This is a genomic window from Actinokineospora spheciospongiae (genome assembly GCF_000564855.1).
In the GTDB taxonomy this organism is placed as follows: domain Bacteria; phylum Actinomycetota; class Actinomycetes; order Mycobacteriales; family Pseudonocardiaceae; genus Actinokineospora; species Actinokineospora spheciospongiae.
The window spans coordinates 1-49,048 of the sequence record NZ_AYXG01000071.1; the positions used below are offsets into that span (position 1 = coordinate 1).

Consider the following 49,048-nt stretch of genomic DNA (forward strand, 5'->3'; position numbering starts at 1 on the left):
GGTGGGGTGTGGGTGCGGTGGGGTGTGGGTGCGGTGGGGTGTGGGTGCGGTGTCAGGCGGAGGTGGGGGCGGGGTGGGCGTCCAGCCAGCGGCGGGCCTTTTTGGCGGCTCGTTTGAGGGCGCTGCGTTCGCCGAGGTAGTCGGCGGCCATTCCCACGACCGGGAGCAGTCCCACTGCCTTGTGGTAGAAGCGGCCCTGGGGGCGTTTGTCGAGTTCGTCGCCCAGGGCGTAGAGGGTGCGGCCGAAGCGCCAGAGGGTGTTGGTGGCGGCCTTGACCGTGATCTTGCCGTGTTTGCGGGCTGATTCGTCGAGGTCGCCGGTGAGTTCGGCGGTGGTGGCGTCCTCTTGTTCCCTGGTGAGGTGGTCGTCCTTGCCCGCGGCCAGGTCGGGGTCGATGTGGCGGTCGAACAGGACCGCGGCGATGAGGCGGACCCGGTCGGCCTGGTCGGTGATGCCGTGTTCGGCTGCCATGGCCGACAGCAGGAGGCCCTGGCCCGCCGTCGCCAGGGCGTCCTGGATGGGGAGGCGGTCGGCGAGGGCGCCGCCGAGGCCCGGGATGGAGGCCAACAGCACCGTGAAGCGGCCCACCCGGTTGACCCACCAGTTGTCGCGTTCGGTGACCGTCATCTCCGACCACGCCTGGGTGCCGGGGACCTTGAGGCTCTCCAGGCCGTCCAGCAGCTTTTCGCGGCGGGACCTGTCCACTGTGGCCAGGGCTTTGGCGTCCTCGGCGTCGCCGGTGGACGCGGGGAGGGCCTTGGTCTCGGGGCGGGTCGCGGAGGGGAGGACCCGGCGGACCAGGCCCAGGGGGTCGGACTCGCGCAGGGCGGAGAGCAGCGGGGTGGTGGCCCGGACGAACGGGCGCAGGACCGTCACGACCTGCCTGTCGGTGATCGCCTCAGCCACCGCTCCCGCCTCCCTTGCCTGCCGACCTGGCCAGGACGTCGCCGATCTTGACCGTGGCCGGGAACGCTCCGCCCGCGAGCAGCAGCAGTGTCCGCCAGTCGGCGATCACCACCGTGTCGCCACCGGGGGTGACGACGATGAAGGCGAACAGGGCGACCAGCCACGCGTAGAGCGGGCCCGCCGCGACCGAGGCCTTCATCTTCAGCCTGCTGGCTCTTACCACCAGCCACGGCAGGGTAAACGCGGCGACGAGGACCGTGACCGGGAAGGGGAGGTCGCCCAGCTTCGGCAGGACCGTGCCGTCGAGGCGCAGCGGCAGGAAGAGCAGTTCGTACACGGCGAGCAAGGCGCTGAGCGCCAGCAGCCCCGCGTACCGGGCCCGCTGCGCCCCGGTCACCGGTCGGCGCCCACGTGCTCGACCGGGGCCAAGCCGCCGAACAGGTCGGTGTCGGCCCCGGTGGTGCCCCTGGCCAGGGTGTAGTACTCGTGGCCCAGGACCGGTTGGGCGATGTCGTTGGTGAGCGAGTAGCTGTGCGCGCCGTCGTCGCCGCGCCAGACGGCGATCTGGGTGGCGTGCGCGCGCAGGGCGCGCAGCTTGGCGGGCAGGTGGTCGGTGACGTCGATGGCGGTGGTGATCTCCGCGTCGTCCACGACCGGGAGTTCGCCGGGGGTGGGCAGGCGCCAGGGGAGGCCCTCGGTGCCGCTGAGGGCGGCGACGCCGTCGGCGGTGGCCCGGGCGGAGTTGACCGCGTAGTACAGGCGGGAGACGTCGGGCAGGTCGGCGAGGGCGGCGGTGGTGATGTCGTGGGCGCGGACGTGGTCGGGGTGGCCGTAGCCGCCGTCGGGGCCGTAGGTGATGACGACCTGCGGGCGGACGTCGGCCAGGACCTCGGCGAGGGCGGCGGCCTGCTCGGCCGGGTCGCCGCCGACGAAGGCGCGCGGGTGGGCGTTGGCGGCGGTGCCGACCATGCCGGAGTCGCGCCAGCGGCCCATGCCGCCGAGGTAGCGGTGGTCGGAGACGCCGAGGGCGGCGCAGGCGGCGCGCAGTTCGCCCACCCGGTAACCGCCGAGCTGGTCGGCGGCGCCCGCGGCGAGCTGGGCCAGCGAGGCGGGGATGATCTCGCCCTCCTCGCCGAGGGTGCAGGTGACCAGGGTGACCTGGACGCCCGCGGCGGCGTAGCGGGCGATCGTCCCGCCGGTCCACAGGCTCTCGTCGTCGGGGTGGGCGTGGACGAGCAGCAGTCGTGGTGGGGCTGTGAGCATGGGGAAGGTCAGCCTTAGGCACGCGTAGGGTTCGGGCGCCGGGGGTGGCACCGGCGCCCGAACCCTACTGCGTCGCTACGGCAGGACGCTGCGCTCCTCGGCGAAGTGGCAGGCCGACAGGGTGGCGCCGTGCGCGACCAGCGGCGGCTCCTCCCGCGCGCAGATGTCCTGCGCCTTCCAGCACCGGGTGCGGAAGCGGCAGCCCGAGGGCGGGTCCACCGGGCTGGGCACGTCGCCGGAGAGCACGATCCGCTGCCTGGCCCGCTCCTGGCGCGGGTCGGGCACCGGGACCGCCGAGAGCAGCGCCTGGGTGTAGGGGTGGGTGGGCCGCTCGTAGATGGCCTCCCGGTCGCCGATCTCGACGATCTTGCCCAGGTACATGACCGCCACCCGGTGCGAGATGTGCCGCACCACGGACAGGTCGTGCGCGACGAACAGGTACGCCAGGTGCAGGCGCTCCTGGAGTTCCTCCAGCAGGTTGACCACACCGGCCTGCACGGACACGTCGAGCGCGGACACCGGCTCGTCGAGCACGATCAGCTTGGGGTCCAGGGCCAGTGCCCTGGCGATGCCGATGCGCTGGCGCTGCCCGCCGGAGAACTCGTGCGGGTAGCGGTTGCGGTGCTCGGGGTTGAGCCCCACCAGTTCCAGCAGCTCGTCGACCCGGTGCTGCACGTCCTTGGCGTTGTCGCCGACCCCGTGGATGCGCAGGGGTTCGGAGACGACGTCGTTGACCTGCCAGCGCGGGTCCAGGGAGGCGTACGGGTCCTGGAAGACGATCTGCAGGTCGCGCCGCAGCGGGCGCATCTGCGCGGGCTTGAGCGTGGTCAGCTCGCGGCCCTCGAACCGCACCGAGCCCGAGGTGGGCTTGTGCAACTGGAGGATGGCGCGGCCGGTGGTGGACTTGCCGCAGCCGGATTCGCCGACCAGGCCCAGCGTCTCGCCCCTGGACAGGTCGAAGCTGACGCCGGACACGGCGTGCACCTGCCCGATGGTGCGCGGGATGATCCCGCCGCCGCGCACCGGGAACGACTTGACCAGGTCCTGGACCCGCAGCAGCGGGGTCGTCGCGTCGGCGGCGTCGGCCGGGGCGGCGGCGGTGTGCGTCTCAGTCATCGGACTTCTCCTCCTGCGCCAACCGCTGCTCGACCACGGCGAGGTCCTCGCTCACCGGCAGGTCGGGGTCGGCCTGGGTCAGCGCGGCGGGGTTCTCCACCGAGCCGATCTCCTCGTGCTCGAACAGGGCCTGCGGGCGCTCCAGCGACGCCAGGTGCTCCCACCGGTGGCAGCGGGTGGTGTGCTCCACCCGCTCGGTGGGGGCCAGCGGCGGCTCGGTGGTGGTGCACTCCTCGACGACCAGCGGGCAGCGCGGGGAGAACGCGCAGCCGGTCGGCAGGTTGATCAGCGAGGGCGGGGAGCCCTTGATCGGGGTGAGCCGCTTGCCCAGGGTGGCCGGGTTGGGCAGCGAGCCGAGCAGGCCCACGGTGTAGGGCATCCTCGGGGTGTCGAACAGCTCGTCGACCGGGCCGGACTCGACCACGGTGCCGCCGTACATGACCTGCACCCGGTCGACCATGCCCGCGACGACGCCGAGGTCGTGGGTGATCATCACGATGGCCGCGTCGGTCTCGTCGCGGATGCGCAGCAGGGTCTCCAGGATCTGCGCCTGCACGGTCACGTCGAGGGCGGTGGTGGGCTCGTCGGCGATGATCACGTCCGGATCGTTGATGATCGCCATGGCGATCACCACCCGCTGGCGCATGCCGCCGGAGAACTCGTGCGGGTACTGCGCCGCGCGCCGGTCCGGCTGCGGGATGCCGACGAGTTCGAGCGCCTCGACCGCCTTGGCCCAGGCCGCCTTCTTCGACACCGGGTGGTGCGCGCGGTAGGCCTCGGCGAGCTGCCACCCGATGGTGTAGACCGGGTTGAGCGAGGTCATCGGGTCCTGGAAGATCATGGCGATGCCGTTGTTGCGGACGCCCATCATCTCCTTGTAGCCGCGCCCCACCAGCTCCTGGTCCCGGTAGCGGATGGAGCCGGTGATCCGGGCGCTGCCCGGGAGCAGGCCCATGACCGCCATCGAGGACACCGACTTGCCGGAGCCGGACTCGCCGACGATGCCGAGCACCTCGCGCGGGCGCAGCTCGTAGGAGACGCCGCGCACCGCGTGCACGTCGCCGTCGTCGGTCGGGAAGGTGACCGAGAGGTCCTCGACCGCGAGCACCGTTTCGGTGAGCACCCGGTCGACGCCGTCGTTGATCAGACTGCTCATCAGCTCCGCACCTTCGTCTGCCTGGGGTCGAACGCGTCGCGCAGGCCGTCGCCGATGAAGTTCACCGCGAGCGAGATCAGCACGATGATCACGAACGGGCCCCAGAACAGCCAGGGGCGGTTGGTGATCTGCGAGTAGTTCTCGTTGATGATCAGGCCGAGCGAGGTGTCCGGGGACTGCACGCCGAGCCCGATGAACGACAGCGCGGCCTCGGAGAGGACCGCGGTGGCGACCGCCAGCGTGGTGTTGACGGTGATGGTGCCGACCATGTTGGGCACCAGGTGCCGGAAGATGATCCACCGGGTCTTCGCGCCCGCGGCCCTGGCGGCCTCGATGTACTCGCGCTGCGACAGCGACAGCGTCTCGCCGCGGGTGATCCGCGCGGTCTGCATCCAGGCGAACGCGGCCAGGATGAGCGCCACGACGTACCAGCTCCCGCTGAGGGCGCGGACCAGGATGGCCGCGACCGCGATCTGCGGGATGATCAGCATCAGGTCGACGAACCGGCTGATGGCGGAGTCGACGACCCCGCGCAGGTAACCGGCCAGGGTGCCCATGATGACGCCCACGATGGTCGAGCCGAGGGCGACGACCAGCGAGATGGCCAGCGACAGCCGGGTGCCCACGATGAGCTGGGCGAGCATGTCCTTGCCGGTCTGGATGGTGCCCAGCGGGTGCTCCGCGCTCGGCGGCAGGTACCCGCGGCTGGAGGTGTCCTCGATGGACACGGTCCAGAACAGCGGGCCGAGGAAGCCGAAGGCGGCGATCAGCAGGAACACGACCAGGCTGGCCATGGCCAGCCGGTGCCGCAGGAACCGCTTGACGATCAGGGTGCTCTGCTTGCGGGCCTTGGTGGTGTCGAACTCGCTGCCGGTGGCGCCGACGGTGGTCGGCACCGGACCGCCCGGGGTCGCCGGGTTCAGGACGGGGGACGGGTCACTAGGCAAGGCGAATCCTCGGGTCGAGGATGCCGTACATCACGTCGGCAACCAGGTTGAAGGTGATGACCAGGGCGGCGGTGACCATCAGCCAGCCCATCAGCATGTACGGGTCGAAGGTGCGGATGGACGACACCAGCAGGGCGCCCATCCCCCGCCAGCCGAACACCGCCTCGGTGATGATCGCCCCGGAGAACAGCACGGCCGCGTTGAGCGAGAACAGCGTCGACACCGGGATCAGCGCGTTGCGGAAGGCGTGCCGGAAGATGACCCGCCGCTGGGAGATGCCCTTGGCGCGGGCGGTGCGCACGTAGTCGGAGTTCAGCGTCTCCAGCATCGAGGCCCGCTGGAACCGGCTGTAGGCGGCGAAGCTGATCAGCGTGAGGCTCAGCGTCGGCAGCAGGTAGGTGCCCGTGTACTGGAACACCACCTCGCCGAAGCTGCCCTGGAAGCCGCCCTCGGCGGGGCTGACGGTGCTCAGCCAGCGGTCGAAGCCGAGGTCCTGGAGCACGTTGTTGAACTGGATGCCGTAGGTCTTGAGGATGATCGCCACGCAGACGATCGGCATGGAGAACATCAGGAAGGCCGCCGACGTGGCCAGGTAGTCGAAGATCGAGTACTGCTTGACGGCGGCGATGACGCCCACGGTCACGCCCAGCACGATGGCCAGGACCTCGGCTCCCACGACGAGCCGAGCGGTGATCCACAGCGCCCGCATGACCGAGTCGAACACCTCGACCTTGGCCTGGCCGAGCGCGATGCTCTGGCCCCAGTCGCCCTGCAGGAAGTCCAGCAGCCACCGCCAGTAGCGCACGATGATCGGCTGGTCGAGGCCCAGGCTGGCCTCGAGGTCGGCGATCTGCTGCGGGGTGGTGCCCGGCTTGGCCTTCAGCTCGGCCAGCGGGTTGCCCGCCCCGGCGACCATGAAGAACGCGAGGACGCTGCCGATCAGCAGGATCGGTATCGAGATCAGCACGCGTCGGATGATGTAGCGAATCACGGAAAGCTCCTCGGTGGGGCCCAGGCGGCCGGGCCGGTCGGGCCCGAACTCTGAGTGTCCCGCCTGTCCTCGGTGTACGCCGTTCGACAGGTGGGAGGGCTCAAGCGCAGGGGCCGGACGGTGTGGTCCGGCCCCTGCGCTTGTTCGACCAGAGTCAGCCGCCGCCCGGGGCGGCGGGGACGACTACGAGGTCTTGACCCACTCGTTGGCGTTCCAGAGAGCGCCGTTGTAGGACTGGAAGAACACGCGGTCGATGCCCTTGAAGGCCCACATGTTCGGCAGCGAGAACAGCGGCAGCGAGTAGTTGTCCGCCGCCATCAGCCTGTCGACCTCCTGGAAGGCCTTCTTCGAGGCCTCCTCGTCGAGGTTGCTGGCCGCGTCCTGGTACGCCGCGTCCACCTTGGGGTTGCTGTAGGCGGACCAGTTCTGGCCACCGCCGGTGGAGTAGATCGACTTCTGGGTCGACTTGAACGGCGCCGCGGACCACGCGAACAGCGCGATGTCGTAGTCGCCCGCGGAGACCCGGGTGTCGAGGAAGTTCGGGTCGACGTCGTCGATGATCTCGATGCCCGCCGCCTTGCACTGCGACTGGACCAGCTCCACGGTCTGCTTGCGCCGCGGGATGTCGGTGTGGCTGATCTTCAGCGACAGCTTGGCGCCGTCCTTGGCCGCGAAGCCGTCCGCGCCGATGGTGTAGCCGGCGTCGGTCAGCGTCTTCTTGGCCGCCTCGGTGTCGCCCTTGTAGTCGGCGTAGTTGTCGACGTAGCCGTCCTCACCCTGGAAGAACACCAGCGAGCCGAGCGGCTTGGCGTCGTCGAGGACCGGGCGGATCAGCTTCTCGGCCAGCTCGTCGCGGTTGACGCACTGCATGAACGCCTTGCGAACCGCGGCGTCGGCGAGGAACTTGTTCTTGTAGTTGAGGTCCATGTGCTCGAACGACAGGCCGTTCGAGGCGCCGAAGGTCACGCCCTGGGCGGACAGGCCGCGCAGGCGGTCGGCGGCGTTGGCGTCGGGCTGGGCCATCGAGGCGACCTGGACCTCGCCGTTCTCCAGCGCCTGGGCCTGGGCGACCTGGTCGGAGATGCCGCGCAGGATGAGCTTGGCCGGGCCGCCGGGCTTGCCCGCGTACTTCGGGTTGCGCTCCAGGGTGACCGAGTTGTTCTGCTCGAACCCGGTGATCGCGTACGGACCGGAGGAGGGCATCAGCTCCTTGGTGAAGCCGTTCCACTTGGTCTTCCAGAACTCGGCGACCTTGGCCAGCACCGCCGGGTCACCGCCGGTCGGCTGGACCTGGGTGATGTCGGCGACGCCGGTCCCCTGCTCCAGGACGTGCGCGGGCAGGACGTCGGCGGAGACGCCGAACAGGCCCTTGTAGTCCGGGTAGGGGGTGCCGAAGGTGGTGACGACCTCGGTGTCGGACTTGCACTCCACCTTGTCGATCTGCTCGTAGCCGTTGGTGCCCGCGGCGGTGAACAGGTCCTTGCCGTCGGCGCTCTTGGACTTGCCGGTCTGCGCCAGCCAGGCCAGGTAGAAGTCGTCGCAGTCCCAGGGGGCGTCGTCGGACCACTTGACACCCGGCTTGATCTTCCAGGTGACGACCTGCGGGGACTCGCTGGTGAGCTCGACGCTCTCCATCACGTCCTTGTCCAGCAGGACCTTGTTGTTGCCGTCGAGCTTGTACGCGCCGGACAGCACCTGGGTCAGCGCGAAGGTGTTGTACGAGTTGTTGGCGTCCGACGCCGCGTTGTTGTACGCGGTGAACGGGTTGTCGGTGGACACCGTGAAGGTGTCGCCCGACTGCGCGACCTCGGGGGAGGTGTACTCGGTGGCTTCGCCGTTCTCGCCCTTGGCCACGGCCATGGCCGCGACGTCGTCGGACGGGCCGGTGTTGGTGCCGCCGTCGCCGGTGGAACCGCCGCAGGCGCTCAGGACGAGCGACGCACCGACAGCCATCGCGGCAGCCGACAGTGAGCTTCTTTTGATTGACACGTGCCCTCCTAGCACTGGGCGATCCGCAGCCGGTCCGGCTGGGCGGCACCCGTTACCCATCACGCCCCCAACGAAGCGTTGGTGGGCGCACTAGGTGGGCACGCTAGGAACCTGGCACGGTCTGGTCACCGGTCCCACGTCGATCGTGACCAAAGGGTGACAAGCAGGCGACCACACGCAATGTGAAAGTTACCCGAAAACACGCAGTGGAGGACTAAAGTCACCCTGGGTGATCGATCTAGCCGCCCGCGCGGCGCCACCCGGGGGCCCCGGCGAACGGTCCGGCGAAGGGGGTTCCCGCGCTCACCCCGGTCATCTCCCGGCGCACGACGAGGGTGTCCACCTCCTGGTAGAGCGGGATGGCGACGGTGCGTGACCACAGTTCCGGCTCCAGCGCCGCCAGCGCGTCGGCGAGCGGGGTGCTCCCGGTGAGCGCGGCGTCGAGGGTCGGCTGGGTGGCCTGGTCGCAGTACGCGCCCGGGTTGGCGACCGCGGGGGTGCCGCTGTCGGCGTCGGCCGGGGCGCAGCCGAACCGGACGGCGGGCAGCGTGGCCGGGTCGCCGCCCGCGGGCTGCGGGGCGACCACGAGGTGCACCTCGGTGGTGGGTTCCTCGTCGGGGTCGGGGGCGGCGAGCAGTTCGGCGTAGAGCCGGTCGCCGGGCGGGGTCAGCAGTTGCGACTGCACCCCGCCGACGGACAACTGCCGTTGCAGCTCGCGGGCCATCGCCAGGTAGGGCTCGCGGCCCGCCGGGGCGGCGATGACCAGGTTGAGCGGGGTCTGCCCGAGCGCCCAGCTCCCGTTGACCCTGGTGAAGCCCGCCTCGGTGAGCAGCGCGTCGGCCCCGGCCTGGTCGACGGCGGCGAAGCGGCCCGCGGGCAGCGTGGCCCGGTAGCCGGGGGCGCTGGGGGCGAGGACCTGGGCGTCGGCCACGGCGGCGGACGCGGGGCCGCCCCCGGTGCCCGCGGCGATCAGGGCCCGCCGGTCGAGCAGGGCGCCGATGGCGGTCCGCACCCGCTGGTCGGCCATGGCGGTGCCGACCGGGCGCAGCAGCACGGTGGCCACCGCGGGGCGCGGCACCTGCGTGGTGGTCACGTCGGGTTCCAGCGCGGTCACGGCGGCGAGGCCCTGGGCGCTGAGCGCGGTCAGGGCGAGCTGGCTGTGGCCGGTGCGCAGGGCGCCGGTGGTGCCGGTGAGGTCGGCGCGGCGCAGCACGATCCGGTCGAGCGCGGCGGGCGCCTCCCAGTAGCGGTCGTTGCGCTCCAGCACGATCTCACCGCGGTCGCGGTCGAGGGTGCGCACGGCGAACGGGCCGCCGGAAACGGGGTAGTTCTCCCGCAGCGCGTTGGCCCAGCCGCCGGGGATGTCCTTGAGCAGGTGCGCGGGCAGCAGACCGCTGAACAGCGACCGCCAGCCGGGGTAGGGCTCGGCGAAGGTGACCTCCACGACCCGGCCCGCCTCGCGCGCGGAGATGTTGGAGATCAACCGGTAGCCCGCGCCGTCGAGCGCGCCGGGCGCCTCGCGCAACTGCTCCCACAGGTAGACGAAGTCCTCGGCGGCGATGGGCGCGCTGTCGGACCAGGCCGCCTCGGGGCGCAGCCGGTAGTCGACGGTGTAGGGCTCGGCGGAGGTGACCTCGGCGGAGACCATCAGCGTGCGGTCCAGCCGGGGCGTGCCGTCGGCACCCGGGCGGAACACCGAGGGCAGCACGGCCTGGGCCAGGGCGGTGGTCACCGTGGACTGGTCGGCGAGCTTGTGCGGGTTGTAGCCGCCCAGGACGCTGTCGACGCCCACCACGGCCTCGCCGACGTCGGGTTCGGCGCTGGTCCGGGTGCGGGCGACCTCGGTGGTCACCAGCGGTGGCGGCGGCGCGTTGGTGCAGCCCGCCAGCGCGCCCAGCGCCGCGGCCCCCGCCAGCACCGCCCGCCACCTGCCGCCCACCGCCGCACCTCCCCCGAAAGTCGCGCCCGGCCATGCTGCCAGACCCGGACGACCGGCCCGCCACCGGTTTCCCCCGTCCGGATGACGCGCGGGCGGTGCCGGAGGTTCCCGACACCGCCCGTGCGCGGTCTCACCCCGCGTCCCACCGCCCCCGGCGGGTCGCGGTCACTTCTGGTCGCGCGCCTTGTCCCTGGAGCGCTGGCGGCCGCGGGTGGTGGCGTCCAGGATGACCTTGCGGACCCGGACCACCTCCGGGGCGACCTCGACGCACTCGTCGTTGGCGCAGAACTCCAGCGCCTCCTCCAGGCTCAGCTTGCGCGGCCTGGCCAGCGTCTCGAAGACGTCGGCGGAGGAGGAGCGCATGTTGGTGAGCTTCTTCTCCTTGGTGACGTTGACGTCGAGGTCCTCGGCGCGCGGGTTCTCGCCGACGACCATGCCCTCGTAGACCTCGGCGCCCGGCTCGACGAAGAACGTGCCGCGGTCGGCGAGCTGGAGCATGGCGTAGGCGGTCACCGGGCCGGTGCGGTCGGCGACCAGCGAGCCGGTGTGGCGGCTGCGGATCTCCCCGGCCCACTCGTGGTAGCCCTCGAAGATGGCGTTGGCGATGCCGGTGCCTCGGGTCTCGGTGAGGAAGTCGGTGCGGAAGCCGATCAGGCCGCGGGAGGGGACGATGTACTCGACCCGGATGCGGCCGGTGCCGTGCCCGACCATGTCCTCCATCCGCCCCTTGCGGGCGGCGAGGAGCTGGGTGATCGCGCCCAGGTACTCCTCGGGGGCGTCCACGGTCATCCGCTCGTACGGCTCGTGCAGCTTGCCGCCGACGGTGCGGGTGACGACCTCGGGCTTGCCGACGGTCAGCTCGAAGCCCTCGCGGCGCATCTGCTCGACCAGGATGGCCAGCGCCAGCTCACCGCGGCCCTGCACCTCCCAGGCGTCCGGGCGCTCGGTGGGCAGCACGCGGATGCTGACGTTGCCGACCAGCTCCGAGTCCAGGCGGCCCTTGAGCATCCGGGCGGTGAGCTTGGTGCCGCCGTTGCGACCGGCGAGCGGGCCGGTGTTGACGCCGATGGTCATCGAGATGGCGGGCTCGTCGACGGTCAGCCGGGGCAGCGCGACCGGGCTGCCCATGTCGGCGAGGGTGTCGCCGATGGTGATCTCCGGGATGCCCGCGATCGCCACCAGCTCACCCGCGCTGGCCTCCTCGGCCGGGACGCGGTCCAGGGCCTCGGTGACCAGCAGCTCGGTGATGCGCACGTTGCTGACGCTGCCGTCCTCGCGCATCCAGGCCACGGTCTGGCCCTTGCGGATGCGGCCGGTGTGGATGCGGCACAGCGCGATGCGGCCCAGGAAGCTGGACGCGTCGAGGTTGGTGACCAGGGCCTGCAGCGGCGCCTCGACGTCGGCCTTGGGCGCGGGGATGCGCTCCATCAGCAGGTCGAACAGCGGGTCGAGGTTCTCGCTGTCGGGCAGGCCGCCGTCCTCGGGCTGGTTGAGGCTGGCGCGCCCGGCGCGGGCGGAGGCGTAGACCACCGGCAGGTCGAGCACGGACTCGTCGACGTCGTCGATCTCCGAGGCCAGCTCGAGCAGCAGGTCGTGGGTCTCCTCGACGACCTCGGCGATGCGGGCGTCGGGGCGGTCGACCTTGTTGACCACGAGGACGACCGGCAGGCCGGAGGCGAGCGCCTTGCGCAGCACGAACCGGGTCTGCGGCAGCGGGCCCTCGGAGGCGTCGACGAGCAGCACCACGCCGTCGACCATGGACAGGCCGCGCTCGACCTCGCCGCCGAAGTCGGCGTGGCCGGGGGTGTCGACGACGTTGATGACGATCGGGCCGTCGGGGGTCTGGCGGCGAACGGCGGTGTTCTTCGCCAGGATCGTGATGCCCTTCTCCCGCTCGAGCTCGCCGGAGTCCATGACCCGGTCGACGAGTTCGGCGCGGGCGGCGAACGCCCCGGACTGGCGCAGCATCGCGTCGACAAGGGTCGTCTTGCCGTGGTCGACGTGCGCGACGATCGCGACGTTGCGGAGATCTGTCCTGGTCAGCTCGGCGCTGACGGTCGCTGCGGGCACGCGCGTGCTCCTGGTTCCTTCTAACGAGGGTGGAGGGCGGCCCGCCGCTGGTCTGCGTTGACAGCACTGGCTGAGAGGGGCGCCCGGCGCAGCTCAAAAGCCGCTACTGGCTCGATCAGTTTAACCGCAACCGCGGTGTGAGCAGGACCACGCCGCCCGACGAGCAGGTTAACCTACCCTAAGACGACGGTTCGGCGGAGAACGGAGGGTGCTGCCGTGGGCAAGAAATCGGCCCTGGTCAAGGCTGCCACACCGGCCGACGCCGTGAAGAAGTTGATGAAGGCGGGCAAGGTCAAGAAGAAGTGCTGCAAGTCGAAGTCCCGCTGCAAGAAGTGCCCGGTCCTGGCGTTGAAGAAGGCCAAGGCGGCCTTCGCCGAAGCCGCGTGAGATCCGCTAACGTGACCCGCGTGACTTTCCGCAACACCACCTGGTGGGCCGCCTCACGGCGGCCCTAGCCCGTGGTGCCCGGACGTCACCGGACGCACACCCCCAGGCCGCCCCTCCGGGCGGCCTGACGCATCTTCCGGAGGGGCCCGACCCCCAGGAGAGCACCATGACCCGCCTGTCCGCCATCACCCCGTCCGACCGCGCCCACCTGGGCAACCACCTCGGTGCCGTGCGCCACTGGGCACGCGACGGGCACCCCGGTGACCTGTACTTCGTCAGCGACCTGCACGCCATGACGGTGTCCTACAACCCGGCCAGGCTGCGGGCCACGACCAGGGAGCTGCTGGCCGTCCTGGTCGCCTCGGGCATCGCCCCGGACCGGCTGTTCGTGCAGAGCGACCTGATCCGCGAACTGGGCGCGCTGACCTGGCTGCTGGAGTGCGCCTGCGCCTTCGGCGAGGCGTCGCGGATGACCCAGTTCAAGCAGAAGTCCGACGGCCAGGCCATGGTGCGGCTGAGCCTGCTCACCTACCCGGTGCTGATGGCCGCCGACATCCTGCTCCTGGGCGCCGACGAGGTGCCGGTGGGCGCCGACCAGCGCCAGCACGTGGAGCTGGCCAGAGACCTGGCGCGGCGGTTCAACACGACCTACGGGGAGGTCTTCGCCATCCCCAGGGCGGTGATGCCGCGCACCGCCGCCCGCGTCCGCGACCTGTCCGACCCGACCCGCAAGATGTCGAAGTCCGCCCAGGACTCCACCGGCACGGTGTTCGTCCTGGACGACCCGGACCTGGTCCGCCGCAAGATCCGCAAGGCGAAGACCGACGCCCTGGGCCGGGTGGAGCACGACCCGGCCGGGCAGCCCGCGGTCTCGAACCTGCTGGAGATCCTGGCCGCCTGCCGGGGCACCGACCCGAGGACGGAGGCGGCGGGCTTCAGCGAGTACGGGCCGCTCAAGGAGGCCGTGGCCGAGGCGGTGGTCGAGGAACTGCGCCCGATCCGGACCAGGGCCCTGGAGCTGCTGTCGGACCCGGCCGAACTCGACGCCATCCGCAAGGCCGGGGCCGACCGGGCGGCCGACCGCGCCGCCCACCGCCTGTCCTCGGCCCTGCGCCTGGCCGGGGTCGGCTGAGGGGTCACCGGTGGCGCGGTCCCCGGGGCCGCGCCACCGGGTCAGCCGCCCAGCAGATCGCGCACCGCGCCGAAGAACTCCACGTCGGCGGGCAGCCAGGGCACCGACTCCAGCTCCGAGGCCGCCAGCCACCGCACCCCCAGGTGCTCCACCGCGCGCGGTTCCCCGGCCGCCGATGCCGCGTACAGCCGCAGTTCGCGCCCGCCCGGCAGCAGCACCGAGCCCAGCAGCTCCCCCACCGCCACCTCGACGCCCAGCTCCTCCAGGCACTCCCGGCGCAACGCGTCCACATCGGACTCGCCGGGTTCCACCCGACCGCCGGGGAACTCCCACATCCCGGCGGCCTCGGCCGGGAACGCCCGCTGTTGGGCCAGCACAGCACGATCGCGCACCACGGCCGCAGCCACCACAGTCACGGGTGCGCACCCTACGCGGACCGGTGCTCAGACCGACGCCGTCCGCCAGGTCACCTGGAACCGGGCGCCGCCCTCCGGCGACTCCCCCACCCGCACGGCCCCGCCGCGCCGCCGCACCACCTCGGCCACCAGCGCCAGGCCCAGCCCGGTGCCGCCGGAGCTGCGCGCCCGGTCGTCCTGGACGCGGTAGAACCGGTCGAACACCCTGGCCCGGTGCTCCTCGGCGATGCCGTGCCCGTCGTCGTCGACCACGACCCGGGCGGCGCGGCCCGCGGTGAGGACGGTGAGCACCACCCGGGCGCGGGCGTGCCGGACGGCGTTGCGCAGCAGGTTGTCCAGCACCAGGTCCACTTCCGACGGCGCCGCGTACACCCAGCACGCCCCCGGTGGCGCGTGCACCCGGATGGCCGGGCCGTCGGCGACCGCGCAGCGCACCGCCGCGTCGGCGGCGGCGACCGACAGGTCGACCGCCGAGGCCGCGGGCAGCTCCCCGGCGTCCGAGCGGGCCAGCGTCAGCAGGCCGTCGACCAGCGCGGACAGCCGCTGCGACTCCCTGGCGACGTCGGCGAGCACCTCCTGGGCCAGTTCCGGGTCCGGGTGCGCCACCGCCACCTCGGCCTGCACCCGGATGGAGGCGACCGGGGAGCGCAGCTCGTGCGCGGCGTCCCCGGTGAACCGCCGCAGCCGGTCGGCGGCCTCGTCGCGGCGGGCCAGCAGGTCGTTCATGGCCGCGGCCAGGGCGCGCAGCTCGCGCGACTCCGGCAGCGGCAGGCGCTTGCCCGCGCCGAGCCTGGCCGCCGCCGCGCGCAGCCGCCCCACCGGGCGCATCGCCGAGCGCACCGCCGACCAGGTGGCCAGGGCGGTCGCGGCGGCGGCGATGACCGCTGCGGTGATCAGCCAGCGCAGCGCGGCGCCCCGGGCGGCGTCGTACCCGGCCAGCCCGGTGCCCACCACCACCAGCCGCTGCGCGCCGTCCGGGGCGGTGGCGACCGTGCCCAGCCAGCGGGCAGGCGGGGAGTCCGACAGCCGCAGCACCGGCACACCGGCCTTGAGGGTGCGGATGTCCGAGGGCGTCAGCTCCGGGGCCGCCGCGCCGTCGGCGGGGGCGCCCGCGGTGTCGAGCACCCGGGTGCGGAAGTTCGGCGAGACCGGGCGGACCTCGGCCCCGGCGGCCACCGCGGCCACGGCGGTGTCCAGGGCGGGGCGCAGTTCGTCGTCGGCGCTGTCGACCAGCAGCGGCCCGGTCATCCGGCTGCTGAGCAGGGCCAGGCCGAGCAGCACCGCGAGCGTTCCCGCCGTGGCGACGGCGGTGATCCGCAGGCGCACGGAGCGGCGTCGGCTCACCGCGGTCGCGGGGTGTCGAGGGCGGCGTCGATCTCGGCGGTGGAGGCCAGGTAGCCGTGGCCGCGCACGGTGCGCACGATGCCGTCGGCGCCCGCCGCGTCCAGCTTGCGCCGCAGGTAGCCGACGTAGACCTCCACGGCGTTGCGGGTGGCGGCCTGCTCGTCGCCCCAGACCGCGCGCAGCAGCTCGTCCTTGGTGACCACCGACCCGGCCCGCCCGGCCAGGCAGTCCAGCACGGCGAACTCGCGCGGGCTCAGCGGCACCGGCTCGCCGTTGAAGCTGACCTCCCTGGCACCCCGGTCGACCAGCAGCGACCCCAGCCGCAGCCGCCGCCCGGCGCCCTCCTCCGCGCCCCGGCGCAGCGTGGCGCGCACCTGGGCCACCAGCACCACGAACGAGAATGGCTTCACCAGGTACCCGTCCGCGCCCAGGTCGAGCCCGTCGGCCTGGTCGACCTCGCCGTCCTTGGCCGAGACCAGCAGCACCGGGGTGCGCACCCCCTCGGCGCGCAGCCGCTCCAGCACCCGGTAACCGGACAGGCCGGGCAGCATGATGTCGAGCAGGACGACGTCGAACGCGCCGGTCAGCGCCATCCGCAGCGCGCTGGGGCCGTCACCGGCGACCATCACGTCCATGCCCTCCGCGGTCAGCCCGCGTTGCAGGGCCCGGCGCACGCCGAGTTCGTCGTCGACCACCAGCACCCGAGGCTTCACGTCCGCCATCATGGCGGGAGGTGGGGGGTGCGTGCCCGCACTCTCAGCGGTCTCTCAGCACGAAGATCGCTCTCAGCGCCATCTCAGGGTGGGGGGAGCAGTGTTCTCGGTGCGGGATACACCACCCGAACAGGGAGAGAGAGTCATGAACAGGAAGAGGACGGCGTTGTCCGTCGCGGCGGCGGGGACGGCCACCGGTGTGGTCGGGCTGGTCCTGCTCGCGGCCCCGGCCGGTGCCGACGAGGCACCGCCCACCCTGCCCGAGGTCAGCGCCGAGGCGCTGGTGCAGTCGGTGCTGACCAGCGACGTGCCCGCGCTGTCGGGCACGGTGAAGGTCAGCAGCGACCTGGGCCTGCCGGTGCCCGGCCTGCCCACCGGCGACGAGGCCGTGCGCGTCTACACCGACGGGCAGGGCAAGGCCCGGATCTCGATGGACCAGGGCCGCGGCGAGAAGACGGTCATCGCCGACGGGGCCACCACCTGGCTGTGGAACTCCGCGGACCGCTCGGTCGTGAAGTACGACAGCGCGGCCGAGCACAGGGCCGACCGGTCCACCGAGGAGAAGCTGGCCGACCCGGCGGCGGTGTCGCTGGAGTTCATCACCGCCATGCGGGCGGACTCCACGGTCAGCGTGGACGGCACCGCCAAGGTCGCCGACCGCCCGGCCTACCAGCTCGTGCTGACCCCGAAGCCGACCGAGCGCACGCTGCTGCGCGAGGTGCGCATCGCGGTCGACTCCGAGACCAGGCTGCCGCTGCGGCTGGAGGTCCTGGCCAACGGCTCGGCCGAGCCCGCGCTCAGCGTCGGCTTCACCGAGTTCGCCACCGGCGCGCAGGACGCGGGCCTGTTCACCTTCACCCCGCCCGCGGGCGCGAAGGTGACCGACGGCAACGCCGAGGCGCGCGAGCACCAGCCGACCGAGCAGCAGAAGAAGGACTTCCTGGCGACCATCAACCCGAAGGTCGTCGGCGAGGGTTGGGACACCGTGCTCGTCGGCACCGTCCCGGCCGACCTGCTCAAGGCCGAGGTGTCCGGGAAGGACGCGGACGGCAGGAAGGCCGCGGGCACCCCGCTCGACCTGCTCAAGCAGTTCGGCAAGCCCGTCTCCGGTCCGTTCGGCACCGGCTTCGTGATCACCACCAAGGTCGGCACCGCCCTGGTCGCCGAGGACGGCCGGGTCGCCGTGGGCGCGGTCCCGCAGCAGGTCCTCGTCGACGCCCTCGGGCAGAAGTGAGCGGCTCCACCGAGTTCGGGACGGTCGCGGGTTCGCCCGCGGCCGTCCCGGCCGCCCGGACCCGGGGGTTGCGCAAGGTCTACCGCGGCACGGTCGCGGTGGACAACGTCGACCTCGAGGTGCCCACCGGCGCGGTGCTGGGGATGCTCGGCCCCAACGGTTCCGGCAAGACCACCACCATCCGGATGCTGCTCGGCCTGGTCACCCCCACCGCCGGTGAGGTCGAGCTGCTGGGCCGCAAGCTGCCCGAGGGCGCGGCGGAGTCGCTGCCCGAGGTCGGCGCCCTGGTCGAGGGCCCCGGGTTCCACCCGTTCCTGTCCGGCCGGGAGAACCTGCTGCGCGCCGCCGCCGCCGAGCCGCACCTGTCGACCTCCCGCATCCCGGCGGCGGTCGGCGCCGCGCTGGAGCGGGTCGGCCTCGCGCACGCGGCCAACCGCCGCTTCCGCGGCTACTCCCTGGGCATGAAGCAGCGGCTGGGCCTGGCCGGGGCGCTGCTGGTGCCGCGCAGGCTGGTCGTCCTGGACGAGCCCACCAACGGCCTGGACCCGGCGGGCACCCGGGAGATCCGCACGATCATGGCCGACCTGCACGCCGCGGGCACCACCGTGGTCGTGTCCTCGCACCTGCTCGCCGAGGTCGAGGCCACCTGCACGCACGTGGCCGTGCTCAACCAGGGCACCGTCGTGGCCCAGGGCGAGCTGGCCGACCTGCTCGACGCGGGCAGCGCCACGCTGCTGGTGTCCACCCCGGAGGTCGAGGCCGCGGTGGACGCGCTGCGCGACCACCGCATCCCGGCCCGCTCCCTCGCCGAGGGCATCCGGGTCGACCTGACCGCCACCACCGCCCCCGAGGTGGTGGAGACGCTGGTCAAGGCCGGTGTGCCGGTGCACGAGGTGCGCAGGCAGCGGACCGGCCTGGAAGACCTGTTCGCCCGCCTCACCGAGGACCCGGTCGACGCGGCGGAGCTCGACCCCACCAGCGACCCCCTCGTCCCGCAGGAGACCCGATGACCGCCGCCCTGGACGAGCCGCGCGCCACCGCGCGCCGCGCGCCGTTGACCCGGCTGCTGCGCTCCGAGCTGCGGATGGTGCTGCGCCGCCCGCGCACCCTGATCGGCCTGGCCCTGCTGGCCCTGGTCCCGGTCGTGGCGGGCATCGGCATCGCGATCGCCACCGGCTCGTCGTCCGGGGAATCGGTCGGCGACGGCCTGGCCTCCCTGGTCGAGGGCAACGGCCTGCTGCTGCCCATCTTCGGGCTGACCATGTCGATGACCATGCTGCTGCCGCTGACCGGCGCCATGCTCGCCGCCGACGCGCTCGCCGGGGAGGCCGCCAACGGAACCCTGCGCGGGCTGCTCGTGGCCCCGGTCGGGCGGGCCAGGCTGCTGGCGGTGAAGGCCTTCGGCGTGGCCGCGGTCAGCCTGTTCGCCGTGCTGCTGATGGCCGCCACCGGCATCGTCGCGGGCCTGCTGCTGCTCGGCGGCGACGGGATGCTGACCTCCTCGGGCACCACGCTGCCGTTCGGCGCGGGCCTGGGCCGGGTGCTGCTGACGGTCGTGCTGGTCACCGTCCAGGTGTGGGCGCTGGCCGCGGTCGCGCTGGCGGTGTCGGCGTGGACCGAGCACCCGCTGATCGTCGTCGTGGTCAGCCTGGGCGTGGTGATCGTCTCCGGCGTGCTCAGCGTCATCCCCGCCCTGGACTGGCTCACCCCGGCGCTGATCACCACGAGCTGGGAGGCCATCCCGGAGGTCGTCAAGGACCCGCTGCCCACCGCGACGCTGCTGACCGGGGTGCTGCGCGCGGGCTGCTACATCCTGATCGGCTACTCGATCGCCCTGTCCCGGATGCTCACCCGCGACGGCTGACCCACCGGCACCACCCCGCCGGGGTCGAGCACCAGGGACACCCGGGCGCCGACCTGCGGCGCGGCGGCGATCCCGGCCACGGCGTCGACCCGGCCCAGGCCCTCCGCCGCGACCACGAGCAGCACGTGGTCGCGGCGGTGGACCCGGGCCGTCACCTCGCCGTGGACCGGACCGGGGCCCACGCGCAGCGCGGACGGGCGCAGCCCCACCCGGCCGCGCCGCGGCGGGTCGCCGAACACGGCCAGCTCCGCCGCGTCCAGCACCCGGCCGCAGCCGAGGAAGCGGGCGGTCTCGTCGTCCACCGGGTGCGCCCACACCTCGTCCGGCGTCCCCACCTGCCGGACGCGCCCGGCGCGCATCACCGCGACCCGGTCGGCCAGGGTGAACGCCTCGTCGTGGTCGTGGGTGACCACCAGCGCCGTCGTGCCCGAGACCCGCAGCACCCGGGCCAGGTCGACGGCCAACTGCTCGCGCAGCGCCCGGTCCAGCGCCGACAGCGGCTCGTCGAGCAGCAGCACCCGCGGCCGGGGCGCCAGCGCCCGCGCCAGCGCGACCCGCTGCCGCTCCCCTCCGGACAGCTCACCCACCCGCCGCGCGGCGTGACCGCCCAGCCCCACCAGTTCCAGCAGTTCGCCGACCCGCGCGTCGCGCTCGGCGCGCGGTGTCCCCGCCATCCGCAGTCCGAACGCGACGTTGCCCGCGACGTCGCGGTGCGGGAAGAGCTGCCCGTCCTGGAAGACCAGCCCGAACCCGCGCCGGTGCACCGGGACACCCGACAGGTCCACCCCGTCCCAGCACACCGACCCGGTGCCGACCTCCAGCCCCGCCACCGCCCGCAGCAGCGTCGACTTGCCGCAGCCGGAGGGCCCCAGCAGCGCCAGCACCGACCCGTCCGGCACCTCGAAGTCCACATCGGACACGGCGGCCACGGTCCCGTAGCGCACCGACAACCCCGACACAGCGAGCATCAGAACTCCCCGACCCCGCGCACCCGCAGGCGCTCGACCAGCAGCGCGATCACCACCGTCACCCCCATCAGCAGCGTGCACGCCGCGTAGGCCATCTGGTTGTTCAGCTCCCCCGGCCGCGCCACCAGCCGCCCGATCACCACCGGCAGCGTCGCGGTGTCCGGCCGCACCAGGAAGCTGGTGGCACCGAACTCCCCCAGCGCCACCACGTACCCGAAGGCCGCCGAGGCCAGCAGCGACCTCCCGGCCAGCGGGACGTCGACCTCGCGCCACACCCGCCACGGCCCCGCCCCCAGCGTCGCCGCCGCCTGCCGCAGCCGCTCGTCGACCGACCGCAGCACCGGCAGCAGCGTCCGCACGACGAGCGGGGTCACGACCAGCGCCTGCGCCAGCGGCACCAGCGCCGCCGAGGTCCGCAGGTCCCCCGGCAGCGCGTCCAGCGTGACCAGGTAGCCGAACCCGACCGTCACCGCCGAGACGCCCAGCGGCAGCATCAGCGCGGTGTCGACGGCCTCCACCACCCCCGGCCGGACCCGGCTGCGCCCCAGCGTCACCAGCGCCACCGAGGCGAGCACCCCCAGCACCAGGGCCAGCAGCGTCGCGTCCGTGGCCACCCGCACCGAGTTCAGCGCCGCCTCCAGGCCGGTGACCTGCAACGAGCCCCGGAAGCCGGTCCCGGCCAGCGCCTCGTACCCGGCGGTCCCGCCCGCGAACGAGCGCACCACCAGCGTCACGATCGGCACCACCAGCAACACCACCACCGCGTAGCCCAGCCCGGCCGCGACCCACTCCCCACCGCGCGGTCGCCGCACGGTTTCCGCCTGACCGCGCAGGCTCAGCGCGTTCTCCCGCCGCCGCCGCGCCACGGCCCCGACCACCAGCACGCCCACCACGGCCAGGAACTGCACCAGCGACAGCGCCGCCGCGCCCGGCAGGTCCAACAGCTCCACGGTCCGCAGGTAGATCTCCGTCTCCAGCGTCCGGTGCCGGGCGCCGCCGAGCAGCAGCACCACCCCGAAACTGGTGGCGCAGAACAGGAACACCACCGCCGCCGCCGACCCCAGCGCCGGGGTCAGCGCGGGCAGGGTCACCGAGGTGAACGCCCGCCACCGCGAAGCCCCCAGCGCCCGCGCCGCGTCCTCGGCCCGCCGGTCCACGTGCGCCCACAGCCCGCCGACCGTGCGCGCCACCACGGCCACGTTGAAGAACGCGTTCGCCAGCACGATCGCCACCACCCCGCCGTCGGGCAGCAGCGCCTTGAACGCCAACCCGACCACGACCGTCGGCAGCACGAACGGCACCAGCACCGCCACCCGCACCAGCGCGCTGCCCGGCACCCTGGCCAGCAGGAACGCCACCGGCAGTCCGGCGAGCACCGCCACCGCGGTCGACGCGGCGGCCTGGGCGAGGGTGAACCCCACCAGCCGCCACGTCGCCCCCTCGCCGAGGACCCGCAGGACCCCGGCCGCGCCGGAACCGAACCCGAGCCGCACGATCGCGGCCACCGGCCAGGCGAAGAAGACGGCGAGGAAGCCGAGCGGGACCGCCGCGAACGCCAGCGCCGCCGCGGGCCTCAGCCCCCGACGGTGCTGCGCCACTGCTCGATCCACCGCTGCCGCTGCGCCGCGATGTCGGCGGCGGGCAGGGTCGCGGGCTGCTCCGGCAACGGCGCCGCGGCGGTCCAGGCGTCTGGCAGCGCCACGCCCTCGCGCGCCGGGTAGACGTACATCTTCTCCGGCACGGTCTTCTGGAAGGGCTCCGACAGCAGGAAGTCGAGCACCTTCTTCGCGTCCTCGGGGTTCTTCGCCCCGTTCAGCACCCCGGCGTACTCGACCTGCCGGAAGCAGGTGTCCAGCAGCGCGGCGGTCCGCGCCTTCCCGTCCTCCCCCACCTCAGCCGACGGCGACGACGCGTAGGACACCACGATGGGCCGCGGCCCCTTGCCGGAGGAGCCGGAGAACTCCTGGGTGTAGGCCTCCTCCCACCCGCTGACGACCTTCACGCCGTTGGCCTTGAGCCTGCCCCAGTAGTCGGCCCACCCCTGCTCGCCGTAGTGCGCCACGGTCCCGAGCAGGAACGCCAGACCCGGCGAGGACGTCGCAGGGTCCTCGACCACGAACTTGTCCTTGTACTTCGGGTCCGCCAGGTCCTCGAAGGTCTTGGGCACCTCGCCACCGAGCGCCGCGGGGTCCACGTTCACGCACACGTCCCCCACGTCGACCGCCGTGAGCCGCCCGCTGCCGTCGACGGCGTAGCGCTGCGGCCCCTTGTCCGCCTCCGGGCTCCGGTACTCGGCGAACACCCCCTCGTCGAGCGCCCGGGAGGCGAAGGTGTTGTCGACGCCGAAGGCCACGTCCCCGATGGGGTTCGCCTTGGTCAGCACCAACTGGTTGGTCAGCGCACCCGCGTCCCCGCTCTTGCGCGGCGCCACGGTGATCCCGGTCCGCGCCTCGAACTCGTCCAGCACCGCCTGGTCGACGTCGAAGGAGTCGTGGGTGACCAGCACGACGGTGCGGTCGACCGGGGCCTCACCCCCCACGGAACAACCGGCGACCACAGCCAGGGCGACCAGGGGGACGAGTCGGCGCATCGGGAACCTTCCTCGGGCGTGTGCACACCACGAGGACCTCCCTGCGCGGGCATGACCCCGATCAGGTTCGTACGGTCGAGGGCTGGGTGGCCCTCCTCTCAGCCCGGCCGATACCGGACTCCCGTGGCAACCCCGACCCTACGCCCAGCGCGGGCGGGCGCGAAGGGCCACCATGGGGGCCATGGCGGAACTGTTGAGCGAGCACGAGCAGGGCAAGGCACTGGGGACGCTGCCGAACTGGAGCCGGGGCGAGGGCTCCCTGGTCCGGGAGGTCGAACTGGAGTCGTTCCCCCAGGCCATCCAGGTGGTCGACCGCGTCGCGGAGATCGCCGAGCGCGACGACCACCACCCGGACATCGACATCCGCTGGCGCACGCTCAAGTTCACCCTCAGCACCCACAGCGAGGGCGGCATCACCGAACTCGACGTCGCCCTGGCCACCGAGATCGACGCCGTCCTCGACGCCCTGGGCTGACCCTCACACCTCCCCGACGAGCGGACTCCCCACCTTCGCGACCTCCGCCCGCACGTCCACGCCCAGCAACTCCAACTTCCGCCACGCCGCGTCCCGCACCGCCTCGTCGAACAGCGGCGCGTACCAGGGCAGCAGGGTGGAGATCTCCACGCTGTGCGCGAGCAACCCCCGATCCTTCAACCGCCACAGCCCGAACGACGGCGTCGGGTCGAGCACCACCCGCCGCGTCGCCCCGACCGCGCCGAACTCCTCGATCATCCACTCGAACGCGGTGGGGTCGTAGCCGATCTCCACCAGCGTGTCCACGCCCAGACGGACGTCCCGCTCGAACATCGCCACGAGCTGTTCGGTCACCATGGGTGAGAAGTCGTGATCCACTCGGTGACCGTTACCCCGTGGCCGCAACCCGCGCACGCAAGCGTGAAAACCTGAGACCTTGCCCACTTATCGCGCCCGAGCTGCCCACCTCAACGGGCGTTCGCCCCGGCGAGCCCGGCAGACCGGGGCCACGACTCCAGCAGCGCGGCCGCCTTCTCGAACACGCTGGGGCAGGCGTCCTCTCCCAGCACCGACGTCCGTGGCCGGTGAGTGGCGGAGTCGAGCAGCCCGGGGTCGCGGACCCGGGGCGCGTGCCCAGGTCACCCGCCGGGAACTCCAGGTCGCCCAGTGCGAGGTGGTCCGGGGTCACCGGCGAGCCGGTCGAGCAGGCCCGCGCAGCGCTGGCGGCCGACAGCGCCCGGACCCGGTCGTCCCGAGGCGGCGGGTCCAGCTCATTTTCGGGCCACGCCCCCTGGTTCCATTGCGCGGGGCGGCATCCAGGCCCTCCGGAGCGGATTCGCGCTCGGTCGAAACGGCGTAGCGTGGCCGCGGGGGTGTTCGCATGAAGATCGTGTTGCCCGGCGGGACCGGGAACGTCGGAGGATTCCTCAGCCGGGCGCTGGCGGCGGCCGGGCACGACGTGGTCGTGCTGACCAGGCGGGCCGGGGTCGACCTCGGGGGCGGCGTCCGATCGGTGCGGTGGGACGGGCGCACCGTCGGCCCCTGGGCGGAGGAGGTCGACGGCTGCGCGGCGGTGATCAACCTGGCCGGACGCAGCGTCAGCTGCCGCTACACCGAGGCGAACCTGCGCGAGATGATGGATTCGCGGGTGGACTCCGCGCGGGCCGTCGGCTCGGCTATCGCCCAGGCCGCCGCGCCGCCGCGGGTGTGGTTGCAGATGAGCACCGCGACGATCTACGCGCACCGGTTCGACCGGGCCAACGACGAGGCCACCGGGATCATCGCGGGCGCCGAGCCGGGGGTGCCGGGGTACTGGGCGTTCAGCGCCGAGATCGCCGAGCGGTGGGAACTGGCCCAGGAGCAGGCGCCCACCCCCGACACCCGCAAGGTCGCCCTGCGGACCGCCATGGTGATGAGCCCGGACCGGGGCAGCGTCTTCGACGTCCTGTCCTGGATGGCCCGACTCGGCCTCGGCGGACCGGTGGCGGGCGGGCGGCAGTACGTCTCCTGGATTCACGACCGGGACTTCCTCCGGGCCGTGCAGTTCCTCCTCACCCGGGACGACCTGGCGGGCCCGGTCAACCTCACCGCCCCCGGACCGCTCCCGCAGCGCGAGTTCATGCGGACCCTGCGCCGGGCCTGGCGGATGCCGATCGGCCTGCCCGCGACGAAGTGGATGGCCGAGGTCGGCGCGTTCGCCCTGCGGTCGGACACCGAACTGCTGCTCAAGAGCCGCCGCGTCGTCCCCGGCCGCCTGCTCGACAGCGGGTTCACCTTCGACTTCCCCCGCTGGGAGGACGCCGCCACCGACCTGGCGCGGCGGACCCGGGCACGGAGCTGAATCCGACGAACTCGTGCCGGCAGCCGGGCGGCGTCCAGCCCGCGGGGCTCAGACGTTGAAGCGGAACTCGACGACATGCCGAATCGTGCCGACTCTTGGCGCAGAACCTAATCTGAGACACGCCGCTGGTGCATAACCGCAGGTCAAGAGTGGTTTTGTGTCATGTTAAATCGGAACGCGACTGGCGCAGTATGCGGCCGCCAGGCGCGCAGGCGCTACGCCCTCTGTCCGCACGGCTCGAGCCTATTCGGCGGTGACCGTTGGATCGCCGTGCTAGCATCAAGTCATCACGATCAGCCCGTTGCCGGAAGGCGCGGGCTGATTTTCTTTTCGCGAGGATCTTCATGGTCGAGTACACGAAGCCTTGGCTCTCCTTGGAGCAGCAGGTCGAGCGGCTGGCGAGCCGGGGAATCGACGTGGGCGACCGCGAACACGCGGCAGCAGTCCTCAGAGCGGTGGGCTACTACCGGCTCACCGGCTACCTCTACCCGTTCCGCGAGTCCGAGCAGTACATCGATGACGACGACCGCGTGCGCACCCGCGTCCTGGGCGACTACAGGACGGAGACGACGCTGGGCCACGCCGAGGACATCATCGACTTTGACCGGCGGCTGCGCATGCTCGTCATGGACGGCGTCGAGCGCATCGAGGTCGCCGTGCGAATGCAGCTGGGCTACGTCTTCGGACGGGCCTCGGCCTTCGCCCACGAGGACCCCGCGTGCTTCACGGAGGCGTTCACCGCACCAGGCACCGACCCCGAGAGTGGAGAGCCGGTCCCCAGCTCGCACGCCAGGTGGCTGGAGCGGGCCAGCGAGCGGCGGGCCAAGTCCGACGAGCAGTTCGTCGCCCACTTCCGCGAAAAGTACGACGACCGGATGCCGGTCTGGGCGCTCACCGAGCTGCTCGAGCTCGGCCAGCTCTCCGTCCTCTACAGGGGCCTGCGCCAGCAGGACGCCGAGGAGATCGCCCTCGCCTTCGGGGTGCCGACGAAGAAGATCATGGTCAGCTGGCTCGCCAGCCTCAACTACGTCCGGAACGTCGCGGCGCACCACGCCCGGCTGTTCAACCGGAAGCTCCAGCACGCGCCCGCGCGGCCCAAGGCCGGGCAGGTGCCGGTCCTCGACCACCTCCGCGACGAGCAGACCGCCAAGGGCGTTTTCGGCACCTACAACGCGCTGGCCGTGATCGCCCACCTCCTTCCCTCGATCGAGGCGGGGACGGATTGGCACCGACGACTGGCGGACCTCTTGCGGGAGTTCCCGGCCTCGCAGGCCCTGTCGGTCGCTTCCATCGGCGTCCCCGAGGACTGGGAGTCGCTGGAGCTCTGGCGGCGATGACGTCCCTCGCGAGCCGGCTCCTTGCTGTCTCCGAGACTCCGGCCAGTGCGCGCTCGGTGCGTGCTGGTGAGTCGGCCTACTCGTCGCCATCAGCTGAGTGCTGGGCAACGAAGTTGGCGAACAACTCGGGATCCGAGTACGGCATGACCGCCCAGTGCAGGTCTTCGGCGGAGTCGATCAACGACGCATCGGGCGCATCCTGCTGGCGGGTGTGATCCTCGATCAGGTGCATCTGTACCACTTTCGCGGTGCGCCGGATGGCGTTCGCGATGTCGTCGGCGGCGATGGCCAGAGGACTGGTGATGCTTTCGCCATCGCGGTCCACATAGAAGCCCGCCTGCTTGTCGAGGTTGCGCTGCTTGGCGGTGGCGGCGAACGTCTCCAGGTCGGCACGCTCGTAGTACTCCATCCGCCGGTCCAGGCTCCAGAAACCGGCAAGCCCCGATGCGAATTGCTCGGCCACCTGCAGCTTCTCCGAGTGGGGCCGCCTGGTCGAACTCAGGCCTTCCGGCACGACCACGTCGCCAGCTGGCCGCGACTCGAGGCCGTAGAGGCCCAGCGGTGCGGTCCACTCGTACTCGGCGGCCGCGTACAGCCAGCGCGCCTTGGCGAGCTCTTCCATGGCGAGCACGATCAGCGCCTGCGCCCGACCTGGGCTGTCATGGGAAGCGAGGAGCGCAGCGTCCTCAATCAGCGCGACCGTGTTCGCCATCAGGGCCTTCCACCAGCATCGCGCAAAGTCGGCTGGGATGGTCTCCGGCTCCCTCTCGCTCGTCTTCGTCACGGACTAAGTATCGGCGGCAGTTCGTACGCTGATACGCGCAATGACATCGTGTCGCCGGTGACCGACGCGCCGTTAGTGACCCAGATGCTCGACGCGTCGATGAGCCCCTGGAGGGCGTCCCTGGTCGTCGTGAGCTCGGCGATGCGCCTGTCGTAGACCTGGAGGTGCTCGACCAGCATCGGCACCGCGCACGGCTCGAGGCGATCTGTTTCGTGGATGCAGTCGAGGAGCTCGCGGACAGCCACCACGGGCAGCCCGGCTGCGAGCAGCCGCCGGATGGAGCGGACCTGTTCGACGACGGACGGGTCGAACAGGCGCTGGCCGGTGGAGGAGCGCTCCGCGGCGATGAGCCCTTCGTTCTCGTAGTGGCGCAGCATCCGCGGCGTCGCCGATGTGAGGGCCGCGAGTTCACCGATCCGCAGCGCGCTCCCCACGGTCGCTCGGCTTGCCCCCTGATACTGGTGTCAACTCCTACGGTCGCTCGCATGACCACTTCGATCACTCTGTTCAATGGCAGGCTGGCCGAGGCGGCGGACCTCGCGCCGCTGGCCTTCGCCGGGTTCGCCCACTTCACCGCGATGCAGGTCCACGACCGCCGCGTGCGGGGCCTGGACCTGCACCTGACCCGCCTGCGGGAGGCCAGCGACGAGCTGTTCGGCTGACATCGAGGGCGAATGGGAGAATGGGTCGATGGCAGACGATCACGTGGTGGCGGCCCTGGTCGGCGACGACCCGGCGGCCCTGGCGAGAGGGATCGTGCGGCACCCCGGCATGCACATGGGCGGACCGGTGACCTTCGAACGGGCCGCGGCCCACGCCATGGGCGTCGAGATGGCCCTGATCGCCACCGACAGGCCGTCGCCGCTGACGCAGGAGGACACTGCGCTGCTGATGGAGCGGCCCGACACCGGCCGCGCGACCGAGCAGGAGCTCGCGGACATCCGCCGCCTCGAGCCGATCCTCGCGAAAGTCTTCGGGGCGCTGGGACAGCTATTAGACGCCCCATGAGCGTCGGAACTCCGGAGCTGTCGGTCGGGCCTACCTCATCATGAGCACCATCCTGCCCCGACGACGGCCGGCGCAGCGCCCCGGCCGGGCCGCACACCCGCGACACAATTGCGACAACCCCCGTCGCACCGGTGCAGGCATGTCAGGATCATGAGATGACCGACCTGCTGCACGAAGCCTGCTCCCGACTGGACGTCGCGCCCGCGCGCGCCCTCGTGCAGGGCGGGCAGAAGCAGGTGCATGTCGTGACGCACCCCGACGGCACCGAGAGCGTGCTCAAGCTCATTGACCTCGGTCTGGCCGCGGACCCGGCGGCGCTCGAGCGCGCTCGGCGCGAGGTCGACCTGCTCAAGAGCGTCGACCACCCCAACGTGGTCGCCGTCAGCTCGGACCTCCAGCTGCTCGGCGACCCGCCCGTCGCCGTGTTCTGGCTCGAGGAGCTCCTCGACGGCACCGACCTGCGCTACGGCGGATCGAGGTGGCCTTCGGAGCATCTGCTCGCGCTGGGACGGGACGTGGCGGCTGGGCTCGGCGCGCTGCATGAGAAGAAGGTCATCCACCGCGACCTCAGCCCTGGCAACGTCCAGCGGCTCGTGTCCGGGAAGTTCGTGGTGATGGACCCCGGCTTCGCCAAGCACACCCTCCGGAGCGGGCTGACCGTCGGCGGCCAACCCGGCACCCGCGGCTTCATGACGCCTGAGCACCTCCAGGCGTACTCCGGCTCGCCCACGGCCGCGTCCGACGTCTTCGGGTGCTGCGCCCTGGTCTACCTGGCGGCCACCGGCCATCCGCCCGTCCCCTACAAGGGTGACGACTTCGAGTACCTCCAGCGCCTGCGGACCGCACAGCACATACCTCTGCAGGACGCGCGCCCCGACCTGCCCGACGGCCTGGTCGCGGTCGTGGAGCGGGGGCTCCACCCCCAGCCCGCACGGCGGTACCGCAACGGCAACGCGCTGCAGCGCGCGTTCGAGGCGGCGTGATGGGGGTCTTCCTCGGCGACACGGCCCGCAACACCCTGGTCAAGTGGGCCTCGAGCGCCATACGAGGCGGGTACGCGACCGGCGCGTACCTGTCACCCTTCACCTCCCCGCGCCTGGCCAACGGCTTCAAGCGCTCGGCGCAGGACACGTCCGAACAGATCCGAGCAGCCGGCGGCGAGTTCTGGTTCGATCCGATGACCTACGCGCTGAGCATGCCCCGCGCCGGCGACTTCCGGCACTACGACACATGGGGCCTCTGGGGCGGCGCACGAGGCGACGTGTCGTCGCGCCCTGCCATGCGCGACCACATCGACCGGGTCTACGCGATTCAGAGGGAGCTCTCCAGCCCGCTCCTCGCCTCCTCCTTGCTGGTGTCCTACCCCGACACGCCCACGAGCCAGCGCGCGCTCGAGTTCGGCCAAGAAGCGATGGACGTAGAGCCCGCCGCATGGCTCACCATTGCTGGCGACCAGCAGTTCTGGGGTGCTGGCGCGGAGCTCGACGCCCACGTCGGTGCGCTGGACCAGCTGGAGCCGGCCGGCTGGCTGCTGGTCGTGACGCGGTCCGACAACGCGATGCCTCCCGGCGCGACCGCCGAAGAGGTGTACGGCCTAATGCGCACGACCTTCGCGCTCAGCCAGGACCACCCCGTGCGCGTCGCCTTCGGCGACATCGCGGCGCTGCCCGCCGCGGCCGCCGGAGCGGAGGCGGTCGGGACCGGCTGGGACATCCGCCAGCGCATCTGCGCCTACCAGGATTTCGAGGAGCGCGAAGGCGATCAGAACGGCGGCGGCTGGTACCAGCGTCCGACGCTCGGCGGGCTCATGGGCGGGCTCTCGAACCGCGAGTACTCCGTGCTGTCCTCGGAGAAGCAAGCGCTGGCCGCGCGGCTGACCCCCGGCACCATCGGCCCCAAGCCGGAGCAGGCGTTCCAGCACCACGCCTCGGTCCTCACAACGATCGTCGACGAGCTGAACGGATTGACCGGCCGCGACCGGATCGCCGCCTTGCGACGCCGCTACACGGAGGCTCGCCCCGAGTGGCAGGAAGTGAAACGGATCACCGGCGCGCCGATCGGCCCCGACCGCTGGATCAAGCCGTTCCTCGACGGACTCGAACTCTTCGCCGCGTCAGAGGGCTGGAGCTGAGGACGCTGTAGCGGCGTACAGGTGCTCGAAGCCCCACAGACGCTTCGCCGGCGCAGGACGCCTCACGCGCGGCCTGACGACCCATCCCGAGGACGAGTAGAGTCCCGCTCCGTCATGAGCGACGCGCTCCGCAGCGCGACGCACCGCCACGGGACCGACATCCCCCAGGAGGACCACGTAGTTGTCGGCCCACGAGCGGTACGCGCGGCCCTGGAGGACCGCCTTCTGCCAGTCCTTCACCTTCGCCTCGAGGGCGAACACTGATCCCCGCGGCACCAGCGCAGGGTTCACCCTGTGCGCTCCGCCGGGGGTCTTCTCCACCGCGCCCGCGCTCTCAAGACGGCTCAGCACCGGCTCGAGAGCCGCAGGCGACCACCCCACTCGCCGAGCGATCGTCGCCGACGACAGCGCCTGTCCCGGGTGCAGCACCGCCAGCACCGAGCAGTCGGCCTCGGCGAGAAGCGGCTGGACGCCCGCAGCGCCGCGCGCTTGAAGCCAGTCCCGACCGCTGGCCAGCGCGATGAAGTCGGGCAGCCCCAAGGGACTGGGCATCTCGGGGATGAGCAACACCTCGCCGGCGGTGCCTGGGAGCGAAGCCGCGGCAGGTTGAGCGAGGTCGTGCAAGATCAGCTCGGCCTGGGGTGCGAACCTGCGTCCGCCGAGCGACGAGATCGGAGCCACGACTGTCACGGTGCGCACGGTCATGGCCTCCCACCTCTTTGAGTCAACTGCGTACGGGCGAGCGCTCTGCACTTCCGCCAACGGCAAGCGTGCGCATCCCACTCGATCATCCAGATGACGACAGACACCAGATGCGTCTGCGCGCTTCCATCGCCGGCAAATGTTCTATGAGTGCCGGAACTCGACCACGTCGCCGTCGGACATGACGTAGTCCTTGCCCTCGATGCGGACCTTGCCCGCCGACTTGGCCGCGGCCATGGAGCCCGCCTCGACCAGGTCGTCGTAGGAGACGACCTCGGCCTTGATGAAGCCGCGTTCGAAGTCGGTGTGGATGACGCCCGCGGCCTGGGGGGCGGTGGCGCCCTGGGGGATGGTCCAGGCGCGGGACTCCTTGGGGCCCGCCGTCAGGTACGTCTGGAGGCCGAGGGTGTGGAAGCCCGCGCGGGCGAGGGCGTTGAGGCCCGGTTCGGTCTGGCCGACGGACTCCAGCAGTTCCCTGGTGGACTCCTCGTCCAGTTCCAGCAGTTCCGACTCGACCTTCGCGTCGAGGAACACCGCGTCGGCGGGGGCGACCATCCTGGCCAGTTCCGCGACCCGGTTGTCGTCGGTGAGGACCGACTCGTCGGCGTTGAAGACGTAGAGGAACGGCTTGGTGGTGAGCAGGGACAGCTCGCGCAGCAGGGTGACGTCCGTGCCCGCGGCGAAGAGGGTCTTGCCGGAGTCGAGGATGTCCTTGGCCGCGGTGGCCGCGTCCAGGGTGGGGCGCGCCTCCTTGCGGGTGCGGGCCTCCTTCTCCAGGCGGGGGATGGCCTTCTCCAGGGTCTGGAGGTCGGCGAGGATCAGCTCGGTGTTGATCGTCTCGATGTCCGACAGGGGGTTCACCACCCCGTCGACGTGGACGACGTCGGGGTCGTCGAAGACGCGGATGACCTGGCAGATGGCGTTGGCCTCGCGGATGTTGGCGAGGAACTTGTTGCCCAGGCCCGCCCCCTCCGAGGCGCCCTTGACGATCCCGGCGATGTCGACGAAGGACACCACGGCGGGCACGGTCTTCTCGCTGCCGAACACCTCCGCCAGCTTGTCCAGCCGGGGATCGGGCAGCGGGACGATGCCGACGTTGGGCTCGATGGTGGCGAACGGGTAGTTCGCCGCGAGCACGTCGTTGTTCGTCAGGGCGTTGAACAGCGTGGACTTGCCGACGTTGGGCAGGCCGACGATGCCGAGGGTCAAACTCACGGGTCAGGAGTCTACGGTCCGCCCCGGACGGGCTCGCCCACCCGTCCGGGAAGCCAAATAGTTACCAACACCGTTCCCAGTTTTGGTCACTCATCGTCGCTTGGACTGGGCCGTACATCCGCAGTACAGCACCCATTCGCTTGGTAACGATCGCCTCGCTCGCAGCGATGGAGCCACCCTCCGTGCGGAAACGGGTTTGACCACTCGATCGGATTAGCCCAATTGGACGCTAGTCACCGTCGAGACGGCGAACAACACTCCGTGAGCGCCCTGCTGTCGTCCGTACACCCGGTCGTGGGAGACGCGCGCCCAGCTCACCCGCTGAGGAAGAAGGAACGTGGGATGATCCAACCCGAATGGCGACGGCGACGCCGCATCGCCCTCGGCATGGCGTTCAGCACGGCGCTGGCCAGCGTCATGCTCGCCACCGGCCCGAACGCGAGCGCCGCGCCGTCCACCCCGGCACCCTCCGACGAGGGCCAGGGCATCGGCAAGCACGACCTGGAGCTGCTGAACAAGGCCCGGCAGGCGGGCCAGAAGACCGTCAAGGTCCTGATCAGCACCACCGAGGGCGGCTCCGCGGCCAAGGTCGACGAGCTGACCAGGGCGGGCGCCGAGGTCGAGTACCGCAAGGACGACATCGGCTACGTCCGCGCCGAGGTCCCGGTCGACCAGGTCAAGAAGATCGCCAAGCTGCCCGGGGTCAGCGCGCTGGACCTCGACGAGAACGTCCCGCTGCCGGACCCGCAGCCCGCGGGCGCGGTCGACCCGACGCCGCAGCCCGCCCCGGGCCCGGCGACGCCGCGGGTGAACCCGTACATGCCGATCGGTGACACGAACGCCGCGCAGTTCGTCAACGACCACCCCACCTGGGACGGCCGCGGCACGACCGTCGCCATCATCGACTCCGGTGTGGACCTCGCCCACCCGTCGCTGAACACCACCAGCACCGGGCAGCGCAAGATCACCGACTGGGTGACCTACACCGACCCCACGTTCACCGGCGGCGTCAACAACGACGACGACCCGACGTGGCTGCTGATGACCACCAAGACCACCGGCGCCGCCCAGGGCCTGCCCGGTGAGACCGGTGAGCTGCGCATCGGCACCTTCGACGAGCGCGACTCCCGCCTCGGCGGCGAGGTCGGCTCCGACGTCAACCGCGACGGCAACCCGGCCGGGTCCAAGGGCACCTTCGGCGTGCTGTGGAACCCGGCGACGAGCACCGTCTGGGTCGACACGAACCAGAACGGCACCTTCGCCGACGACAAGCCGATGACCGACTACAAGGTCAAGTACGACATCGGCCAGTTCGGCACCGACAACCCGGCCACCGCGGTCAAGGAGTCGATGCCGTTCGTCGTGCAGACCGACCCGGCCAACCAGGCCGTGAACATCGGCATCGTCTCCGGCGCGCACGGCTCGCACGTGGCGGGCATCGTCGCGGGCAACCGGCTCTTCGGCGGCACCGTGAACGGCGCGGCGCCCGGCGCCAACCTGGTCTCGGTGCGCGTCTGCCTGTTCGTCGACGGCTGCACCAACCACGCGCTGCTCGAGGGCATGATCTACGCCGCGTCGGTGGCCAACGTCGACGTGATCAACATGTCGATCGGCGGCCTGCCCGCGCTCAACGACGCCAACAACGCGCGCGCCGAGCTGTACGACCGGCTGATCAACACCTACGACGTGAACATGTTCATCTCCGCGGGCAACTCCGGCGCGGGCTCGAACACCGTCGGCGACCCGTCGGTGGCCACCGACGTCGTCTCCGTGGGCTCCTACATCACCAAGGAGACCTGGCGCAGCAACTACGGCTCGGACCTGGGCGTCTCGGAGAGCCTGCACGGCTTCTCCTCGCGCGGTCCGCGCGAGGACGGCGGGTTCAAGCCGAACATCGTCGCCCCGGGTTCGGCGATCTCCACCGTGCCGACCTGGCAGCCGGGCCAGCCGGTGGCGGGCACCTACGAGCTGCCGCCGGGCTACGCCCAGTTCAACGGCACCTCGATGGCCTCCCCGCAGGCCGCGGGCGCGGCGACGCTGCTGGTCAGCGCCGCCAAGGCCAAGGGCGTCCCGGCCGGGGCGGCGCAGATCCGCGCCGCGTTCTACTCGACCGCCCGGTTCGTCAACGGCCTCGGCGCCTACGAGCAGGGCAACGGCCTGATCGACGTGCGCAAGGCCTGGAACCTGCTCAAGAACAACCCGAGCACGGTCGACATCACCACCTCGGTGCCGGTCAACACCGCGCTGTCCGCCTTCCTCAAGACCCCGGGCGTCGGCGTCGGCATCAACGACCGCGAGGGCGTGAAGCCGGGTGACGCCTACACCCGCACCTACACCCTGACCCGCACCAGCGGCCCGGCCTCGCCGGTGACCTACAAGGTCGACTGGGTGGGCAACGACGGCACCTTCAGCTCCGACAAGAAGGTGACGCTGCCGCTCAACAGCGCGGTCAAGTTCCCGGTGACGGTCAAGGCGGGGACCGCGGGCATCCACTCCGCGATCATGAACCTGGACAGCCCGACGACCGGGGCGATCGACGGCCAGACCCTCAACACCGTCGTCGCGGCCCAGGACTTCACCGCGGCCAACGGCTACACCGTGCGCAACGGCGGGCAGATCGGCCGCAACCAGTCGAAGTCGTACTTCTTCCGCGTCCCGCCGGGCACCCCGGCGTTCAAGGTCGACCTGCAGGGCGGCGGGACCACCCCGGGCGCGGGCCAGATCCGCTTCCTGCGGTTCCACCCGTACGGCGTCGGCATCGAGTCCAACTCCACGCCGAACTGCTACAACCCGTCGGTCTCCGGCTGCGACGCCGGTGACCCGACCAGCCGCACGGTCAGCAACCCGCAGGCCGGTGTGTGGGAGATCGTGGTGGAGGCCCGCCGCACCTCCGACGCCGCCACCGCGCCGTTCACGCTGACCGCCTCGGTGCTCGGCGCGACCGTGTCCCCGAACCCGGACACGATCGCCACGGCCACCAAGGGCACGCCGGTCGCCAGGACGTACACGCTGAAGAACCTGTTCGGCCCGTTCACCGGCAAGGCGAGCGGCACGAACCTGGGCAGCGCCAAGAAGGGCGTGCTGTCCATCGCGGACGGCGCGAGCCAGCAGTACCAGATCGCGGTGAGCCCGGGCTCCACGTCGCTGCGGGTCAAGATCGGCAACACCTCCGACGCGGGTGCCGACCTCGACCTGGCCGTGTACCGCTGCGCGCCGTCGTGCGCGCTGGTGGGCCAGTCGGCCGACGGCGACTCCGAGGAGGAGGTGACCATCGCCAACCCGGCGGCGGGCACCTACGTGGCGCTGGTCGACGGTTACGCGGTGCCCGCGGGCACCACGGACTACGACTACCTCGACGTGTTCACCAACCCGGCCTTCGGGTCGGTGGCGGTCACCGACGCCAACGCCAACCGGGCCGCGGGCGCGTCCTGGACGGTGCCGGGCACGGTGACGGCGAACCTGGCCCCGGCCGCGGGCCGGGTCCTGCTGGGCAACGTCGAGGTGCGCACCGACGCCGGTGTGCTCGTCGGCTCCGGCGACGTGGTCGTGCAAGCGGTTTCGTGACCTGCCGCACCGGGTGAGCACCCGGTGGTCGACGGCTGCGGGGACCTGCCCTTCCGGGCAGGTCCCCGTTGTCATTTCCGCCAACCCGAGGCACATGTCTCTTTCTCGCCAGACCAGCGGGTCCGCCGCCGGCAGCATGGTCCGGTGTTGATCGACCCGGAGCTGGCCCACCGCGCCGCCGCCGTCCGCGACACGCGGTTCGACGGGCAGCTGATCCTGGCTGTCCGCACGACCGGGGTCTACTGCAGGCCCGCCTGCCCGGCGGCCACCGCCCGGCGGCGCACCGCCGAGTTCTTCCCCACCGCCGCGGCGGCCCAGCAGCAGGGCTACCGCGCCTGCCTGCGCTGCCTGCCCGACGTCGTCCCCGGCTCCCCGGAGTGGAACACCCGCGGCGACCTGGCGGGTCGGGCGATGCGGCTGATCCTCGACGGGGTCATCGAGCGGGAGGGCGTGCCGGGCCTGGCGCGGCGGGTGGGCTACTCCGAGCGGCACCTGACCCGGGTGCTCACCGCGGAGCTGGGCGCGGGCCCGCTGGCGCTGGCCAGGGCGCAGCGCGCGCACCTGGCCCGGCTGCTGATCGAGACGACCGCGCTGACGGTGTCGGACGTGGCGTTCGCCTCCGGCTTCGCCAGCGTCCGCCAGTTCAACGACACGGTCCGCTCCGTGTTCGCCGCCACCCCCTCGGAGCTGCGCACGGCCGCGAGCCGCCGGGTCGGGCGAAGACGCCACCCCGCCACCCCCGGCCGCGTCACCCTCCGCCTCCCCGTGCGGACCCCGTTCGACGCCGCGGGCATCCTGGCGTTCCTCGGCGCCCGCGCCATCCCCGGGGTCGAGAGCGCCTCCCCCGGCCGCTACGCCCGCACCCTGCGCCTGCCGCACGGCCCCGCCACCGCCCACCTGCGCCCCGCGGGCACCCACGTCGAGTGCACCCTCCGCCTGGCCGACCTGCGCGACCTGGGCACCGCCGTGGCCCGCCTCCGCCGCCTCTTCGACCTCGACGCCGACCCCACCGCGATCGACCGGGTGCTGGCGGCGGACCCGGCCCTGGCCCCGTCGGTGGCGGCCATCCCCGGCATCCGCGTCCCCGGCAGCGTGGACGGCACCGAGACGGTGCTGCGCGCCCTGCTGGGCCAGCAGCTCACGGTGTCGGCGGCCCGGGCCGCCGCCCGCCGGTTGAGCGACTCGGTGGGTGAGCCGCTGCCCGCGCCGGACGGTGAGCTGACGACGCTGTTCCCGTCGGCGGCGGCGGTGGCCGAGCGGGGGGCGGAGGTGTTGGCGGGGCCGACCCGGCGGGTGGACACGATCCGGGCCGTGTGCGCCGCGATCGCCTCCGGGGAGCTGGAGTTGCACGTGGGGGTCGATCCGGAGACGTTGCGGTCCCGGTTGCAGTCCTATCCGGGGATCGGGCCGTCGACCGCCGGGTACGTGGTCATGCGGTTGCTCGGGGAGCCGGACATCCTGCCGCCCAACGACATCGCGGTGCGGACGGGTGCGGGTCCCGTTATGTCCACATCGGACGATTCCGGGGATCGTGGGCGGTTGTGGAGCCCGTGGCGCTCCTACGCCGGAATGCACCTGTGGCGGGCCACTGCCCGCGCGACACCGGAGCCCTAGACGCCGGTCACCTGGATGGTGGAGCCGGTGCGGGCCTTGGCGACGCGGAGGCGGACGGGGACGCGTTGGCGGAGTTCTTCGACGTGGGAGACCAGGCCGACCACCCGGCCGCCGGAGCGGAGGTCGTCGAGGATGGTCATGACGTCGTCGAGGGTGTTGGCGTCGAGGGTGCCGAAGCCCTCGTCGACGAAGAGGGTGTCGAGGAGGGCTCCGCCGGATTCGGCGGCGACCACGTCGGCCAGGCCGAGGGCCAGGGCCAGGGAGGCGATGAAGGACTCGCCGCCGGAGAGGGTCTTGGCGGGGCGGACCCGGCCGGAGTAGTCGTCGAGGACGTCGAGGCCGAGGCCGCCGCGGGTGCCGTGCCTGCCCGCCGCCGCCGAGTGCTGGAAGGAGTAGCGGCCCTGGCTCATCTCGCGGAGGCGGGCGGAGGCCGACAGGGCCACCTCCTCCAGGCGGGCCGCGAGGACGTAGGAGCGCAGCGACATCTTGGCGGCGTTCTGGCCGCGGCCGTTGACCACGTCGGTCAGGGCGTCGAGTTCGGCGAAGTCCGCTTCCACCGGGGCCAGGGCCGTCCACGCCGCGCGCAGGCGCTTGCCGAGGTCGCGGACGTCGACGAAGCGGGCGTGCGCCTGCTGGGCCGACGCGTACGCCTGCTGGGCGTCGGCGCGGGCGACGGCGGCGGCTTCCACCAGTGGCCCGAGGTCGACCGCCGTGTCCGGGAGGACGCCGGACAGGTCCGGGTCCGACAGGGTCGCCCGGTGTTGCTTCTCCGCGGCGGCGGCGTCGGCGAGCCTGCCCCGGAGCTTGTCGACGACGGTGTCCTCGCGGGCCGCGCCCAGCGCCTCGCCCGGTGAACCGAACCCGGCGAGGGTGACCGCGTCGCGCACCGCGCGCTCCTGCTCGACCACCCGCTCCCGGGCCGCCGCCAGCGCGGCGCACGCGTCCGCCAGCCGGTCCACCAGCGCGACCCGGCGCTGCACGTCGCCCACCCGGTCGGCGACGGTGGCGAACGACCCGCGCGCCCGCTCCACCGTGGACCGGCGTTCCGCGATCACCGCCACCAACTGCACCCGGGTGGACCCCAGCGACGCCAGGGTGCGGTCCAGTTCGTCGCGCCGCGCCCGCAACCCCTCCGCGTCCTGCTCGACGTCCTGGAGTTCCTTCTCCAGCACCTCGAACCGGGCCGCGGCCTCGCGGGCCGCCTCGAACCGGGTGCGGACCTCGGCGGACTCGGCGTCGAGGTCGACCTCCGCCCACGGGGTGAGCCGCGCCAGCAGCGCGTCGACCGCCGCCTGGGCCGCGACGACCTGTTCCCGCCCGCGTTCCCTGGCCCGCAGCGCCTGCTGCTCGGCCTCCTGCGCGGCCCGCTCGTCGGCGGCCGTGGCCACGACGTCCGAGGGGTGCGCGGGCACCGGGTGCGCCGCGGACCCGCAGACCGGGCACGGCTGCCCGTCGGCCAGCCCGGCGGCCAGTTCCGCCGCCATCCCGTCCAGCCGCGCCTGCCGCAGCACCTGCACCCGCTCGCGGGCGTCCTGGTGGGCGTCGACGACCTCGCGGTCGTGGTCCCGGGCGTCCTCCAGGGCCGCGCGGGCGCGCGGCAGCCCGTCCCGGTCGCGCGCGGCGGCGGCCAGTTCGTCGCGCCGGGCCCGCAGCCCGTCCACCGCGGCCCCGGCCGCGGTGGCCTCCGCCAGCGCCTCCCGCGCCGCCGCGATCCGCTCGGGGAACCCGGAGAGCCGCGACGCCACGCGAACCCGTTCGTCCTCCGCCGACCCGACCTGCCGCAGCAGCACCGACAGCCGTTCCTCGTCCTGCTCCTGCCGGTCCGCCTCGGCGACCAGCCCGCCCAGCGCCCCGGCTTCCTCGCGCAGCCCACCGGCCAGCGCCCGCAGTTCCTCGACGTCCGAGGACACCGGGAGCCCGTGCCGCTCCGCCGCGTCCGCGTGTTCCCGGACGGCGGCCTCCGCGACCTCGACGGCCCGCCGGGCCCGCCGCGACTGCTCCTCGGCGGCCACCACCGGCTGCGCCCGCCGGGCGTCGTCCAGCTCCGCGCGCCACGCCGCCCTGGCCCCGGCCTGCGCGGCCAGTTCCGCCAGTTCGTCGGTGGCCCGGCGGACCCGCCGCGCCTTCTCCGCCAGCGACTTCCCCCGGGCCAGTTCCTCCTCGGCCTCGGTCCGCATGGCGGCGGTCCGCTCCACCGCCGCCGAGGTCTCCCGGTCCAGGACCGCCGCGGCCGAGACGACCCCGTCCAGCCACTCGACGTCCGGTTCCTCCGGCGGCTCGTCCCCGGCGGCCTGCGCGAAGCGGGCCAGCAGCTCGCCCGCGCCGACCCTGGCCCGGTCCAGTTCGCGGCGCCGCTCCTGGCGGCGGTCGCGGAACCAGCGCTCGACGCGCTCGAAGTTCTGCGTGCCGAACAGCTTCTCCAGCAGCGTCTCGCGCTCGTCGGTGCTCGACCGCAGGAACCGGGCGAAGTCGCCCTGCGGCAGCAGGACCACCTGGAAGAACTGGTCCTTGGTCATGCCAAGGAGCCGCTCCACGGTGTCGGCGACCTCGTCGATGCGGGTGATGCCGTCCGGGGCGTGCCCGGAGGGGGCGGTGCCGACCCAGCTCAGCGACACCTTGGCGTTCTGCGTGGTGACGCCCGCGCCGCGCTTCTTGGGGCGCTCGTACTCCGGGGAGCGCACGATCCGCAGCCGGTGCGACTGCACGGTGAGGTCGAGGGCGACCTGGGTGTGCAGGTCGGCGGAGGCGTGGTCGCAGCGCAGCCGCTTGGTCTCGCCGCGCATCCCGGGCACCGAGCCGAACAGCGCGAACGCCACCGCGTCGAGCAGCGTGGTCTTGCCCGCGCCGGTGTCGCCGTGCAGCAGGAACAGGCCCTCGGCGCCGAGCACGTCGAAGTCGACCTCCTCGGTGCCCGCGTACGGCCCGAACGCCGACAGCTCCAACCGGTGCAGCCTCACCGGCGACCCTCCGCGGCCACGGCGGCCAGCGCCTCGCGCAGCAGCGCCTCCTCGGTCCCGGTCGGCTCGCTGCCGCGCACGTCGGTGACGAAGCAGCAGGCGACCTCCTCGTCCGGTTTGCCGCGCACGGCCTCGCGGTAGCGCAGCTCCGCCGTCCCGCCCTCCGGGTTCCACTCCAGGTGCGCCGCGTGCGGGAACCGCTCCCGCAACCGGCGCATGGCGTCCAGCGGCCGGACCCGGTCGGTCAGTTCCACGCTGAGGAACTTGTCCACCAGCGGTTCGTGCGCCGGGTCCACCAGCAGGTCCTCCAGTTCCCCGCGCACCGAGGCCAGTTCGCGCGGCACCGGCAGCTCGCGCCGCTCGACGCCGAGCAGCCCGCCCGCGTCGAACTCCACCAGCCACACGGACTTGCGCTGCCGGGCCTCGGAGAACGAGTACGCCAGCGGGCTGCCCGAGTAGCGCAGGTTCTCCGCGAGCACCTGCGGGCCGTGCAGGTGCCCGAGCGCCACGTAGTCCACGCCGTCGAAGGTCGAGTCGGGCACGTGCGGCACCCCGCCGACGGCGATGGTCCGCTCGGAGTCGCTGACCTCGCCCCCGGTCACGAAGGCGTGCGCGAGGACCACCGACCGCGTGCCCTCCGGCCGCCCGGCCAGGTCCTCGCGCACCCGGCGCATCGCCTCGCCGAGCACGCCGCTGTGCCCGCGCAGCTCCGGCATGCCCAGGGCGTGCCGGGCGGGTTCGGGTTCGAGGTAGGGGATGCCGTAGAGGGCGACCGGGCCGTGCGCGTCGGCCAGCAGCACCGGCCGGTGCAGGTCGGCGGCGGTGGTGCGCAGGTGCAGCCCGCCCGCCTCGGCGAACCCGGCGAACGCCCCCAGCCGCGCGGCCGAGTCGTGGTTGCCCGGGGTGATCACGATCCGCGCGCCCGCCTCGGCGAGCCTGCCCAGCACCCGCGTGCAGGTGGCCACCGCCTCGGCGGAGGGCACCGCGCGGTCGTAGAGGTCGCCGGACACCACGACCGCGTCGACGCGCTCGTCGGTGACCAGGTCGGCGAGGCCGCCGAGCACGGTCTCCTGTTCGGCGAGCAGGTCGCGGCCGTGGAACGTGCGCCCGACGTGCCAGTCGGAGGTGTGCAGCACGCGCATGAGCGACCACGGTAGGACGTCGGTGCGCCGGGCCGGGGCAGACACGCCGACCGAACGCGCGTTCGACCCGCCGACCTACTGCGCGGCGGGCAGCGGGCGCCCCGTCTCCAGGTAGGACTTGAGGCTGGAGGCCACCAGCGGCCAGCCCTCGCCGACCATCGCCCGAACGGTGCTGCCCTGGTCGAACCCGCCGTGCACCACGGTGAGCTTGACCAGCGCGCCCTCCGGTTCGATCTCGAAGGTGACCCGCGAGCGGGACTCCGCGGCGAGCCGGGCGCGCAGTTCCTCGGCGATGCCCACGCGCTCGGCCCAGGTGGTGGTGAAGGTGTGCCAGGTGTAGCTCAGCCGCCGGGGCGGGTCGGACTCCAGCACCACCTGCTCCGGGTCGTCCTCGCCGTCCCAGGTCATGGGGGCGCCCTCGTCCCAGGTGGAGAGCTGTTCGGTGCCCCACCAGTACTCGCGGGTGAAGGCGGGGTCGGTCAGCGCCCGCCACAGCTTCTCGGGGGTGGTGTCGATGTAGGTGGTGTAGACGAAGTCGGGGTCGGTCACGGGGTTCTCCATGCGGCGCTTGAGGTCGGCGAGGGCTTGCGCGCGAGGGCGGTCGTAGCGCCGAATCCAGCGGTCGGCTCAGTCGTCCGCGGACCCGTCCACCTCGAACAGCCCGTTGGGCTCGTCCACCCGGCGGATGGCGGGCAGCGGCGTCGGGCTGCCCGCCGCGTCGGTCAGCGGCGCCACCGCGCCCCGGAACTGCTCCAGGGCGTCCAGCTCCCGGCGCCGGGCCGAGATGAAGCGCTGCAGGTGCGTGCTCGACAGGTTCACCGCGTCCAGGGCGCCCGCGGCGGCCCGGTGCGCCGCGGCCGACTGCGCCCGGACGGCGGCGACGTCGGCGGCGATCGTGCGCTCGGTGGCGGCGAACAGCGCGGCCGAGGCGATGACGGCGAACCCGGTGGGCCCGCACAGGAACACCCGCCGGTCCATCAGCCAGCGCAGCAGCTCCGGGTCGGCGTCCAGGGCGGCCACGACGGCGGCGTCGGACGGGACGAACATGATCGTCCCGTAGATGGCGTCCGCCCAGCGCTGGTAGCCCTTGCCCGCCAGGTCGACCGCCCGGGAGCGGATGTTGCGCACGTGCACCCGCAGCGCGTCCAGCCGCTCCTCGGCGTCGTCGGTCTCCACCGCCTCGACCCAGGTGGCCATGCTCATCTTCGCGTCGACCGGGACGCGGCGGCCGTCGCCGACGAGCAGCAGCAGGTCCGGCCGGGCCGCGCCGCCGCCCGCCACGTCGGTCTGCACGGAGAAGTGCAGCCCCTCGCGCATCCCCAGCGCCCGCGCGGTCTCCACCAGCACCTGCTCGCCCAGCTCACCGCGACCGCTGATGGAGGCGAACGCGACCTCGTAGCGGCGCAGCGCGCTCTGGTGGGCGTCGGAGCGCACCCGTTCGGCGGCCACCTCGGCGCGGAAGGCGTCCGCCCGGCGGTTGCTGTCGTCGTACAGGCGCCGGAACACCACCAGGGCGGCGGCCAGCAGCAGCGCCAGCACAGCGGTCAGGGTGCCGAACACGGCGGTCACAGTCGGTCTCCTCGGGAGGTCGGCGGGCGATCATTAGCCCACACCCCCGGCTCCCCGGCGGGGAGCGACCCGGGCACCCATCGGGTCCGGCGACTGGTCATTCCGGGCGCCGAGCGGTCCACGACGCGGGCGAATGGCCGAACCGGACCCCGGAAACGGACACGAATCCGCCCGAACTTGTGACGCGGGCCACCGAATCGGGTGGGCCGGGCGCCGGGTTCGCCCCGATCTTCGCGGTCTCCTTACCCCGACGGACTAACGTGTACCGGCGTGACCGCGACTCGCGATCGCCAAAGCGATCTGGACGATGACCGCGCCGGGCCCGCGTGGGACGAGCGCCCCCTGTTCGGCGCCTCCCGGGGCCTGCCGTGGTGGGGCGCGGTGCTGCTCGCGCTCGCCCTGTCCGCGATCGCGGCCGTGGTCGACATGCAGCGGCAGGAGACCCTCGGCGGCATCTACCAGGGCGGGTTCGTCCTGGGCTGCGTCGCCGCGGTGTGCCTGGTGCGCAGGCGCAACCTGTTCGGCCCGATGGTGCAGCCGCCGCTGGTGTTCGCGGTGACCGCGGCGGGCGCGCTGATCGCGCTGAGCCCGGACGAGGGGAGCGGCCGCAAGCAGTTGCTCATCACGGTCGCGTTCCCGCTGACCAGCAACTTCCCCACCATGGCCATCACCACGGCGGTCTGCGTGGCGATCGGGGTGGCCCGGCTGCTGCGGCAGCGCGACCCCGCCAGGGACACCGGGGACCGGGGTGCCGACGACGCGGCGCCGCGCGAGCGCAAGCCGCGCCAGGAGACCCGGGAGCGCCGCCCCCGCCCGCCGCGCGAGGAGGCCAAGCGCGAGCCGCGCCCGGACCGCGGGCCGCGCGACCCCAACCGCAAGCCCACCACGCGCAAACCCCGCCCGGAATAGCCCCGGGACAGCACGAGAGCCGAGACCCGGTGTCGGGTCTCGGCTCTCGTCGCGTCTCGGCGCTCAGGCGGGCTTGAGGTCCTTGCGCAGCTCCGGCGGCAGCGCGAAGGTGATCTTCTCGTTGGCCGTGGTGACCTCGTCGACCTGGCCGTAGCCGCGCTCGGCCAGCCACGCCAGCAGGTCCATCACCAGGTTGTCCGGCACCGAGGCGCCGCTGGTGACACCGACCGTGGTCACGCCGTCGAGCCAGGCCTCGTCCACCTCGTGCGCGTAGTCCACCAGGTACGAGGCGTTCGCCCCGGCCTGCACCGCGACCTCGACCAGCCGCTTGGAGTTCGAGGAGTTCACCGACCCGACGACCAGCACCAGCTCGCACTCCGGCGCCAGCGCCTTCACCGCGAACTGGCGGTTGGAGGTGGCGTAGCAGATGTCGTCGCTGGGCGGGTCCTGCAGGTCCGGGAAGCGGTTCTTGAGCTGGTTGACCCGCACCATGGTCTCGTCGACCGAGAGCGTGGTCTGCGACAGCCAGATGACCTTCGACGGGTCGCGGACCACGACCCGGTCGACGTCCTCGGCGGTGTCGACCAACTGCACGTGCTCGGGCGCCTCACCGGCGGTGCCCTCGACCTCCTCGTGCCCCTCGTGGCCGATCAGCAGGATGTCGTAGTCGTCCTTGGCGAACCGCTTGGCCTCGTAGTGCACCTTGGTCACCAGCGGGCAGGTGGCGTCGATCGTGCGCAGGTTGCGCTCGGCCGCCTGCTCGTGGACCGCGGGCGAGACGCCGTGCGCGGAGAACACGACCATGGCGCCCTCGGGCACCTCGTCGGCCTCGTCGACGAAGATGGCGCCGCGCTCGCGCAGCGTCTCCACGACGTGCTTGTTGTGCACGATCTCCTTGCGGACGTAGACGGGCGCGCCGTAGGTTTCCAGGGCCTTCTCCACCGTGATGACGGCCCGGTCGACACCGGCGCAGTAGCCGCGCGGCTTGGCCAGCAACACGCGCTTGGTCGGAGCACTCATACCGCCCAGGGTACGTGTGGCCCGGGTCTCGCGAAGAGGGCGCCGTGGCCCGCTGTGCAGAACCGGCGGATTCCGGCAGGCTGGTGCCCATGAAGCCCCTCCCCCTGCCGGTGCGCCTCGCGGCCGGGCTCGCGGCCACGGCGGTCGAGCGCGCCCGGGACCTGCCCCGCCGGATCGTCGGTCTCCCGGTCACCATCGCCAGCCAGGCGCTGCAGGCGTCCATGCGGGTGCAGCAGCAGGTCACCGAGTTGGCCGTCAAGGGCGACGAGGCGCTGGCCCTGCTGCGCCCGGTCGAGGAATCACCGGAATGGGCGACTTTCGACGAGGACGTCGACCCGGTCGCCCCGCCCGCCGCCACCGGCCCGCGCCGCCCCGCCTTCGACCGGGTCACCGACGACGACCTGGACGACCTCGACGACGACCTGGACGCCGGGTTCGACGAGGGGTTCGACCTGGACGACCTGGACGACGAGTCCGACGGCGACGGGTCCGAGGAGGACGGGTCCACCCCGGACACCGCGGCCTCCGCGTCCACCGTGGACCCCACGGCCGAGGTGGCCGTCGACGGGGGCGCCGGGATCGCCGAGGCCGACGTGGCGGACGACCCGGCGGCCGGGGCCGCCGCGGAGCGGGCCGCCGAGGAGGCGGCGCTGGAGGCCGAGGCCACCGGCGCCGACCCGTGGGAGCAGGAGCAGAAGGCGATCGCCAACGCCCCCGCCGCGGTCCCCAACTACGACGAGCTGTCGCTGCCGCAACTGCGCGCCCGGCTGCGCACGTTCTCCGTCGCCGACCTGGAGGAACTGCTGTCCTACGAGCGCTCCGGGGAGAACCGCGCGTCGTTCGTCGGCATGCTCACCCGGCGCATCGAGACGGTGCGCGACCAGCAGTGACCCGACCGAGCCCGACCGAAAGCCACCGTGACTGAGAACAGCACCGCCGACGGCACCACCGCCAAACCCGGCTCCACGCCCGAGGAACCGTGGCCGGTCCGCACCGTGGCCCGCAAGATCGCCGACTGGATCAACCGGCTCGGCACCGTGTGGGTCGAGGGCCAGTTGACGCAGATCTCCGCCCGCCCGGGCACCGGCACCGCCTTCCTCACCCTGCGCGACCCGGCGGCGGACGTGTCGATGACGGTCACCTGCGCCACCGGCGTGCTGCGGCGGCACGAGCCGCCGCTGACCGACGGCACCCGGGTCGTCGTGCGCGCGAAGCCGACGTTCTTCCTCAACCGCGGCACGCTGAGCCTGCGCGCCGACGAGATCCGGGCCGTGGGCGTCGGCGAGCTGCTGGCCCGCATCGAGCGGCTGCGCAGGCTGCTCGCCGCCGAGGGCCTGTTCGACGCGCGGCGCAAGCGCAGGCCGCCGTTCCTGCCGCGCAAGGTCGGCCTGATCACCGGCCGCGCCTCGGCCGCCGAGCACGACGTGCTGGTCAACGCCACCGCGCGCTGGCCCGCGGTGGCGTTCCGGGTGGAGAACGTGGCCGTGCAGGGCGCGACGGCGGTGCCGCAGATCCTCGACGCGCTGCGGGTGCTCGACCGCGACCCGGAGGTGGAGGTCATCGTGATCGCCCGCGGCGGCGGCAGCGTGGAGGACCTGCTGCCGTTCTCCGACGAGGCGCTGTGCCGGGCGGTGTCGGACTGCCGCACGCCGGTGCTCAGCGCGATCGGGCACGAACCGGACACCCCGCTGCTCGACCACGTGGCCGACGTGCGCTGCTCCACCCCGACCGACGCGGGCAAGCGGGTGGTGCCGGACGTGGCCGAGGAGTCCGCGCGGGTGCGCCAGGCCCGCGACCGGGCCCGCCGGGCGCTGCACGGGTGGGTGGACCGCGAACTGCGGCTGCTGACCCAGCTGCGCAGCAGGCCGGTGCTGGCCGACCCGGTGTCGCCGCTGCTCAGGCGGGCCGAGGAGGTGCGCGCGCTGACCGAGCGGGGCAGGCGGGCGCTGCTGGGCAGGCTCGCCGAGGAGTCCGCCGGGCTGGCCGCGACCCGGGCCCGCTTGACGACCCTGGGGCCAGCCGCCACGCTTGCCCGTGGGTATGCGGTCGTCCAGCGGACCGATGCCGACGGGGTCCCCCGCGTGCTGCGCTCGACCGACGACGCCGCCGAGGGCGCGACCCTGCGGATCAGGCTGGCCGACGGCGCCCTGCACGCGGTCGTGTCCGGCGACCGGGACCCGGCGCACGAGGGGAGGTAGCGGTGGCCACGACCAGCAACGAACCCACCTTCCTGCCGCTCACCCTCTCCACCGCGTGCACCATCTCCCGCGACCCCGGCTCCCCCCGCTCGGCCCGCGAGGTGCACTGGTCGGCGATCCGCGCGGACGCCGCCGCCGCCGAGGCGTGGGCCACCCTCCTGGCGGGCTGCGCCAACACCGGCCGCCACCAGCTCCCCCGGCGCCTGCGCGAGCTGTGCACGGCGGCGGGCCTGTACGCGGGCCCCACCGCCCCGGCCAACCAGACCCGGATCAACCGGGCGGGCGCCCGCATCACCGAGGCCGTGACCGACCGCGACGGCGCCGACTTCGCCGAGGCGTTCGTCGGCTTCGACCAGGCGGTGGCCACCGTCCTCGCCCGAGCCCTGACCCGTCTGGAGAGCCCAGCAAGGTGACCACCCCCGGCTACGAACAGGCCCGCGACGAACTGGTGGCGGTCGTCGCCAAACTGGAGGCGGGCGGCCTCTCCCTGGAGGAGTCGCTGACCCTCTGGGAACGCGGCGAAACCCTGGCCAAGATCTGCGACAAGCACCTGGCGGGCGCCCGCGAGCGGGTGGAAACCGCCCTGGCCGCCGCCGAGGCCGACGACTAGGGCCTGTCCTGCGGATCTTCACTTGAGATGGAGGACGATGCAGGCGAGGATGATCTCGGCTCGGTGGTAGGCGGCTCGTTTGGCGAACCTGGTGGCCAGGCCGCGGAACTGCTTGAGCCGGTTGAAACAGCGTTCGACGACGTTGCGCATCTTGTAGATGTCGGTGTCGAAGGCCGGTGGCCTGCCACCGGCCGAGCCCTTGGCCTTGCGGTGGGCGACCTGGTCGACACGCTCGGGGATAGTGGCCTTGATCCGTCGCTGTCGTAGCGCGGTGCGGGTGCTCGGGTGGGCGTAGGCCTTGTCGGCGATCACCCGCCCGACCCGCACCCGCTGCCCGTCGACGTCGATGTCATCGATGTCCTCAAGCAGCGGCAGCAGTTGCGGGTTGTCCCCGGCCTGGCCGGGGGTGAGGATCACCGCCAGCGGCAGACCGGCCGCGTCGACGGCCAGATGGAGCTTGGTCGTCAGCCCTCCGCGGGAGCGTCCGAGGCATTCCCCGTCGATGGCGAGGTTCTCGATCCAGTCCGCGCAGCCCCCTTTTTCCGGGCACCGGCCGCGTGTTGGTGGGCCCGGATGCTCGTGGAGTCGACGCTGACCACGAAGGCCACGTTGTCCTCGAGTGTCCCGAGTGAGTCGTCTTTGACGATCACGTGCTCCAGTATCCGGTCCCACGTCCCGTCGGCGGTCCACTTCCGCAACCGTTCGTGCGCTGTCTTCCACGGCCCATACCGTCCTGGCAGGTCACGCCAGGGCGCGCCGGTGCGTTCCTTCCACAGGATCGCGTCGATCACCTGCCGGTGACTGCGCCACCGACCACCGCGCTGCCCGCTCTGCGCGGGCAGCAACGGCGCGATCGCAGCCCAGGCCTTGTCCGTCAGCTCACCACGTCCGACCACACCCCATCATCTGCACACGATCATGGGAAAGATCCGCAGGACACGCCCTAG

43 protein-coding genes, 3 pseudogenes and 1 riboswitch are annotated in these 49,048 nt (G+C 72.6%); of the genes and pseudogenes, 19 read left to right on the forward strand and 27 right to left on the reverse strand.

Features of this window, described 5'->3' with window-relative positions:
* Positions 1 to 52: 52 nt before the first annotated feature.
* The 10 genes from UO65_RS36665 to typA all read right to left on the reverse strand — a co-directional run bounded on the left by UO65_RS36665 (position 53) and on the right by typA (position 12,378).
* Positions 53 to 907: a hypothetical protein gene (locus UO65_RS36665; RefSeq protein ID WP_035280653.1), complete on the reverse strand. Its 855-nt coding sequence runs from the start codon at positions 905 to 907 to the stop codon at positions 53 to 55.
* Positions 900 to 1,304, reverse strand: coding sequence for a hypothetical protein (locus UO65_RS09165; RefSeq protein WP_035280656.1), 405 nt, complete (start codon positions 1,302 to 1,304; stop codon positions 900 to 902). Before UO65_RS09165 ends, UO65_RS36665 begins: the two co-directional genes overlap by 8 nt.
* Positions 1,301 to 2,170, reverse strand: coding sequence for an N-acetyl-1-D-myo-inositol-2-amino-2-deoxy-alpha-D-glucopyranoside deacetylase (mshB, locus tag UO65_RS09170; RefSeq protein WP_035280657.1), 870 nt, complete (start codon positions 2,168 to 2,170; stop codon positions 1,301 to 1,303). The genes UO65_RS09165 and mshB overlap by 4 nt, the downstream gene beginning before the upstream one ends.
* A 75-nt stretch (positions 2,171 to 2,245) precedes the next feature.
* Complete coding sequence (locus UO65_RS09175) at positions 2,246 to 3,286, reverse strand: ABC transporter ATP-binding protein (protein WP_035280659.1); 1,041 nt, start codon at positions 3,284 to 3,286, stop codon at positions 2,246 to 2,248.
* A complete protein-coding gene (locus UO65_RS09180) occupies positions 3,279 to 4,442 on the reverse strand; it encodes an ABC transporter ATP-binding protein (protein WP_052020947.1) in 1,164 nt (387 codons plus the stop codon). The genes UO65_RS09175 and UO65_RS09180 overlap by 8 nt, the downstream gene beginning before the upstream one ends.
* Positions 4,442 to 5,338: an ABC transporter permease gene (locus UO65_RS09185; protein WP_152552031.1), complete on the reverse strand. Its 897-nt coding sequence runs from the start codon at positions 5,336 to 5,338 to the stop codon at positions 4,442 to 4,444. Before UO65_RS09185 ends, UO65_RS09180 begins: the two co-directional genes overlap by 1 nt.
* A 43-nt stretch (positions 5,339 to 5,381) precedes the next feature.
* Positions 5,382 to 6,380 (reverse strand): ABC transporter permease, encoded by a 999-nt coding sequence (locus tag UO65_RS09190; RefSeq protein WP_084175413.1) that lies wholly within the window; start codon positions 6,378 to 6,380, stop codon positions 5,382 to 5,384.
* A 183-nt stretch (positions 6,381 to 6,563) separates the two neighbouring features.
* Complete coding sequence (locus UO65_RS09195) at positions 6,564 to 8,333, reverse strand: ABC transporter family substrate-binding protein (protein ID WP_035280664.1); 1,770 nt, start codon at positions 8,331 to 8,333, stop codon at positions 6,564 to 6,566.
* Positions 8,334 to 8,607: 274 nt separating this feature from the next.
* Positions 8,608 to 10,308, reverse strand: coding sequence for an ABC transporter family substrate-binding protein (locus UO65_RS09200; protein WP_233427501.1), 1,701 nt, complete (start codon positions 10,306 to 10,308; stop codon positions 8,608 to 8,610).
* Between the two features lie 165 nt (positions 10,309 to 10,473).
* Positions 10,474 to 12,378, reverse strand: coding sequence for a translational GTPase TypA (gene typA, locus UO65_RS09205; RefSeq protein WP_035280666.1), 1,905 nt, complete (start codon positions 12,376 to 12,378; stop codon positions 10,474 to 10,476).
* 216 nt (positions 12,379 to 12,594) lie between these two features.
* Between typA and UO65_RS37290 the strand changes: the two genes are divergently transcribed.
* Together UO65_RS37290 and trpS are read left to right on the forward strand one after the other, a co-directional pair.
* Positions 12,595 to 12,765 carry a hypothetical protein gene (locus UO65_RS37290; RefSeq protein WP_200873347.1) on the forward strand — a complete coding sequence of 57 codons (171 nt, stop codon included), beginning with the start codon at positions 12,595 to 12,597 and terminating at the stop codon, positions 12,763 to 12,765.
* A 166-nt stretch (positions 12,766 to 12,931) separates the two neighbouring features.
* On the forward strand, positions 12,932 to 13,897 hold the full coding sequence (gene trpS / locus UO65_RS09210; protein WP_035280668.1) for a tryptophan--tRNA ligase: 966 nt from the start codon (positions 12,932 to 12,934) through the stop codon (positions 13,895 to 13,897).
* Positions 13,898 to 13,938: 41 nt separating this feature from the next.
* Here trpS and UO65_RS09215 read toward each other — a convergent pair whose 3' ends face one another.
* The 3 genes from UO65_RS09215 to UO65_RS09225 are packed head-to-tail and all read right to left on the reverse strand — an operon-like array spanning position 13,939 to position 16,382.
* Positions 13,939 to 14,313 carry a (deoxy)nucleoside triphosphate pyrophosphohydrolase gene (locus UO65_RS09215; protein ID WP_035280670.1) on the reverse strand — a complete coding sequence of 125 codons (375 nt, stop codon included), beginning with the start codon at positions 14,311 to 14,313 and terminating at the stop codon, positions 13,939 to 13,941.
* 27 nt (positions 14,314 to 14,340) lie between these two features.
* A complete protein-coding gene (locus UO65_RS09220) occupies positions 14,341 to 15,657 on the reverse strand; it encodes a sensor histidine kinase (protein ID WP_035280672.1) in 1,317 nt (438 codons plus the stop codon).
* Positions 15,654 to 16,382 carry a response regulator transcription factor gene (locus UO65_RS09225; protein WP_035280673.1) on the reverse strand — a complete coding sequence of 243 codons (729 nt, stop codon included), beginning with the start codon at positions 16,380 to 16,382 and terminating at the stop codon, positions 15,654 to 15,656. The genes UO65_RS09220 and UO65_RS09225 overlap by 4 nt, the downstream gene beginning before the upstream one ends.
* A gap of 133 nt (positions 16,383 to 16,515) precedes the next feature.
* Between UO65_RS09225 and UO65_RS09230 the strand changes: the two genes are divergently transcribed.
* From UO65_RS09230 to UO65_RS09240, 3 genes are read left to right on the forward strand one after another with little or no spacing between them, the layout of a single operon-like run.
* Positions 16,516 to 17,604, forward strand: a complete 1,089-nt coding sequence (locus UO65_RS09230) for a LolA family protein (RefSeq protein WP_035280674.1) — start codon at positions 16,516 to 16,518, stop codon at positions 17,602 to 17,604.
* Positions 17,601 to 18,614, forward strand: a complete 1,014-nt coding sequence (locus UO65_RS09235; protein WP_035280676.1) for an ABC transporter ATP-binding protein — start codon at positions 17,601 to 17,603, stop codon at positions 18,612 to 18,614. The genes UO65_RS09230 and UO65_RS09235 overlap by 4 nt, the downstream gene beginning before the upstream one ends.
* The gene (locus tag UO65_RS09240; RefSeq protein ID WP_035280677.1) at positions 18,611 to 19,468 is read left to right on the forward strand and encodes an ABC transporter permease subunit; all 858 of its coding nucleotides are present in this window, start codon (positions 18,611 to 18,613) and stop codon (positions 19,466 to 19,468) included. Before UO65_RS09235 ends, UO65_RS09240 begins: the two co-directional genes overlap by 4 nt.
* Here UO65_RS09240 and UO65_RS09245 read toward each other — a convergent pair.
* The 3 genes from UO65_RS09245 to UO65_RS09255 are packed head-to-tail and all read right to left on the reverse strand — an operon-like array spanning position 19,426 to position 23,026.
* Positions 19,426 to 20,439, reverse strand: a complete 1,014-nt coding sequence (locus tag UO65_RS09245) for an ABC transporter ATP-binding protein (protein WP_035280728.1) — start codon at positions 20,437 to 20,439, stop codon at positions 19,426 to 19,428. The genes UO65_RS09240 and UO65_RS09245 overlap by 43 nt on opposite strands.
* Complete coding sequence (locus UO65_RS09250; RefSeq protein ID WP_052020948.1) at positions 20,436 to 22,034, reverse strand: ABC transporter permease; 1,599 nt, start codon at positions 22,032 to 22,034, stop codon at positions 20,436 to 20,438. Before UO65_RS09250 ends, UO65_RS09245 begins: the two co-directional genes overlap by 4 nt.
* A complete protein-coding gene (locus UO65_RS09255) occupies positions 22,010 to 23,026 on the reverse strand; it encodes a thiamine ABC transporter substrate-binding protein (protein ID WP_035280679.1) in 1,017 nt (338 codons plus the stop codon). The genes UO65_RS09250 and UO65_RS09255 overlap by 25 nt, the downstream gene beginning before the upstream one ends.
* A 21-nt stretch (positions 23,027 to 23,047) precedes the next feature.
* Positions 23,048 to 23,161, reverse strand: a riboswitch (TPP riboswitch).
* A 46-nt stretch (positions 23,162 to 23,207) separates the two neighbouring features.
* Here UO65_RS09255 and UO65_RS09260 point away from each other — a divergent pair.
* The gene (locus tag UO65_RS09260) at positions 23,208 to 23,501 is read left to right on the forward strand and encodes a 4a-hydroxytetrahydrobiopterin dehydratase (RefSeq protein ID WP_035280680.1); all 294 of its coding nucleotides are present in this window, start codon (positions 23,208 to 23,210) and stop codon (positions 23,499 to 23,501) included.
* 3 nt (positions 23,502 to 23,504) lie between these two features.
* On the opposite strand, the gene UO65_RS09265 is transcribed toward UO65_RS09260, so the two are convergent.
* A complete protein-coding gene (locus tag UO65_RS09265) occupies positions 23,505 to 23,858 on the reverse strand; it encodes a hypothetical protein (protein WP_035280682.1) in 354 nt (117 codons plus the stop codon).
* A 523-nt stretch (positions 23,859 to 24,381) separates the two neighbouring features.
* Between UO65_RS09265 and UO65_RS09270 the strand changes: the two genes are divergently transcribed.
* Both UO65_RS09270 and UO65_RS09275 read left to right on the forward strand, forming a co-directional pair.
* The gene (locus UO65_RS09270; RefSeq protein ID WP_035280684.1) at positions 24,382 to 25,341 is read left to right on the forward strand and encodes a TIGR01777 family oxidoreductase; all 960 of its coding nucleotides are present in this window, start codon (positions 24,382 to 24,384) and stop codon (positions 25,339 to 25,341) included.
* Positions 25,342 to 25,685: 344 nt separating this feature from the next.
* Positions 25,686 to 26,678, forward strand: coding sequence for an Abi family protein (locus UO65_RS09275; protein ID WP_035280686.1), 993 nt, complete (start codon positions 25,686 to 25,688; stop codon positions 26,676 to 26,678).
* A gap of 76 nt (positions 26,679 to 26,754) precedes the next feature.
* Here the strand turns inward: UO65_RS09275 and UO65_RS09280 are convergent, their stop codons facing one another.
* Both UO65_RS09280 and UO65_RS09285 read right to left on the reverse strand, forming a co-directional pair.
* A complete protein-coding gene (locus UO65_RS09280; RefSeq protein WP_035280687.1) occupies positions 26,755 to 27,462 on the reverse strand; it encodes an AbiV family abortive infection protein in 708 nt (235 codons plus the stop codon).
* Complete coding sequence (locus UO65_RS09285; RefSeq protein ID WP_233427502.1) at positions 27,459 to 27,896, reverse strand: MerR family transcriptional regulator; 438 nt, start codon at positions 27,894 to 27,896, stop codon at positions 27,459 to 27,461. Before UO65_RS09285 ends, UO65_RS09280 begins: the two co-directional genes overlap by 4 nt.
* A gap of 51 nt (positions 27,897 to 27,947) precedes the next feature.
* On the opposite strand from UO65_RS09285, the pseudogene UO65_RS34470 reads away from it, so the two are divergent.
* The 4 genes and pseudogenes from UO65_RS34470 to UO65_RS09300 form a co-directional block, all read left to right on the forward strand.
* A pseudogene (locus UO65_RS34470) lies at positions 27,948 to 28,121 on the forward strand (branched-chain amino acid aminotransferase); the annotation flags it as partial.
* 31 nt (positions 28,122 to 28,152) lie between these two features.
* A complete protein-coding gene (locus tag UO65_RS09290) occupies positions 28,153 to 28,470 on the forward strand; it encodes a hypothetical protein (protein WP_152552029.1) in 318 nt (105 codons plus the stop codon).
* Between the two features lie 155 nt (positions 28,471 to 28,625).
* Positions 28,626 to 29,453 (forward strand): serine/threonine-protein kinase, encoded by an 828-nt coding sequence (locus UO65_RS09295; RefSeq protein ID WP_035280691.1) that lies wholly within the window; start codon positions 28,626 to 28,628, stop codon positions 29,451 to 29,453.
* Complete coding sequence (locus UO65_RS09300) at positions 29,453 to 30,601, forward strand: hypothetical protein (protein ID WP_152552030.1); 1,149 nt, start codon at positions 29,453 to 29,455, stop codon at positions 30,599 to 30,601. The genes UO65_RS09295 and UO65_RS09300 overlap by 1 nt, the downstream gene beginning before the upstream one ends.
* Here the strand turns inward: UO65_RS09300 and UO65_RS09305 are convergent.
* Positions 30,584 to 31,306 (reverse strand): DprA-like winged helix domain-containing protein, encoded by a 723-nt coding sequence (locus UO65_RS09305; protein WP_035280694.1) that lies wholly within the window; start codon positions 31,304 to 31,306, stop codon positions 30,584 to 30,586. The two genes, UO65_RS09300 and UO65_RS09305, sit on opposite strands and share 18 nt — an antisense overlap.
* A gap of 141 nt (positions 31,307 to 31,447) precedes the next feature.
* Positions 31,448 to 32,518, reverse strand: coding sequence for a redox-regulated ATPase YchF (ychF, locus tag UO65_RS09310; RefSeq protein ID WP_035280697.1), 1,071 nt, complete (start codon positions 32,516 to 32,518; stop codon positions 31,448 to 31,450).
* A 342-nt stretch (positions 32,519 to 32,860) separates the two neighbouring features.
* Here ychF and UO65_RS09315 point away from each other — a divergent pair, with 342 nt between their 5' ends.
* Both UO65_RS09315 and UO65_RS09320 read left to right on the forward strand, forming a co-directional pair.
* The gene (locus UO65_RS09315; protein ID WP_035280699.1) at positions 32,861 to 36,082 is read left to right on the forward strand and encodes a S8 family serine peptidase; all 3,222 of its coding nucleotides are present in this window, start codon (positions 32,861 to 32,863) and stop codon (positions 36,080 to 36,082) included.
* A gap of 144 nt (positions 36,083 to 36,226) precedes the next feature.
* A complete protein-coding gene (locus UO65_RS09320) occupies positions 36,227 to 37,696 on the forward strand; it encodes an AlkA N-terminal domain-containing protein (RefSeq protein ID WP_035280701.1) in 1,470 nt (489 codons plus the stop codon).
* On the opposite strand, the gene UO65_RS09325 is transcribed toward UO65_RS09320, so the two are convergent.
* The 4 genes and pseudogenes from UO65_RS09325 to rmuC form a co-directional block, all read right to left on the reverse strand.
* Positions 37,693 to 40,653: an AAA family ATPase gene (locus UO65_RS09325; protein ID WP_035280703.1), complete on the reverse strand. Its 2,961-nt coding sequence runs from the start codon at positions 40,651 to 40,653 to the stop codon at positions 37,693 to 37,695. The two genes, UO65_RS09320 and UO65_RS09325, sit on opposite strands and share 4 nt — an antisense overlap.
* Complete coding sequence (locus UO65_RS09330; RefSeq protein ID WP_035280705.1) at positions 40,650 to 41,795, reverse strand: exonuclease SbcCD subunit D; 1,146 nt, start codon at positions 41,793 to 41,795, stop codon at positions 40,650 to 40,652. Before UO65_RS09330 ends, UO65_RS09325 begins: the two co-directional genes overlap by 4 nt.
* Before the next feature lie 75 nt (positions 41,796 to 41,870).
* A pseudogene (locus UO65_RS09335) lies at positions 41,871 to 42,422 on the reverse strand (SRPBCC family protein); the annotation flags it as partial.
* Complete coding sequence (gene rmuC, locus UO65_RS09340) at positions 42,423 to 43,364, reverse strand: DNA recombination protein RmuC (RefSeq protein WP_035280709.1); 942 nt, start codon at positions 43,362 to 43,364, stop codon at positions 42,423 to 42,425.
* A gap of 270 nt (positions 43,365 to 43,634) precedes the next feature.
* Here rmuC and UO65_RS09345 point away from each other — a divergent pair, with 270 nt between their 5' ends.
* The gene (locus tag UO65_RS09345) at positions 43,635 to 44,273 is read left to right on the forward strand and encodes a DUF6542 domain-containing protein (protein ID WP_052020949.1); all 639 of its coding nucleotides are present in this window, start codon (positions 43,635 to 43,637) and stop codon (positions 44,271 to 44,273) included.
* Positions 44,274 to 44,336: 63 nt separating this feature from the next.
* Here the strand turns inward: UO65_RS09345 and UO65_RS09350 are convergent, their stop codons facing one another.
* Positions 44,337 to 45,293 carry a 4-hydroxy-3-methylbut-2-enyl diphosphate reductase gene (locus tag UO65_RS09350; protein ID WP_084175415.1) on the reverse strand — a complete coding sequence of 319 codons (957 nt, stop codon included), beginning with the start codon at positions 45,291 to 45,293 and terminating at the stop codon, positions 44,337 to 44,339.
* Positions 45,294 to 45,382: 89 nt separating this feature from the next.
* Between UO65_RS09350 and UO65_RS09355 the strand changes: the two genes are divergently transcribed.
* From UO65_RS09355 to UO65_RS09370, 4 genes are read left to right on the forward strand one after another with little or no spacing between them, the layout of a single operon-like run.
* On the forward strand, positions 45,383 to 46,183 hold the full coding sequence (locus tag UO65_RS09355; RefSeq protein ID WP_035280713.1) for a lipid droplet-associated protein: 801 nt from the start codon (positions 45,383 to 45,385) through the stop codon (positions 46,181 to 46,183).
* A gap of 27 nt (positions 46,184 to 46,210) precedes the next feature.
* Entirely contained in the window at positions 46,211 to 47,491 is a 1,281-nt protein-coding gene (gene xseA, locus UO65_RS09360; protein WP_035280715.1) for an exodeoxyribonuclease VII large subunit, read from the forward strand.
* A gap of 2 nt (positions 47,492 to 47,493) precedes the next feature.
* Positions 47,494 to 47,904, forward strand: coding sequence for a hypothetical protein (locus UO65_RS09365; RefSeq protein ID WP_035280717.1), 411 nt, complete (start codon positions 47,494 to 47,496; stop codon positions 47,902 to 47,904).
* Positions 47,901 to 48,101, forward strand: coding sequence for an exodeoxyribonuclease VII small subunit (locus UO65_RS09370; protein WP_035280719.1), 201 nt, complete (start codon positions 47,901 to 47,903; stop codon positions 48,099 to 48,101). The genes UO65_RS09365 and UO65_RS09370 overlap by 4 nt, the downstream gene beginning before the upstream one ends.
* 18 nt (positions 48,102 to 48,119) lie before the next feature.
* Here UO65_RS09370 and UO65_RS34475 read toward each other — a convergent pair.
* Positions 48,120 to 48,997 (reverse strand): annotated as a pseudogene (locus UO65_RS34475) (IS5 family transposase).
* Positions 48,998 to 49,048: the final 51 nt, after the last annotated feature.

Bases quoted from the DNA above. Each gene is read 5' to 3' on its own strand.
- UO65_RS09315 (WP_035280699.1), top strand. From the start codon at position 32,861: ATGATCCAACCCGAATGGCGACGGCGACGCCGCATCGCCCTCGGCATG.
- UO65_RS09230 (WP_035280674.1), top strand. From the start codon at position 16,516: ATGAACAGGAAGAGGACGGCGTTGTCCGTCGCGGCGGCGGGGACGGCC.
- UO65_RS09240 (WP_035280677.1), top strand. From the start codon at position 18,611: ATGACCGCCGCCCTGGACGAGCCGCGCGCCACCGCGCGCCGCGCGCCG.
- UO65_RS09290 (WP_152552029.1), top strand. From the start codon at position 28,153: ATGGCAGACGATCACGTGGTGGCGGCCCTGGTCGGCGACGACCCGGCG.
- trpS (WP_035280668.1), top strand. From the start codon at position 12,932: ATGACCCGCCTGTCCGCCATCACCCCGTCCGACCGCGCCCACCTGGGC.
- UO65_RS09305 (WP_035280694.1), bottom strand. From the start codon at position 31,306: ATGACCGTGCGCACCGTGACAGTCGTGGCTCCGATCTCGTCGCTCGGC.
- UO65_RS09265 (WP_035280682.1), bottom strand. From the start codon at position 23,858: ATGGTGACCGAACAGCTCGTGGCGATGTTCGAGCGGGACGTCCGTCTG.
- UO65_RS09275 (WP_035280686.1), top strand. From the start codon at position 25,686: ATGGTCGAGTACACGAAGCCTTGGCTCTCCTTGGAGCAGCAGGTCGAG.
- UO65_RS09300 (WP_152552030.1), top strand. From the start codon at position 29,453: ATGGGGGTCTTCCTCGGCGACACGGCCCGCAACACCCTGGTCAAGTGG.
- UO65_RS09295 (WP_035280691.1), top strand. From the start codon at position 28,626: ATGACCGACCTGCTGCACGAAGCCTGCTCCCGACTGGACGTCGCGCCC.
- UO65_RS09350 (WP_084175415.1), bottom strand. From the start codon at position 45,293: ATGAGTGCTCCGACCAAGCGCGTGTTGCTGGCCAAGCCGCGCGGCTAC.
- UO65_RS09270 (WP_035280684.1), top strand. From the start codon at position 24,382: ATGAAGATCGTGTTGCCCGGCGGGACCGGGAACGTCGGAGGATTCCTC.
- UO65_RS09260 (WP_035280680.1), top strand. From the start codon at position 23,208: ATGGCGGAACTGTTGAGCGAGCACGAGCAGGGCAAGGCACTGGGGACG.
- UO65_RS09355 (WP_035280713.1), top strand. From the start codon at position 45,383: ATGAAGCCCCTCCCCCTGCCGGTGCGCCTCGCGGCCGGGCTCGCGGCC.
- UO65_RS09180 (WP_052020947.1), bottom strand. From the start codon at position 4,442: ATGAGCAGTCTGATCAACGACGGCGTCGACCGGGTGCTCACCGAAACG.
- mshB (WP_035280657.1), bottom strand. From the start codon at position 2,170: ATGCTCACAGCCCCACCACGACTGCTGCTCGTCCACGCCCACCCCGAC.
- UO65_RS09225 (WP_035280673.1), bottom strand. From the start codon at position 16,382: ATGATGGCGGACGTGAAGCCTCGGGTGCTGGTGGTCGACGACGAACTC.
- UO65_RS09195 (WP_035280664.1), bottom strand. From the start codon at position 8,333: ATGGCTGTCGGTGCGTCGCTCGTCCTGAGCGCCTGCGGCGGTTCCACC.
- UO65_RS09330 (WP_035280705.1), bottom strand. From the start codon at position 41,795: ATGCGCGTGCTGCACACCTCCGACTGGCACGTCGGGCGCACGTTCCAC.
- UO65_RS09255 (WP_035280679.1), bottom strand. From the start codon at position 23,026: ATGCGCCGACTCGTCCCCCTGGTCGCCCTGGCTGTGGTCGCCGGTTGT.
- UO65_RS09175 (WP_035280659.1), bottom strand. From the start codon at position 3,286: ATGACTGAGACGCACACCGCCGCCGCCCCGGCCGACGCCGCCGACGCG.